This is a genomic window from Micromonospora sp. CPCC 205546 (genome assembly GCF_036902715.1).
GTDB lineage: Bacteria > Actinomycetota > Actinomycetes > Mycobacteriales > Micromonosporaceae > Micromonospora.
This window is the reverse complement of the sequence record NZ_JBAKHL010000049.1, coordinates 1-48,935: the sequence shown is the minus strand read 5'-3', so window position 1 is coordinate 48,935 and position 48,935 is coordinate 1. Positions and strand designations below refer to the sequence as shown.

The 48,935-nt window shown below is 73.5% G+C and carries 41 protein-coding genes, 3 pseudogenes and 1 riboswitch; of the genes and pseudogenes, 20 read left to right on the top strand and 24 right to left on the bottom strand.

Going from position 1 to position 48,935, the window contains the following annotated elements:
• Positions 1 to 83 precede the first annotated feature (83 nt).
• Complete coding sequence (locus tag V6U77_RS21610; protein ID WP_334608305.1) at positions 84 to 1,667, top strand: DHA2 family efflux MFS transporter permease subunit; 1,584 nt, start codon at positions 84 to 86, stop codon at positions 1,665 to 1,667.
• A 51-nt stretch (positions 1,668 to 1,718) separates the two neighbouring features.
• On the opposite strand, the gene V6U77_RS21605 is transcribed toward V6U77_RS21610, so the two are convergent.
• From V6U77_RS21605 to V6U77_RS21585, 5 genes are all read right to left on the bottom strand, one after another.
• The gene (locus V6U77_RS21605; protein WP_334608303.1) at positions 1,719 to 2,618 is read right to left on the bottom strand and encodes a bile acid:sodium symporter family protein; all 900 of its coding nucleotides are present in this window, start codon (positions 2,616 to 2,618) and stop codon (positions 1,719 to 1,721) included.
• Positions 2,619 to 2,826: 208 nt separating this feature from the next.
• A complete protein-coding gene (locus tag V6U77_RS21600) occupies positions 2,827 to 3,888 on the bottom strand; it encodes a DNA glycosylase AlkZ-like family protein (protein WP_334608300.1) in 1,062 nt (353 codons plus the stop codon).
• Between the two features lie 134 nt (positions 3,889 to 4,022).
• Complete coding sequence (locus tag V6U77_RS21595; protein ID WP_334608296.1) at positions 4,023 to 5,285, bottom strand: ricin-type beta-trefoil lectin domain protein; 1,263 nt, start codon at positions 5,283 to 5,285, stop codon at positions 4,023 to 4,025.
• An 89-nt stretch (positions 5,286 to 5,374) separates the two neighbouring features.
• Positions 5,375 to 6,928 (bottom strand): ricin-type beta-trefoil lectin domain protein, encoded by a 1,554-nt coding sequence (locus V6U77_RS21590; protein WP_442934475.1) that lies wholly within the window; start codon positions 6,926 to 6,928, stop codon positions 5,375 to 5,377.
• Between the two features lie 188 nt (positions 6,929 to 7,116).
• Positions 7,117 to 7,893 carry an IclR family transcriptional regulator gene (locus V6U77_RS21585; protein ID WP_334608292.1) on the bottom strand — a complete coding sequence of 259 codons (777 nt, stop codon included), beginning with the start codon at positions 7,891 to 7,893 and terminating at the stop codon, positions 7,117 to 7,119.
• Between the two features lie 54 nt (positions 7,894 to 7,947).
• Between V6U77_RS21585 and eda the strand changes: the two genes are divergently transcribed.
• A complete protein-coding gene (eda, locus tag V6U77_RS21580; RefSeq protein WP_334608290.1) occupies positions 7,948 to 8,613 on the top strand; it encodes a bifunctional 4-hydroxy-2-oxoglutarate aldolase/2-dehydro-3-deoxy-phosphogluconate aldolase in 666 nt (221 codons plus the stop codon).
• 3 nt (positions 8,614 to 8,616) lie between these two features.
• The gene (locus V6U77_RS21575; protein ID WP_334608288.1) at positions 8,617 to 9,711 is read left to right on the top strand and encodes a sugar kinase; all 1,095 of its coding nucleotides are present in this window, start codon (positions 8,617 to 8,619) and stop codon (positions 9,709 to 9,711) included.
• A gap of 13 nt (positions 9,712 to 9,724) precedes the next feature.
• On the opposite strand, the gene V6U77_RS21570 is transcribed toward V6U77_RS21575, so the two are convergent.
• Positions 9,725 to 10,525, bottom strand: a complete 801-nt coding sequence (locus V6U77_RS21570; protein ID WP_334608286.1) for a crotonase/enoyl-CoA hydratase family protein — start codon at positions 10,523 to 10,525, stop codon at positions 9,725 to 9,727.
• A gap of 276 nt (positions 10,526 to 10,801) precedes the next feature.
• Between V6U77_RS21570 and V6U77_RS21565 the strand changes: the two genes are divergently transcribed.
• Positions 10,802 to 11,434 (top strand): CG0192-related protein, encoded by a 633-nt coding sequence (locus V6U77_RS21565; RefSeq protein ID WP_334608285.1) that lies wholly within the window; start codon positions 10,802 to 10,804, stop codon positions 11,432 to 11,434.
• A 98-nt stretch (positions 11,435 to 11,532) separates the two neighbouring features.
• Here the strand turns inward: V6U77_RS21565 and V6U77_RS21560 are convergent, their stop codons facing one another.
• On the bottom strand, positions 11,533 to 12,855 hold the full coding sequence (locus tag V6U77_RS21560; protein ID WP_334608283.1) for a sulfite oxidase: 1,323 nt from the start codon (positions 12,853 to 12,855) through the stop codon (positions 11,533 to 11,535).
• A 140-nt stretch (positions 12,856 to 12,995) separates the two neighbouring features.
• Entirely contained in the window at positions 12,996 to 14,144 is a 1,149-nt protein-coding gene (locus tag V6U77_RS21555; protein ID WP_334608282.1) for an endonuclease, read from the bottom strand.
• A gap of 227 nt (positions 14,145 to 14,371) precedes the next feature.
• Here V6U77_RS21555 and V6U77_RS21550 point away from each other — a divergent pair, with 227 nt between their 5' ends.
• Positions 14,372 to 15,448, top strand: a complete 1,077-nt coding sequence (locus V6U77_RS21550) for a PIN domain-containing protein (protein ID WP_334608278.1) — start codon at positions 14,372 to 14,374, stop codon at positions 15,446 to 15,448.
• Positions 15,449 to 15,578: 130 nt separating this feature from the next.
• Here V6U77_RS21550 and V6U77_RS21545 read toward each other — a convergent pair whose 3' ends face one another.
• The 4 genes from V6U77_RS21545 to V6U77_RS21530 form a co-directional block, all read right to left on the bottom strand.
• On the bottom strand, positions 15,579 to 16,436 hold the full coding sequence (locus V6U77_RS21545; protein ID WP_334608277.1) for a S1 family peptidase: 858 nt from the start codon (positions 16,434 to 16,436) through the stop codon (positions 15,579 to 15,581).
• A gap of 82 nt (positions 16,437 to 16,518) precedes the next feature.
• Positions 16,519 to 17,034, bottom strand: coding sequence for a 2'-5' RNA ligase family protein (locus tag V6U77_RS21540; protein ID WP_334608276.1), 516 nt, complete (start codon positions 17,032 to 17,034; stop codon positions 16,519 to 16,521).
• A 24-nt stretch (positions 17,035 to 17,058) separates the two neighbouring features.
• Positions 17,059 to 18,105: an NAD(P)-dependent alcohol dehydrogenase gene (locus tag V6U77_RS21535; protein ID WP_334608275.1), complete on the bottom strand. Its 1,047-nt coding sequence runs from the start codon at positions 18,103 to 18,105 to the stop codon at positions 17,059 to 17,061.
• A gap of 171 nt (positions 18,106 to 18,276) precedes the next feature.
• Complete coding sequence (locus V6U77_RS21530; protein WP_334608273.1) at positions 18,277 to 19,140, bottom strand: hypothetical protein; 864 nt, start codon at positions 19,138 to 19,140, stop codon at positions 18,277 to 18,279.
• Positions 19,141 to 19,341: 201 nt separating this feature from the next.
• Here V6U77_RS21530 and V6U77_RS21525 point away from each other — a divergent pair, with 201 nt between their 5' ends.
• From V6U77_RS21525 to V6U77_RS21515, 3 genes are all read left to right on the top strand, one after another.
• Positions 19,342 to 20,262, top strand: coding sequence for a DUF72 domain-containing protein (locus V6U77_RS21525; RefSeq protein WP_334608272.1), 921 nt, complete (start codon positions 19,342 to 19,344; stop codon positions 20,260 to 20,262).
• 88 nt (positions 20,263 to 20,350) lie between these two features.
• Entirely contained in the window at positions 20,351 to 20,542 is a 192-nt protein-coding gene (locus tag V6U77_RS21520; protein WP_334608271.1) for a GTPase activator, read from the top strand.
• 84 nt (positions 20,543 to 20,626) lie between these two features.
• A complete protein-coding gene (locus V6U77_RS21515; RefSeq protein ID WP_334608270.1) occupies positions 20,627 to 21,154 on the top strand; it encodes a DinB family protein in 528 nt (175 codons plus the stop codon).
• Between the two features lie 55 nt (positions 21,155 to 21,209).
• Here the strand turns inward: V6U77_RS21515 and V6U77_RS21510 are convergent, their stop codons facing one another.
• Positions 21,210 to 21,515 carry a hypothetical protein gene (locus V6U77_RS21510; protein WP_334608268.1) on the bottom strand — a complete coding sequence of 102 codons (306 nt, stop codon included), beginning with the start codon at positions 21,513 to 21,515 and terminating at the stop codon, positions 21,210 to 21,212.
• Positions 21,516 to 21,738: 223 nt separating this feature from the next.
• The gene (locus tag V6U77_RS21505) at positions 21,739 to 22,374 is read right to left on the bottom strand and encodes a hypothetical protein (protein ID WP_334608267.1); all 636 of its coding nucleotides are present in this window, start codon (positions 22,372 to 22,374) and stop codon (positions 21,739 to 21,741) included.
• A gap of 203 nt (positions 22,375 to 22,577) precedes the next feature.
• On the opposite strand from V6U77_RS21505, the gene V6U77_RS21500 reads away from it, so the two are divergent.
• On the top strand, positions 22,578 to 22,748 hold the full coding sequence (locus V6U77_RS21500) for a hypothetical protein (protein WP_172896549.1): 171 nt from the start codon (positions 22,578 to 22,580) through the stop codon (positions 22,746 to 22,748).
• Positions 22,749 to 22,825: 77 nt separating this feature from the next.
• Positions 22,826 to 24,598 carry a SpoIIE family protein phosphatase gene (locus V6U77_RS21495; protein ID WP_334608264.1) on the top strand — a complete coding sequence of 591 codons (1,773 nt, stop codon included), beginning with the start codon at positions 22,826 to 22,828 and terminating at the stop codon, positions 24,596 to 24,598.
• Between the two features lie 6 nt (positions 24,599 to 24,604).
• Here the strand turns inward: V6U77_RS21495 and V6U77_RS21490 are convergent, their stop codons facing one another.
• The 3 genes from V6U77_RS21490 to V6U77_RS21480 form a co-directional block, all read right to left on the bottom strand.
• The gene (locus V6U77_RS21490; RefSeq protein WP_334608262.1) at positions 24,605 to 25,468 is read right to left on the bottom strand and encodes an alpha/beta hydrolase family protein; all 864 of its coding nucleotides are present in this window, start codon (positions 25,466 to 25,468) and stop codon (positions 24,605 to 24,607) included.
• A 75-nt stretch (positions 25,469 to 25,543) separates the two neighbouring features.
• Positions 25,544 to 26,761 carry a glycosyltransferase gene (locus tag V6U77_RS21485; RefSeq protein ID WP_334608261.1) on the bottom strand — a complete coding sequence of 406 codons (1,218 nt, stop codon included), beginning with the start codon at positions 26,759 to 26,761 and terminating at the stop codon, positions 25,544 to 25,546.
• A gap of 232 nt (positions 26,762 to 26,993) precedes the next feature.
• Positions 26,994 to 28,256 (bottom strand): globin domain-containing protein, encoded by a 1,263-nt coding sequence (locus V6U77_RS21480; RefSeq protein ID WP_334608307.1) that lies wholly within the window; start codon positions 28,254 to 28,256, stop codon positions 26,994 to 26,996.
• A gap of 121 nt (positions 28,257 to 28,377) precedes the next feature.
• On the opposite strand from V6U77_RS21480, the gene V6U77_RS21475 reads away from it, so the two are divergent.
• Both V6U77_RS21475 and V6U77_RS21470 read left to right on the top strand, forming a co-directional pair.
• The gene (locus V6U77_RS21475; RefSeq protein WP_334608259.1) at positions 28,378 to 28,881 is read left to right on the top strand and encodes an RrF2 family transcriptional regulator; all 504 of its coding nucleotides are present in this window, start codon (positions 28,378 to 28,380) and stop codon (positions 28,879 to 28,881) included.
• A 9-nt stretch (positions 28,882 to 28,890) separates the two neighbouring features.
• Positions 28,891 to 29,532 (top strand): class I SAM-dependent methyltransferase, encoded by a 642-nt coding sequence (locus V6U77_RS21470; protein ID WP_334608258.1) that lies wholly within the window; start codon positions 28,891 to 28,893, stop codon positions 29,530 to 29,532.
• A gap of 88 nt (positions 29,533 to 29,620) precedes the next feature.
• Here the strand turns inward: V6U77_RS21470 and V6U77_RS21465 are convergent, their stop codons facing one another.
• The gene (locus V6U77_RS21465) at positions 29,621 to 30,880 is read right to left on the bottom strand and encodes a hypothetical protein (protein ID WP_334608256.1); all 1,260 of its coding nucleotides are present in this window, start codon (positions 30,878 to 30,880) and stop codon (positions 29,621 to 29,623) included.
• A 215-nt stretch (positions 30,881 to 31,095) separates the two neighbouring features.
• On the opposite strand from V6U77_RS21465, the pseudogene V6U77_RS21460 reads away from it, so the two are divergent.
• The 4 genes and pseudogenes from V6U77_RS21460 to V6U77_RS21445 all read left to right on the top strand — a co-directional run.
• Positions 31,096 to 32,707: pseudogene (locus tag V6U77_RS21460) on the top strand (ATP-binding protein); the annotation flags it as partial.
• Positions 32,702 to 34,153: pseudogene (locus V6U77_RS21455) on the top strand (ATP-binding protein); the annotation flags it as partial. The pseudogenes V6U77_RS21460 and V6U77_RS21455, both read left to right, overlap by 6 nt.
• Positions 34,154 to 34,159: 6 nt before the next feature.
• Positions 34,160 to 34,798, top strand: a pseudogene (locus V6U77_RS21450) (toprim domain-containing protein); the annotation flags it as partial.
• A gap of 38 nt (positions 34,799 to 34,836) precedes the next feature.
• Positions 34,837 to 37,326 carry a DNA gyrase/topoisomerase IV subunit A gene (locus V6U77_RS21445; RefSeq protein WP_334608252.1) on the top strand — a complete coding sequence of 830 codons (2,490 nt, stop codon included), beginning with the start codon at positions 34,837 to 34,839 and terminating at the stop codon, positions 37,324 to 37,326.
• Positions 37,327 to 37,393: 67 nt separating this feature from the next.
• On the opposite strand, the gene V6U77_RS21440 is transcribed toward V6U77_RS21445, so the two are convergent.
• The 4 genes from V6U77_RS21440 to V6U77_RS21425 all read right to left on the bottom strand — a co-directional run bounded on the left by V6U77_RS21440 (position 37,394) and on the right by V6U77_RS21425 (position 42,305).
• Positions 37,394 to 38,617 carry a glycosyltransferase family 2 protein gene (locus V6U77_RS21440; protein WP_334608250.1) on the bottom strand — a complete coding sequence of 408 codons (1,224 nt, stop codon included), beginning with the start codon at positions 38,615 to 38,617 and terminating at the stop codon, positions 37,394 to 37,396.
• Positions 38,559 to 40,052, bottom strand: coding sequence for a glycosyltransferase family 39 protein (locus V6U77_RS21435; RefSeq protein ID WP_334608248.1), 1,494 nt, complete (start codon positions 40,050 to 40,052; stop codon positions 38,559 to 38,561). Before V6U77_RS21435 ends, V6U77_RS21440 begins: the two co-directional genes overlap by 59 nt.
• 210 nt (positions 40,053 to 40,262) lie before the next feature.
• A complete protein-coding gene (locus V6U77_RS21430) occupies positions 40,263 to 40,898 on the bottom strand; it encodes an alpha-ketoglutarate-dependent dioxygenase AlkB (protein WP_334608246.1) in 636 nt (211 codons plus the stop codon).
• A gap of 81 nt (positions 40,899 to 40,979) precedes the next feature.
• A complete protein-coding gene (locus V6U77_RS21425; RefSeq protein ID WP_334608245.1) occupies positions 40,980 to 42,305 on the bottom strand; it encodes a polysaccharide pyruvyl transferase family protein in 1,326 nt (441 codons plus the stop codon).
• 114 nt (positions 42,306 to 42,419) lie between these two features.
• Here V6U77_RS21425 and V6U77_RS21420 point away from each other — a divergent pair, with 114 nt between their 5' ends.
• The 4 genes from V6U77_RS21420 to V6U77_RS21405 all read left to right on the top strand — a co-directional run bounded on the left by V6U77_RS21420 (position 42,420) and on the right by V6U77_RS21405 (position 46,188).
• Complete coding sequence (locus V6U77_RS21420) at positions 42,420 to 42,560, top strand: hypothetical protein (protein ID WP_334608243.1); 141 nt, start codon at positions 42,420 to 42,422, stop codon at positions 42,558 to 42,560.
• Positions 42,557 to 43,768 carry an acyltransferase family protein gene (locus V6U77_RS21415; RefSeq protein ID WP_334608241.1) on the top strand — a complete coding sequence of 404 codons (1,212 nt, stop codon included), beginning with the start codon at positions 42,557 to 42,559 and terminating at the stop codon, positions 43,766 to 43,768. Before V6U77_RS21420 ends, V6U77_RS21415 begins: the two co-directional genes overlap by 4 nt.
• Positions 43,769 to 44,093: 325 nt before the next feature.
• Positions 44,094 to 44,233: riboswitch (cyclic di-AMP (ydaO/yuaA leader) on the top strand.
• Positions 44,234 to 44,476: 243 nt separating this feature from the next.
• On the top strand, positions 44,477 to 45,340 hold the full coding sequence (locus tag V6U77_RS21410; RefSeq protein WP_334608240.1) for a C39 family peptidase: 864 nt from the start codon (positions 44,477 to 44,479) through the stop codon (positions 45,338 to 45,340).
• Between the two features lie 104 nt (positions 45,341 to 45,444).
• Positions 45,445 to 46,188, top strand: coding sequence for an alpha/beta fold hydrolase (locus V6U77_RS21405; RefSeq protein WP_334608238.1), 744 nt, complete (start codon positions 45,445 to 45,447; stop codon positions 46,186 to 46,188).
• A 46-nt stretch (positions 46,189 to 46,234) separates the two neighbouring features.
• Here the strand turns inward: V6U77_RS21405 and V6U77_RS21400 are convergent, their stop codons facing one another.
• Complete coding sequence (locus tag V6U77_RS21400) at positions 46,235 to 47,539, bottom strand: MFS transporter (RefSeq protein WP_334608236.1); 1,305 nt, start codon at positions 47,537 to 47,539, stop codon at positions 46,235 to 46,237.
• Positions 47,540 to 47,632: 93 nt separating this feature from the next.
• On the bottom strand, positions 47,633 to 48,935 hold a 1,303-nt coding region (locus V6U77_RS21395), incomplete at its 5' end, for a CDP-glycerol glycerophosphotransferase family protein (protein ID WP_334608234.1).

The following is a 48,935-nucleotide window of genomic DNA, read 5'->3' as shown; positions in this document are numbered from 1 at the left end:
GCTGTCCTACCGGGAGCTTCGTCCTATCTGGAGCAGCGACACACCGCCGCCTACCTGCTCAGCATGCCTCGGTCACGATGAAAATGGCTCAGCAATCCATCGCGACCTCGGACAAGCTCGACGCCTCGGTGCTCAAGGTGGCCGGGGTCGTGGTCCTCGGCGCGATCATGTCGATCCTCGACGTGACGGTCGTCAGCGTCGCACTGCCGACCTTCCAGCGTGAGTTCGACGCGACCTACGCCGAGGTCGCCTGGACGATGACCGCCTACACGCTCGCGCTGGCCACGGTTATCCCGCTCAGCGGCTGGGCCGCCGACCGGTTCGGCACCAAGCGGCTCTACATGATCGCCCTGGCGCTGTTCACGATCGGGTCGGGCCTGTGCGCCAACGCCGACACGATCGGGCAGCTGATCGGCTACCGCGTGCTCCAGGGCCTCGGCGGCGGCATGCTCATGCCGCTGGGCATGACGATCATGACGCGGGCGGCCGGACCGCACCGGATCGGCCGGCTGATGGCCGTCCTCGGCATCCCGATGCTGCTCGGGCCCATCGGGGGCCCCATCCTCGGCGGCTGGCTGATCGACGTCGCGAGCTGGCACTGGATCTTCCTGATCAACCTGCCGATCGGCGTCGCGGCAATCGTCTACGCCGCCCTGGCGCTGCCGAAGGACAACCCCGAGCCCTCCGAGTCGTTCGACTTCCTCGGCATGCTGATGCTCTCGCCGGGCCTCGCCCTCTTCCTCTACGGCGTCTCCTCGCTGCCCGAGACCGGCACGTTCGCCGACACCGAGGTGTGGGCGCCCATGCTGGTCGGTGGCGTGCTCCTCGTCGCCTTCGTCGTCTACTCCTTCCGGTCCCGGCACCCCCTGCTCGACCTGCGGCTGTTCGCCAACCGCAACCTCACCGTCGCGACGGTGACCATGTTCGTGTTCATCATCGCGTTCATGGGCGCGGGCCTGCTCTTCCCGAGCTACTTCCTGCAGATCCGCGGCGAGTCGACGCTGACCGCCGGCCTGCTGATGGCACCGCAGGGCATCGGCGCGATGGTGACGATGCCGGTGGCCGGGATGCTGGCCGACCGGGTCCCCGTCGGCCGTACCGTGCCGTTCGCCCTGGCACTCATCGCCGTCGGGTTCTTCACCTTCACCCAGGTCGACCCGCAGACGTCGTACGTGCTGCTCTGCGGGTCGCTGTTCGTCATGGGCCTCGGCATGGGCGGCACCATGATGCCGGTCATGACCTCGGCGCTGAAGACCCTGACGGCTCACGAGGTGGCCCGCGGCTCCACCCTGGTCAACATCATCCAGCAGATCGGCGGGTCCGTCGGCGCCGCGGTGATGTCGGTGATCCTCACCAACGAGCTGAAGGGCTCCCGGCCGGTCCCCGGGGTGACCGACCCGAGCGGTGCGCCGGTGAGCGAGGCCCAGCTCGCCATCACCGTCCAGCAGCAGCCGGAGCTGGCCCAGCAGTTCCCGGTCGACCCGTCGCTCATCGCGCGTGGTCTCGACTTCGCCGCCGACTCGTTCGCCACCACCTTCGCGGTGGCGTTCGCGCTGGTGCTGGCGACGTTCGTCCCGGCCGCGTTCCTGCCCCGCCGGCGCGAGCCGTCGCACCTGCTCGACGACCAGCAGGCAGAGCCGGCGAAGGCTCCCGTCATCATCCACTGACGTGGCGCCCGGGCCCCCGGCTGATCGTCCGCGGGGCCCGGGACGCGCCGCTCACCCCGCCCTGGTCGGCTCGGGCGTGGGCCCGGTCGAGGCACTGCCACGGCGTGCGGCGACGACGCCGAAGGCGGCGGCGGTGAAGAACATCAGGATGCCGTAGATCGCGGGCGGCATGGCGATGTCGGTGTTGTCGAGCAGGGCCGGACTGAGCGCGATCGTGATGGCCAGGGTGGCGTTGTGGACGCCGATCTCGAACGACGAGGCGACCGAATCCCGGTGCCCGACGCGCAGCAGGCGCGGCGCCGCGTACCCGATGGCCAGGCTGAGCAGGTTGAACAGCAGGGCGACGAGGCCGACCGCGCCGATGGTGGCGGCGAGTTCGTCCTTGACGCCCAGCACCGCGCCGATGATCACGACGACGAGGACCACGACGGAGAGGATCTTCACCGATTTCTGCATGCGCGCGGCGAATGCCGGACGGCGACTGCGCACGAGCATGCCGATCGTGATCGGGACGAGCACCAGGGCGAAGACCTGGAGCACCTTGTCGAACTGCAGGCCGAGCGAGCTGCCCGAGCCCATGAACGCGGCGACGGAGAGGTTGACGATCAGGGGCAGCGTGAACAGGGCGAGCACCGAGTTGATGGCGGTCAGGGTGACGTTGAGCGCGACGTTGCCCTTGAACAGGTGGCTGTAGAGGCTGGCGGTGCTGCCGCCGGGGGAGGCGGCGAGCAGCATCATTCCGACCGCCAGCTCCGGGCGCAGGTCGGCGGCGAGCACCAGGCCCAGGCAGATGGCCGGCAGGATCAGCATCTGGCAGACCAGGGAGACGATCACGGCCCGGGGATAGGCGACGACGCGCTGGAAGTCCGCCACGGTGAGGGTGAGGCCGAGGCCGAGCATGACGATGCCCAACGCGACAGGGAAGAGCACGAGCGACAGTCCGGTACTCACGGCCGTGTGCCTCCTGATCGCGGTACCCAGGGATCACCGGATCCTCACACCACGGTGGTGCGCTCGCATCTTGCATCGTGCGAAGACCTTCGTCAATGGCCTCGTCGACCGGCGACGCCCGGGCGCCGGCCGGGGCGACGAGACCGGGCGACCGGTGGGTGAGGCGTCGTCGCCCCGGCGGCGGTGGCGTCCGACCTCGGCGACGTCCTCATCCGAGTTCCAGGCGCAGCCACGTCGCGAGGTCGCGGAGCTCGACGCGCACCGCCTCGGTCATGGCGTCGGTGAAGGGCACGTCCTGGTGGATCGCATCCACCCGCAGGACGCCCGCCCTGCGCTCCGCGGTGGCGTCGACCTTCCCGACGAGGCGGTCGTGGTGCAGGATCGGCAGGGCGAAATAGCCCCAGCGGCGCTTCGCCTTCGGCTTGTACATCTCCAGCAGGTACTCGAAGTCGAACAGGTCCGCGATCCGGGCCCGGTCGTGCACGAGACGGTCGAACGGGGAGAGCAGGGCGGTCCGCCCGCGAAACGGCTGCCCGAGCGCCGCCGGATCCACGCGCCACGTCCCCGGGACCCCCTCGACGACCGCCCGCTCACCAACCTGCCCGTGCGTACCGGACGCCGTCTCGCGGAGGATGCCCAGCGAACGCAGCCGTCGCTCGTCGCGGATGCGCCGGGCCTCGTCGAGCGGTACGGCGGTCAGGCCGGCCGGGTAGACCCGCTGCGCCACGTCCCAGAGGCGCTGCCGCCCCCGGCGGCCCGCGATCGCGACCTCGCCCCGCATCGTCAGGAACTCCAGCATCTGCGTGACGTTGCGGTTGTTGGTCCAGCCCGTCGACGGCCACGGCACCTGGCTCGTGTCGGGGACGTCGCGGGACGCCAGCGGGCCGCAGCTGTCGAGCCGCGCCAGGACGTCCCGGCGGAACCGGTCGTTGGCCCGCAGCCACTCTCGCTGCCTCTCGTGCTCAGGCCAGACCGCCATGCCGGCGAGATGAAGCGGCAGGTCGCTCATCGGCCGCACCATGGCGCCGTACTCGAACAGGGCCCGGTCCCGCTCCAGCGCCAGCTGGGTGTCCGCCGGCCGGTACGAGGCGCCGAGCCGGCTCCAGGCGACCAGGTCCACGTTCGGCGCCACGGCGGCGGTCGGGTCGATCTGCAACAGGGTGAGCTGCCGCACGAGCGCCAGCAGGTCCGTGGGGCGCGGCACGTCGAGCAGTTGTGCGCGTACGGCGATGCGCCGGGCCTGTCGGCGGTCGAGCGTGAGCATCCGCATCGGCCGAGACTAGCGACTGCCCGCCGTGCCCCGACCGACGTCGGCGGCGGGGCCGGTCGAGGCCGGATGCCTCGACCGACCCCGCCGGAGTCGCGGGTCGCCGACGTGGCGCCGTCACCCAGGTGGGGTCCCGGTCAGGCGCGTGACCACTTCTGGTTGGCGTCACCGGTGCAGTCCCACAGCTGGAGCTTGCCCCCGTTGTTGGGGTTGCGGTCCCGCACGTCGACGCAGCGGTTCGCGCTGAGGTTGACCAGGTCACCGGCGGCGTTGAGCGTGAAGCGTTGCGCCGGGTTGCCGTTGCAGGTGACGAGGTTGACCTCGGTGCCGTTCGCCGTGCCGGCCCAGGCCGGGTCCATGCACTTGCCCATCGCCCGGATCGTGCCGTCGGAGGCGAACGTCCAGGCCTGCGCGGCGGTGCCGTTGCAGTCCCAGATCTGCAGTTTGGCCCCGTCGACCGGGTTGGCGCTCGGGATGTCGATGCAGCGGCCGCTGAGCGCGCCCCGGATCGCGGTGGTGCCCGGCGGCGGGTTGCCGCCCGAGGTGTGGCCCGAGACGCGTACGTAGTCGACGAGCATCTGCTGCGGGAACTGCGTGGAGCCGTCCGGGTAGCCCGGCCAGTTCCCGCCCACCGCCACGTTGAGGATCATGAAGAACGGGTGGTCGAACACCCAGCGTTTGCCGCCCAGCCGACCCGGGTCGACCCGGTGGTACTCGACGCCGTCCAGGTACCAGATGATCGAGTTCGGTTCCCAGTCCACCCGGTAGGTGTGGAAGGCGTCGGCGAGCGGCTGGCCGATGGTGCGGCTGCCGGTGATGCCCCCGCCGCCCGAGTAGCCGGGGCCGTGGATGGTGCCGTAGACGGTGTTCGGCTCCCGGCCGATGTTCTCCATGATGTCGATCTCGCCCGCGTCCGGCCAGCCCACCCCGGCCATGTCGTTGCCGAGCATCCAGAAGGCCGGCCAGATGCCCTGACCGCGGGGGATCTTGATGCGGGCCTCGAAGCGGCCGTACGCCTGGGTGAACGTCGCCGCCGTGAGCAGCCGGGCCGAGGTGTACTCGCACCGGCCGTAGTGGCACTGGTAGTTGGCGGGATTCTCGCGACGGGCGGTGATGACCAGGTTGCCCTGGCCGTCGTGCACCGCGTTGCTCGTGCTGTTGGTGTAGTACTGCCGCTCGTTGTTGCCCCAGCCGCCACCGCCGATGTCGAAGCGCCACCTGCTCTGGTCGACGGGCGTGCCGGCGGGCGCGTTGAACTCGTCCTGCCAGGTGATCCCCCCGATGGCGGCCTGCGCCGGTTCGGGGTGGGCCGGCACGGTGAGGGCCGCGGTGGCACCGATGATCGCGGTCGCGGCGAGGGCGAGCGCCCACGGCCGTCGACGGGTACGGACTCCGGACATGTAGGACCTCCTTGGCAACTGCGCCGCCGCGGTGTCTCGCGGCGTCGATCGGCCGGTCGGTGCGGGTGTGACGGCGCGCGGGTGTCGGCTCAGCCGCGACGCCACTTCTGGTTGGCGCCGCCGACGCAGTCCCACAGGTGCAGGCGGGCGCCGTCGGAGTCGTTCCACTCCTTGATGTCGACGCACTTGTTCGCCTGCGGGTTGACCAGATCGCCGGCCGCCGAGAGGACGAACTGCTGGGCCGGGTTGCCGCTGCAGTTGGCGATCTGGATGGCCGCGCCATTGGCGGTGGATCCCCAGGCCACGTCCATACACTTGTTGTTCTGCGTACGCAGCGTGCCGCCGGTGAACGTCCACGACTGCGCGGCGGTGCCGTTGCAGGTCCAGGTCTGCAGGGGCACCCCGTCGGAGAAGTTCGAGTTCGGCACGTCGATGCAGCGGTTGTTCCAGTTGCTGATCAGCCGGCTCCCGCCGCCGCCACCGGTGGTCACCAGGGACAGCCCGTAGACGCCGAGGATCTCGTTGACCGGCTGGAACCAGGTCGTGCCGCCCGTGGAGCAGTTGCCGGATCCGCCGGAGGTAACGCCCTGGGCCTGGTTGCCGGAGACCCAGGCCCCGCCGGAGTCGCCGCCCTCGGCGCAGGCGTTGCTGCGGGTCAGGCCCGACACCGCACCCTGCGGGTAGTTGACGGTCTCGTTGCGACCCAGGATGGTCCCGCAGCGCCAGCCGGTCGTACGCCCGGAGCGGCAGACCGAGCTGCCGATCGCCGCGTCCTGCGAGCCGGCGACCGTCACGTTGCCGCCCGAGTAGTTGTTCACCCAGGGCTGCGGCGTCCAGGAGCCGTTGGTGCGCACCCACCCGTAGTCGTTGCCGGGGAACGACGATCCGGCGAAGGTGCCCTGCGAGACGTTGTTGAAGCCGAGGGTCGGGCTGCCGACGCCGCCGCAGTGGCCCGCGGTGACGAAGCCGCCGACGACGGCGAAGCCGACCGAGCAGAGGGTGTTGCCGTTGATCACATACTGGTCGCCGCCGCGGATGTCGTGGAGCGGCCGGGGCGCGTCGGTGGCCGTGACCACCCGGACCGCGTCCGTGGGCACGCCGCTGGCCCTGGCGTACGCGATCGCCTCGTCGGCGGCGCCCGCCCGGGCCGTCACGACGAGGCTGTTGCGGGCGACGTCGACGTGCCAGCCGTGGATGTCGCGGGGGTCGGCGGCGGCGGTGCGCCGGTCGAGGGCGCGCTTGAGCGCGTCGAGGGCGCGCTCGCTGCGGGCGACGACCGCGACGTCGGCACCCTCGGCGCGGACGGCCGGGGCGAGCGCCGCGTCCGTGACGGCCACGGTGAGGCGCTGCCCGCCGGACGGGATCCACGCGCCGGCGAACGCCGCGCCGAGCTTCGCGCGCAGCCGGCGCTCGACGACCGGTGCCGCCGCCTCGGTGCGCAGGCGCTCGTCGACCTGAGCGCGGGTGAGGCCGAGGTCGCGGCGCATCGCCTCGACCAGGGCGGGACTGGGGCCGGCCGTGGCCGCCGCGGCGGGGGCCGGGTCGGCGGGGGGAGTGTCGCTCGCGTGGCCCGCCGCCGGGGTGAGGCCGAGGAGCAGGAGGCCGGCGGCGGCGGGAACGAGCATGCGCAGTCTTCGAGACAAGAGGATCTCCCGGTGCGGCGAGGGTGACGGACGGACTTAGAGAGCGCTCTCTGAAAGAAGTCTGTCGATGCCCCAGCGCATCTGTCAAGAAGGTTGCCAGTTGTGGCCCCGGTGTCGCCCTCGGCGACGGCCCGGGCCCCGTGCGCATCCCGACCCGCGGGCGGCGGGGGTGCCGAGACGGGGTCGGATCAGGCGGTGGAGAGCAGGCCGCGTGCCGCCTGGACCTGGTCGACCGCCCGGCGGAGGGCGGCCACGATGCGGTCCTCACCGGCGGCACCCAGCCGGGCCACCGGCACCGACAGGCTGATCGCGTCGGTCGCCGGCGCCGCCAGGGGTACGGCCGTCGCGAAGCAGACGATGCCCTCGGTGTTCTCCTCGCGGTCCACCGCGTAGCCGCGCTCCCGCACGGCGGCCAGTTCGGCGCGCAGCGCGTCGGGGTCGGTGACGGTGTGCGGGGTGAGCGCGGGCAGCGGCCAGGTCAGCAATCCGTCCATCGCGTCGTCCGGGCGCTCGGCGAGCAGCGCCTTGCCCAGCGCGGTGGCGTGGGCGGGCAGTTGCCGGCCGATCGCGCTGTAGAGCCGCAGCGGGTGCACCGACTCGCGCTTGGCGAGGTAGACGATGTGCGCGCCGTCCAGCCGCCCGAGGTGCACGGTCTCGCCGAACTGTCGGGACAGCTCGTCGAGCACCCCGCCGAGCAGGCCCACGGTGTCGTCGCTGGTGAGGTACGCGGCGCCGACCTGGAGCGCGCGTACCCCGAGCCCGAAGCGGGTGCCGGTCGGATCGCTCTCCACCCAGCCGCGCTGGGCCATGGTGCGCAGGATGCCGTGCAGGCTGCTCTTCGGGATGTCCAGCGCGCGGGCCAGGTCGACCAGGGAGCGGCGCTGCGGCGAGGCGGCCAGCGCCTCGAGCACCTCCAGCGTCCGCGTGGAGGACTTCACCGGTTGGAACCCGCCGGGCAGCGTCATGACGGCCACTGTAGCGGGGTTGACAGCCCGGCCGACGCGGCTAGGGTCACGTATGTGACTGACGTACAGAATGGTGAACAGAGAGACGCGGTCGTCGGGGCCGTCGGCGCGGCCCGGATCCTGCCGGTCGTCGTGCTCGACGACGCCCGCGACGGCGCCCCGTTGGCCGACGCGCTGGTGCGGGGCGGGTTGCGCTGCGCCGAGGTGACCTTCCGCACCGACGCCGCGGCAGAGGCGATCCGCGTCATGTCCGAGCGGCCCGACCTGCTCGTCGGCGCCGGCACCGTGCTGACCCCGGCCCAGGCCGACCGGGCCGTCGAGGCGGGCGCCCGGTTCGTCGTCACCCCCGGGTTCTCCCCGGCGGTGGTCCGGTGCTGCCAGGAGCTGGGCGTGCCCGTCTTCCCCGGCGTCGCCACCGGCACCGAGATCCAGATGGCCCTCGACGCCGGCCTCGACACGGTCAAGTTCTTCCCCGCCGAGCAGCTCGGCGGCGTCGGGATGATCAAGGCGCTCGCCGCGCCGTACCGTTCGGTGCGGTTCATCCCGACCGGCGGGGTCAACACCGGCAACCTCGCCGACTACCTCGCCCTGCCCGCCGTGCTGGCGGTCGGCGGCACCTGGATGGTCGCTCCCGACCTGCTCGCCGACGGGCGTTGGGACGAGGTCACCGCCCGCACCGCCGCGGCCGTCGAGGCCGCCCGATCCACCGTGGAGGGCTGAGCGGTGCTGTCGATCCGTCCGGCCGGCGAGTGCCGCTACGACCTGGTCTCCCTGGGCGAGATCATGCTGCGGCTCGACCCGGGCGAGGGCCGGGTGCGCACGGCCCGCACGTTCCGCGCCTGGGAGGGCGGCGGGGAGTACAACGTGGCGCGCGGCCTGCGCCGCTGCTTCGGGCTGCGCACCGCCGTGGTCACCGCGTTCGCCGACAACGAGGTGGGTCGGCTGCTCGAGGACCTCGTGCTCCAGGGCGGGGTGGACACGTCCCTGGTGACCTGGCTGCCCTACGACGGGGTGGGCCGCGCCGTGCGCAACGGCCTCAACTTCACCGAGCGCGGCTTCGGCGTCCGGGGGGCCGTCGGCACCTCCGACCGCGGCCACAGCGCCGCCAGCCAGCTCCGGCCCGACCAGGTGGACTGGGACCACCTGTTCGGCACGCTGGGGGTGCGGTGGCTGCACACCGGCGGCATCTACGCCGCACTGTCCGAGACCACCCCGGAGACGATGGAGGCGGCGATGGCCGCCGCCGCCCGGCACGGCACCGTCGTGTCGTACGACCTGAACTACCGGCCCAGCCTCTGGAAGGCGGTCGGCGGGCAGGAGCGCGCGCGGGAGGTCAACCGCCGGCTGGCCCGCTACGTCGACGTGATGATCGGCAACGAGGAGGACTTCACCGCCTCGCTGGGCTTCGAGGTGCCCGGCACCGACGCCTCGCTGTCCGAGCTGGAGGTGGCCAACTTCAAGCGGATGATCGAGGCGGTCACCAAGGAGTACGACAACTTCAGCGTCGTCGCCACCACGCTGCGTACGGTGCGCACCGCCACCGTCAACGACTGGGGCGCGATCGCCTGGGCCGACGGGCGGTTCGCCGAGGCGACCCACCGACCCGGCCTGGAGATCATGGACCGGGTCGGCGGCGGCGACAGCTTCGCCTCCGGCCTGATCTACGGGCTGCTCGAGAAGGGCGACCTGGCCACGGCCGTCGAGTACGGCGCGGCGCACGGCGCGCTGGCCATGACGACGCCCGGCGACACCTCGATGGCCAGCCTCCGGGAGGTCGAGGCGCTCGTCCGGGGCGCCGGCGCGCGCGTGCAGCGCTGACCGGCGATCCCGCTCACTCCCCGGTGAAGTGCGGCTCGCGCCGGTCGAGGAAGGCCCGCACCGCCTCGTCGTGGTCGCGGGTCTGGTGCGCCAGCGCCTGCATCGCGGCGGAGAGTTCCAGGATGCTGTCGAGGCTCTGGTGCTGGGCCTCGCGCAGCAGCTTCTTGGCCATCCGTACGGCGTGCGGGGGGTTCGCGGCCACCCGGTCGGCGAGCCGGCGCGCCTCGGCGAGCAGTTCCCCGTGCGGCACGACCCGGGAGACCAGCCCCCACTGGAGGGCCGTCGCGGCGTCGACCCGGTCCCCGGTCAGCACCATCTCGGCGGCCCGGGCGGCGCCGACGGCGCGGGGCAGCAGCCAGGCGCCGCCATCGCCGGGGATGATGCCGAGCTTGACGAAGCTCTCGGCGAAGAACGCCCGCTCCGAGGCGATCCGCAGGTCGCACATCAGCGCCAGGTCGCAGCCGGCCCCGACCGCCGCTCCGTTCACCGCCGCGATGAGCGGCACGTCGCACGCGTACATCGCCCGGGGGATCCGCTGGATGCCCCGGCGGTAGCCGTCGCGCAGCTCGTGCGGGGCCCCGCCGAAGAGGCCGACCCGCTCCGCCATGTCCTTGATGTTGCCGCCCGCGGAGAAGGCGCTGCCGGCGCCGGTGAGGATGACCGCCCGGACCCCCCGGTCGGCGTTGACCGCGTCGACCCGGGCGACCAGGGCGTCGATCACCTCGTCGCCGGAGACGGGGTTGCGCGACTCCGGCAGGTTGAGCGTCCACGTTTCGACGGAGCCGTCCCGCTCGACGAGAACCGGGTCGTCCACGCGCGTCTCCTCGGTGTGCTGGTGATCTGGTCCGCCCCCGAAACCAACCACACGCCGGTGCGCCGGGCAAGACGGGGGCCGCCCTGCCCGGGCAGCGCCGCCGCCCGGGGTGGGCCGGCGTCATGACCTCGGACACCGCTGAGCGCGACGACCGGACCACGCCCGGAGCGTTCGAGGTCACCCCCGACGTCCACCGCGTGCCGCTGCCGCTGCCGTCGCCTGACCCGCCCGCGGGCGGGTCAGCGCGGGGCAGGGCGGTGCCCCTACGATCGGCGTATGGCGCTGTTGTACCGGGCGGAGATGCACCCCACGAAGTTCGCGCTCCTGGCGGCGTGGCTGCCGGGCCGCCCCTGGTACCAGGGGCCGGTCGACGCCGACGTCGAGCGCGTGGCGGCCTACCGGTTCGACGACCCCGCCGGTGCCGTGGGGGTGGAGACCCTGCTCGTCAGGGCCGGCGACGGGCCGATCCACCAGGTCCCGCTCACCTACCGGGGCGCACCCCTGGAGGGCGGCGACGACTGGCTGGTCGGCACCACCGAGCACTCCGTGCTCGGCCGCCGCTGGGTCTACGACGCCTGCGCGGATCCCGTCTACGCCGCGCCGCTGGCCGCTGCCGTGCTCGCCGACGCCGGGCAGGCGCAGGAGTTCTTCGAGGTCGACGGCCGGCGGGAATACCGCGAGCTGTCGATGACCATCGCCGGCAGCGGCCCCCGGGGCGCCGACGTCCCGCCCGTCGGCGCCGTACGCCGCGTGGTGGAGGACGACCTCACCCTCGTCGTCACCGATGCCGTGGAGCTGGCCGTCGTCCGCCGCCCGGGCGACGGCACCGCGTCGGACGGTGCCGTGCTGACCGGCACGTGGAGCGGCCAGCCGAGCCCGCTGCCGCTGGCCTACGCCCGCCGCCGCTGACCGGGACGCACCACGCCGGCCGTCCGGCCGGTGCCGGGCGGGCATCGCCGCGTACGGCTCGTCGACGGGGTCGCCCGGTGGGCGGGAAGCCGGCGCGCTCAGACGACCGTGACCGGGTGCCGGACGATCCCGTCGAACAGGTAGCCGAGGGTGTTGTGCTCGGCCAGTTCGGGCTGGCGGGCCCCGGTGCTGTCGGTGGCGCGGGCCCGCAGCGTCCAGCGGCCCGGCCCCGGCGGGCGCCACAGCGCCGTCCACCGCTGCCACGGCCCGCCGTCGTCGTCCGCCACGAGGTCGGCGGGTCGCCACTCGTCACGGTCGTCGGTGCTGATCTCGACCCGCCGGACCGGACCGTTGCCGGACCAGGACCGGCCGCGCAGCAGCACGCTCACGCCAGCCGGTATCCGGGCGTCCCAGGGCAGCTCGAAGGCGCTCTTGACGACCTGGGTCGTCAGGGGTCCACCGGCGTCGGGACGGCCGGGACCGAACATGCGGTAGAACTGGGTGTTCCACGGTGAGAACAGGGCGGTCGCGGAGACCTCCACGGGGCCGACCCACTTGATCGACGAGATCCCGATCCAGCCCGGAACCACCACCCGTACCGGGAACCCGTGGTCGGCCGGCAGCGGGGCGCCGTTCATCTCGTACGCGAGCAGCACGTCGTCGAGCGCCTTGCCGATCGGCAAGGGTCGGCGCACCCGGCCGAGGTTCACGCCGCCGGTGACGTACTCCGGGTCCAGGCCCTCGGGCATCACGTCGACGGCGGCGTCGGTGAGGCCGGCGTGGCGCAGCACGGTGGCCAGCCGTACACCCCGCCACCGGGCGACCCCGACGGCGCCGAGCCCCCAGGACACCCCCGGGGCCGACTGCCCCTGCTGGGCGGCGAAGAAGAGGCGACCGTTGCCCGCGCACTCGATGAGCGCGGTGGTCTCCTCGGCCGGCATGGCACGAAGATCCCGGTAGCCGAACCGGACCGGGTGGTCCCGGGTCGGTGCGCCCCGCAGGCCGGTGCCGAAGAGGCTCAGTCGCCACGCGTCGGCGTCGAGCAGCGGGGTGCACGTGTGGTTCCGGACGAAGAACCGGTCGTTCGGCACGACCTGGCCCTGCCCGGCCATGGCCTCCCAGCACATCTCGGCGTTGCTGCCCAGCCGGACCAGTCGTCCCGCGGGCAGCGGCTTGACGATCGACGACCCGCCGGACGCGTCGGAGGCCGCTGGCGTGGGGCCCGGGTCCACGCCGACCGGATCCGGCGTGACGCCGACCGGGTCGCGTTCGTCGGCCACGGCGGCCAGTGCGCCCATCGCGGTGCCGAGCTGGAACAGCCGCTCACGGGGCACCGCGTCGCCCCGGGCCTCGCCGGCCAGCCACTGGCTCGCGCGTCGGGCGTCGTGGCCGACCTCGTCGGGGGGAAGAGGATGTGTCACGCGGATTGCCCTCCGACTCGACCGGCACGTCAACTCCTATTGAAGCAATGGGAGTTCGGGCCGGACGAGGCGCGGTCGGCCACGAGGCGCGGCCGGCCCCCGGGGCGAGGGGACCGGCCGCGACGTGGGGCGGGGGCAGCTCAGCCCCAGATGGCGCTGGCCCACTCCGGATGGTCGACGAACGGGTTGCGGTTGCCCTGCCAGCGCTCGTAGATCCGCTGGTTGCGGCGCTTCTCGAACGCGTCCGGCGGGTCGGCCTGGTTCCACTGCAGCAGCACCGACATCTTGCCGTGGTACGGCGCGGTGCCGTTGTTGACCGACTGGTTCAGCTCCAGGTTGGGCCAGCCGTCGGTGCCCTCGTACCGGATCGCCATGTACATGATCATGCGCGCCACGTCGCCCTTGACGGCGTTGCGCGGCTCCCACGAGTCGGCGTCGGTGTAGCAGCCGGGCGCCTCGGCGACCGGGCTGCCGCCGTTGTCGAAGTCCTTGTTGCCGCGCGTCGAGTTCACCGAGACGTCGGTCGGTCGCAGGTGGTGCACGTCGGTTCCCGGCCCGGTCGCGGTGCCGAAGTCGCCGTGCGACTTGGCCCAGACGTGCTCGCGGTTCCAGTCGTTGACGCCGCCGCCGTTGCTGGTCTTGCTCTGGGAGCGACCGGTGTAGAGCAGGACGACGTTGCTGCTGTTCGCGGGGTCCTGGTCGGTGTCGCGCAGCGCCTCCCACACCTGGTCGTAGGAGAGCTTCGTCTGCACCTTGATGATCGAGTGCAGCGAGCTGCGCAGCGCCGTGCCGGACTTGCCGATCGCGTTGGCGTAGTAGGTGGAGTCGTGGTCGCCGCCGGGCACCGGGGTGGCGGTCGGGGCCGGGGTCGGCGACTGGCTCGGTGAGGGAATGGTGCCGCCGAGGGTCATCGCCGTCGGGTTCTTCAGGCCGCCGTGGCTGAAGTACGCGGTGAGCGCGCCGGTGGCGGTGATCCGCTGGCCCCGCAGGCCGGGGTTGGTGAGCAGCCCGAACGTGCTGCGGTAGGCGGCGGTGACCTGGACGTAGAGCATCCTGCTCGTCCCGGTCTCGGCCGCCGTGTCGGCGATCGCGATCGCGGTGTCCGAGGTGAAGCCGGACCTGAGCACGGTCGTGGTGCTGGTCGGCTGGCCGATGACGTAACCGGTCACGGCGGCCGTCCGACCGTCCTGCGCGGCGAGCGCCTGGGCGACGGTCAGGGTGGTGGCGGCCGACGCCGCCGCCGTCACCGCCACGGGTGCCACCAGCACCACGGCCAGCGCGAACGCCATCGCCAGCCTTCTGGGCCCCGAGCGGGTACTGCTCCTCATATTCATGAGCAGCGATGCTAGTGGTGCGGACACCAACGTCGGGAGAGCGGAAGCGTAACTTTCGGCGAGCCGCGCACGGACGGTGGGCCGGTGGGCCCGCCCCGGCGCGGCCGGCACCCGCCGGACACCGGACCGGGCGGCGGCGGACCGCGGCGGTGCGCCATCCCGCCGGGGGTAGGCTGACCTGCGTGGATCACGAAGACCGCATCGCCCTCTTCCTCGACTACGAGAACCTCGCGCTGGGGGCCCGCGACCACCTCGGCGGCGTGGCCTTCGACTTCCGGCCCATCGCCGACGCCCTCGCCGAGCGCGGCCGGGTGGTGGTGCGCCGGGCGTACGCGGACTGGTCGTACTTCGACGAGGACCGGCGGATGCTCACCCGGTCACACGTCGAACTCATCGAGATTCCCCAGCGGATGGGGGCCTCGCGCAAGAACGCCGCCGACATCAAGATGGCCGTGGACGCGGTCGAGCTGGCCTTCGAGCGCGGATACATCTCGACCTTCGTCATCTGCACCGGCGACAGCGACTTCACCCCGCTGGTCCACAAGCTGCGCGAGCTGAACAAGCGCGTCATCGGCGTCGGGGTGGAGAACTCGACCTCGGCGCTGCTGCCGCCCGCGTGCGACGAGTTCCTCTACTACGACCGGCTGGAGGGCGTCGACATCCCTCCCGCCCGGGTCCGACGGGGCCGCCCGGCCCGTCTGCCCAGTCCCGACGTGCCGCGGGTGGAGCAGGAGCCCGAGCCGCAGCCGACGGCCGAGGAGACCGCCCGGGACGTGGACACGCTCGCCGTGTTCGTGGCCCAGACCGTCGCCGGCCTCCAGGGCAGTTCGAGCGGCGAGGTGACCGCCTCGACGCTGAAGCGCACCCTGCTGCGCAAGGACCCGACGTTCAGCGAGTCCGACTACGGGTTCCGCACCTTCGGGGAGCTCATGCGGCACCTCGCGGGGCACAACGTGGTCGAGCTGGCGGAGGGACCCGCCAAGGGCGACCCCGAGGTCTCCCTGCCCGAGCACGGCGACCGCGAGGTGGCGTTCGGGCTGCTCGGCTCGGTGGTGGCGGACCTGGCCGGCGACGAGGGGGCGGTCGCCCTCTCCGGGCTGAAGAACCAGCTGCGCCGCGCGCGGTCCGACTTCAGTGAGAAGAAGCTGGGTTACCGCAGCTTCCTGCAGTTCTGCAAGGCGGCCGCCACCAGCGGCGTGGTCGAGCTGCGGTGGAGCCCCGAGGCCGACGACTACCTGCTCACCCCACGGGCCGCCTGAGCACCTCCTCCGGCGCTGCCGACCGGCGTCAGCGGATGCGTCGGCGGCGGCGACGAGTGCGAGGGCCCGCTGCGCGGTCGCGTCCGCCGTGCCCGGCCCGGCTCACGGGCCGGGCCGGGCACGTGTGGGCTCAGGGGATGGTCACGCCGTAGGCGGCCAGGATCTCGGTGATCGGTTGGTAGTAGGTGGTGCCGCCGGTGGTGCAGTTGCCGCTGCCGCCGGAGAGGATGCCGAGGATCAACCCCGTGCCGGGCACGTAGAGCGGCCCGCCGCTGTCGCCGGGCTCGGCGCAGATGTTGGTCCGGATCAGGCCGGAGACGGCGCCGCCGGGGAAGTTCACGGTCACGTTGAGCCCGGTGACCGTGCCGCAGCGTACGCCGGTCGTCGAGCCGCTGCGGCAGACCGTCTGGCCGATGACGGCGTTGCCGGCGCCGTTGATCGTGACCAGGCCGGGGTAGGTGTAGACGGCGCTGGGGTGGGCGACCAGGCTCGTGTAGCGGACCAGGCCGAAGTCGTTGCCGGGGAAGCTGCTGCCCACCCGGCTGCCGAGGAGGGTGGTCTGCGCGCTGTTGGCGTACCAGGTCGCGCCGGCGGCGGTGCAGTGCCCGGCGGTGACGAAGTAGTAGGTGCTGCCGCTGCGGACGTTGGCGCCGAGGGAGCACCGCCCGCCGCCGCCGTAGACGGCCTGCCCGGCGGCGATGAGCAGGCGCAGCTCACCCGGCTCGTGACGGAGCACCGCACCGGCCCGGGCGGCGGTCACCCGCAGCGCGGCCAGGTTCCGGGCGGAGACGGTGTCGTCCACGGTCAGGGTCATCCGGCCGGTGGCGGGGTCGAGCCCCCAGGCGGTGCCGGCGGTGCGGACCTGCGCGAGCGTGGCCGCGGCACGGGCGGCGTCGGCGTGGCCGGGGGTGGGGACGGCGTGCGCGGGCGCCGGCAGGCCGAGCAGCAGCCCGGCGAGCAGGAGCAGGGCGAGCGGGAAACGACGCATCGAACCTCCATAGATTCGTCTCTGTCGATTCCCTACAGGATCCACCCCCGACGTGACACGGACAAGCGGCCCGTCGGTCCGGCTACGGCAACGGGTGGCAGATGTCGCGGGCGTGGTCGGTGAGGGCCGCGCCGACCACGGTCGCCTCCAGCGGCAGCACCTCCAGGCAGCGGCGTACGGCGGCGGCCATCAGGGCGTTCGGCACCCGCATGGACAGCGTGCAGTGCGGCACCCAGCGGCCCGGCCGATAGTGCTCGACCAGCGCGATGCCCGCCTCGGCCAGCCTGTCGTGCACGCGGGCGTGGTGCGCGAGCAGTTCGACGGTGGGGGTGGGGCCCAGCCACAGCACCCGGCCGACGAACTGCCCGGCGTGCGCGAAGCTCAGCCGCAGCGGCGCCGCCACCACCGTCCCGCGCAGCGCCGCCGCGACCCGCTCCGGATCGAAGCGGGGCGCGACGGCGAGCGAGACGTGCGGCCGGTGACGCTGCTCCAGCAGCGACCGCATGCTCTGCACGCCCTCGGACTCCAGCGCGTCCCAGAGCACCCGGATCCTGCGGGTGGCGTCGGTGTCCAGGTAGAGCTCCAGCGCCGCGACCACATGATCACTCTAGGGTCGCGGCGGTCACGGCACGACGACGGCCCGGCCCTCCAGCGTGCCGTCGCGCATCCTGCGGTACGCGACGACCGCCTCGTCCAGGGAGAAGGTGCTGGTCTTCGGCTTCACCAGGCCCCGGGCACCGAGGTCGAGCACCTCGATGAGTTCCGGCCGGCTACCCCAGTACGTGGTCTGGATGCTCACCTCGTACGGCACGGAGAAGAAGCCCACCGGCAGGGTGCCGCCGCCGATGCCGACGATGGTGAGGTCGCCGACGGTGCGGGCGGCGGCGGCGCCGAGCGCGAGGGTGGCGTCGGCGCCGACGAAGTCCAGGACCACGTCGGCGCCCCGACCGCCGGTGGCCTGGCGGATCTCTTGGGCGGTGTCGTCGCCGGAGAGCATCGTGAGGTCGGCGCCGCACTCCTCGCCGAGCCGCAGCGCCTCCTCGCGGGTGTCCACGGCGATCACCCGGACGGCGGTGGTGGCCTTGAGGATCTGCACGCCGACGTGCCCGAGCCCGCCGACGCCGATGACCACGGCCGTGCTGGTCGGGCCGAGCTTCGCCACGGAGCGCCGGATCGCGTGGTACGGGGTGAGTCCGGCGTCGGTCAGCGGCGCCGCCAGCACCGGGTCGAGCCCGTCGGGCAGCGGCACGACCTGCCGGGCCTGCGGGACCAGCATGTACTCGGCCATGCCGCCGTCCAGGCCGAGGCCGCCGCCCCCGCCGGGCACCGGCGCCTCGGCGACGTTCTCGCAGTACGGGTCGACGCCCACCTGGCAGCGGGCGCAGGTGCCGCAGCCCCACGGCCCGTACACGGCCACCGGCTGGCCGACCGTCAGCCCGCTCACCCCGTCGCCGAGGGCGTGCACCCAGCCGGCGTTCTCGTGGCCGAGGGTGAACGGCGGGTTCCAGGGCACCGCGCCGGCCTCGAAGTCGTGCATCAGGTGCAGGTCGGAGTGGCAGGCGCCCGCGCCGCCGATCTTCACCACCACCTGACCCGGGCCCGGGGTCGGCTCGTCGACCTCGACCAGTTCGGGCTCGGACTTCCAGTTCGGCAACCGCAGTGCGCGCATGGGGCGCCTCCCGTTCTCCCGTTTCCGGTCCACCTGCCGGCTGCCCGTTCGGCGACCGCCCAAACGGCCCTGCCACCCGCCCCGGCTCATCCGTGCGGGTGAGCCGCCGCGCGCGTCGCGGTCAGGCAGGCGCGCCGCCGGGAGCGCGACCGCCCACGGCACAGCGCGCGGTCAGCCCGCGTCGACGCCGGTCGGTGCGGCAGGGGGCGGTGGCCCCTGCGCCGGCGGGACGTCGGCCGGGCCGGATCGCGACGGTCGCGTGGGTGTCTCCGTCGCCGCGGGCCGCGGTGCGGTGGGCCCGGCACCCGGTCGGCCGGTCGGGTCGGCTCCGGGCCGTCCCGTCGCGCCGGCGCCCGGTCGGCCGGTGGGGGATGCTCCGGGCCGTTCGGTCGGCGCGGCTCCCGGCCGTTCGGTGGGGGCGGCTCCGGGCCGGTCGGACGGGCTGCCGTGCGGCACGGGCGTCCCCGGCTCGTCGGCCAGCACCCGCTCGCAGTAGCCGGGCACCTCCTCGCGCCCACCAGCGGCGCGGATCAGGTCGGCGAAGGCGGCGTCGTCCGAGGCGTCGCCGCCGCCCGCCCGGTAGTCCTGGCACGACTTCCGTACCGCCGCGTCCGGCTCCGGGCGGCCCTGAACGCCGCCCGTCGGGGCGGGCGGTCGGTCCGGTGCCGCCGTTCGGGAGGCGTCGGCGGTGGGGGAGTGCGCGGGAGCGGTGGTGGGCGCGGGGGCCCGTAGCGGGTGGGGCAGCGCGCCCCCGGTGGCGGCGAGGGCCACCCCGCCCGTGAGGGCGAGGGCGACGCCGGCCAACGCGGCGCGGACGCCGAACCCCGCGAGGGCGGGGCGGCGGACGCTCGGCAGGACGGGAGGGTTCCCGGCCCGGGCCAGTCGGTAGGCCCGTACGGCGGCCTCCTCCCCGGTCAGCTCGTCGGGGTGCGGGGCGGCGCGCGCCGCCGTCAACAGCGACGCGACGGGCCGCGGACCGTCCTGCGGGTCGGGGACGAGACCACCGAGCAGCCGCTCGGCGGTTTCCTGGTCCATCCGGTGTTCTTTCATCTCGTGTCCCTCAGCGCCACCGGTCGCCCGGTCGTCACACGGTCGGACTGTGACCTGCGACAAGCACAGGTGCAGCAGGACGCGGGCGCACCGACCGGCTGACCGCCCCGACAACGAACGCGACCCCGCGCGCCGGGTTTCTGCCAGCGGTTGCCGATTCGTCCGGTCCGGGGTGGACTGAACTACATGGGTGTGATCAGGGTGGGCACGTCGTCCTGGGCGGATCGGATGCTGCTGCGCTCGGGCTGGTATCCCCGCGCGGCGAACACCCCGGCCGGGCGGCTCGACTTCTATGCCGGGCGCTTCCCGCTGGTCGAGGTGGACACGTCCTACTACGCGATCCCCGTGCCGGAGACGACGCGGGGCTGGATCGACGCCACGCCCGAGGGCTTCACCTTCGACGTCAAGGCGTTCAGCCTCTTCACCGGTCACCCCACACCGGTGGCGGCGCTGCCCCGCGACCTGCGCCCGGCCGGCGGCCCGAGCCGGATCCGCCGCCGGGACCTGCCGGCGGCCGCGTACGACGAGCTGTGGGACCGGTTCCGGGCGGCGCTGGACCCGATCGCGGCGGCCGACCGCCTCGGCGCCGTCCTGTTGCAGTTCCCGCCGTGGCTGGCCCGGGGGGCCGCGGCCGAGCGGCGCATCGCCGAACTGGCCGAGCGCTGCCGGCCCTGGCAGGTCGCCGTCGAACTGCGCCACGGGTCCTGGTTCGACGGCACGGCGGCGCTGGACACGCTCGCGTTCCTCCGCGAGCACGGGCTGTCGTTCGTCTGCGTCGACATGCCGCAGGGGCACCCCTCGTCGGTCCCGCCGATCCTGTTCGCCACGGCGGAGCTGGCGGTCGTCCGCTTCCACGGGCACAGCACCGCCTGGGAGACGGGGGGCAAGGAGGAGAAGTTCCGCTACGCGTACGGCGACGAGGAGCTCCGCCGCTGGTCGGAGCTCCTGGTCGAGCTGGCCGGGCAGGCGGGGGAGCTGCACGCGCTGTTCAACAACTGCTGCGGTGACCAGGCCCAGCGTGACGCCGCCCGCCTCGCCGAGCTGCTGGGCGTGGAGCCGGCGGGGCGGGGCCGGCCGGAGCGGGCGGGAGCCGGGTCAGCCTCCTGACCACGCCGCGTCCGGCCCGGACGGGGAGGTTTTCCGACCGACCCCACGGGTACCGCCGGGGGCGTGAGCGACGGAAGGGGACGCGGTGATGGGTGAGCGGCGGCAGGAGCACGGCGAGGACGCGACGCCGGGCGTACCGCAGGACGCGGCGGCGCGCGAGACCCGGGAGGCGCAGGACGCCCACGGCGGGAGCATGGCGCCCGGTCTGGTGGACGACACCGGTCACCCGGTGGCGGCCGACCCGGCCGAGGTCGCCGGGGAGGACACCGCCGGCGGCTGAGCCGACCGCCGCGCGCCCACCAGGAGCGGCGGGGAACCCGGCTAATCGCTCGACCGGGCCGCCGGCCTCGGGCATCATCGCCCGATGACGGCAACCTCCCGTGCGCTCCTGCGCTGGCAGTTCGACCTGACGTGGTCGCTGTTCGAATACCATCTCGAACGCCTCGACGCGGCGGACTTCCTCTGGGAGCCGGCGGCGCACTGCTGGACGGTGCGTCCCGGCCCCGCCGGCGGGTGGACCCCCGACTGGGCCGACACCGAACCCGATCCCGTGCCGGTCCCGACGATCGGCTGGCTGTCGTGGCACATCGGCTGGTGGTGGACCGTGGCCATGGACCATCTCGGGGGACGGCCACCGCGGCAGCGCACCGACGTGGCCTGGCCGGGCCCGGGCGAGCCGACGATCGCCTGGCTGCGGGGCCTGCGCGCCGAGTGGCTCGGTCAGCTCGACCGCCTCACCGACGCCGACCTCGACCGCACCGTGTCGTTCCCGTGGCCGGACGACGCGGGGCACACGGTGGCGCACATGCTCGCCTGGGTCGACGCCGAGTTGATGAAGAACGTGGCCGAGATCGGTCAGCTCCGGCTGCTGCGCGTCGCGGGACGCGGCTGACCGCCGGACGCACGCGACCCGGCGACCCGGCCGTGCCCACCCGGGTGCGTACCGGTCACGACCGTCTGCCCCGGGTCCGCAGCGCGTCCTCCGTCCGAGGCTCGACGTGGGCGGCGTCGGGGAAGGACCGGCGTGCCGGTGCCGGGTCCGGCGGCGCGCCGGGGCCCGCCGGCCGCGTGGGCGTCGGTTCGACCGGGCCGAAACCGTGCCGCCCGGCCGGGCCGGACGGTCCCGCCGGCTCGTCGGCCCGCCGTTCTCCGCGCCGCCCCTCGGGTACGGCGGTCTCCTCGCTGCCCTCGTCCATGGGGTCGTGCTCGCCGGTGCCCCACGGCGGCTCCGCGTCCAGTCCGTCCCTGCTCACCCAGGGGGTTCTCGCCTCCGGTGTGCCTCGGTCCCCGCCGCGTCCGTCTCCTGCCGTCATGGCCACCTCGCTGGTCGGTCCGCCGGTACCGGCTCCGAATCCCCGTGACCGGGGCGGTCATGCCTCCGGGCGGCCCGGCGCCGGGATCCGGGCGGTCCGGGCACGCGCGCAGCGGCGTCCCGCCGCCGAGGAGTCGGCGGGACGCCGCTGCGCGGCACGTCGGTCAGCAGCGGCCGGACTTGGCCATCCGCTTCCTGTTGGCGGCGCCCATCGCCATCAGCGCGCCCATTCCCTTCGGCGTGTTGCGCATGCCGCCGACGCGTCCGAGCATCCCCCGGAACACCTCGCCGGGCTTCTGCTGCTCGCCCATGTACGCGGTCATCACGATGAGCGCCCCGGTCATCGCCGGGACCGCCCACTGCAACAGGCGCATCTGCCGCTGACACGACGCCACGTTCGACGGCGTGTGCGAGTTCGGTTCGGTGACCCCCTCGACCGCCGGCCCGCCGGCCTTCTCCAGCTTCATGCCGAGCAGCCGGCTGTAGCCGGTCACCGCCAGCGCGCCGACGGTCAACGCCGTCTTCAGCGTGCTGGCCCGGGCCACTCCCGACTGGGCGGCCACCCGGGGGCTCTCCGTCACCAGTTCCCCGACGGCCCCCGCCAGGTGGGCGCCGATCGCCGCGGCGTTCACCGGGGTCCACCGGGCCCAGCCGGCCGAGGCCATCGGCAAGCGCTGGGTCGAGTCGTTCATCTGTGCCGCCGCGCCGTTGACGCCGAACGCTCCCATCAGGGAGCCCCCGAACCAGGCCGCCAGGCCCAGATCGTGCATCGAGCGCAGTGCGGTGTGTCGTTCGGACATCTGATCCCCTTCCACCGTGTCGGGCGGTGCGGCATACCCGCCGCCCGGTCGGCTAATCCCGCCCGTCACCTGCTGATACGCCCCGGCGGCGCAGATACCGGGCCGGGGCGCCGGCAACCGACCGGCGACGGGGACCGGCCGGGAGGAGTCGCCGGGGCCGGTGGCGGGTAGATCGTCGGACGACCCGACGAGAGGGGAAGCGGATGTCGCAGCCCGAGGAGAGCCGGGAGAAGACCGCGTCGACCGACGCGGTGCTGATGCACCCGGACAACGATCCGCGCAAGACCACGGCCCAGGTGCCGCCGCCGGCCGAGCGCGGTGAGACCCGCGTGGAACGCGACGGCGAGATGGTGCCCGTCGACACCGACGAGTGACTGCACCTCCCGGGCGGCGCGCACGCCGCCCGGGAGCGGGCGTACGGGCACGGTGGCGAGGCCGGAAGCGAGGGAACGTGGGTGACGGGCGGGACCGGGCGGGAGAACCGGCGGTGGACCACGCGCGGATCTTCGACGCCGCGCCGTCGCCGTACCTGGTGCTCACCCCGGACCTGACGATCGTCGAGGTCAACGAGGCGTACCTGCGCGCCACCGCCCGTACCCGGGAGGAGTTGCTCGGGCGGGACGTGTTCGCCGCGTTCCCGGCGAACCCGGACGACCCGGAGGGCACCGGGGTGCCGAACCTGCGGGCCTCCCTGCTGCGGGCGCGGGAGACGGGGCGGGCGGACACGATGGCGTTGCAGCGCTACGACATCCCCGACGGCCTCGGCGGCTTCGTGCGGCGGTACTGGAGCCCGATGAACGTGCCGGTCCTCGACGACCACGGGCGCGTCGTGCTGCTGCTGCACCGACCCGAGGACGTCACGGACTTCGTCGAGCAACGGCAGCGGACCAGGGACGCGCAGGCCCGCGGCGAGAGCTTCCGGCGGCGCATGGAGGCGGCCGAGACCGACCTGTACGCCCGGGCGCGGGACCTGCGCGGCGCGCTGGAGGCCCAGGCGGTGGCGAACCGCCGCCTCGCCACCCTGGTCGACCTGGCCGCCGACCTGGCCGGCTGCGAGAGCGTCGCCGAGTTGACCGAGGTGGTCGTCGGCCGAGGACTCGGGGCGCTCGGCGCCGACGGCGGCGCCGTGGCAGTCCGGGACGACGACCTGCTACGGCTGACCCTCACCGACACCCTGGGTGACGGCACCCGCGCTCGCTACTCGGAGCTGCCACTGACCGGTCCGCTGCCGTCCAGCGTCTCGGCGTACGCGGGCCGCACGGTCTTCCTGCCCGACCGGGCCGCCGCGCTGGACTTCACGCCGGAGATGGCGGAGGTCGTCGACACCACGGGACTGCAGGCGTGGGCCTCACTGCCGCTGCGGGTGGGGGAGCGGCTGCTCGGCGCGCTGACCGTCGGCTGGCGCGCGCCGCACCCGTTCGAGCGGCGCGAGGTGGAGGTGCTGGGCGCGTTCGCGGCGCAGTGCGCGCAGACGCTGGACCGGATCCGGGTGCACGGGGAACAGCGGCGGACCTCGGAGACGCTGCAACGCAGCCTGCTCTCCGACCCGCCGCCGGTGGCCGGCCTCGACATCGCGGTGCGGTACCACCCGGCGGTGGAGCACGAGCAGGTCGGCGGGGACTGGTACGACGCGTTCCTCGCCGCCGACGGGGCCACCACCGTCGTGATCGGCGACGTCACCGGGCACGACCGCGCCGCGATGGCCGCGATGGCCCAGATCCGCAGCACCCTGCGCGGCGTCGCGTACGTGCTGGGTGAACCGCCGGCGGCGATCTTCGCCGGGCTCGAACGGGCCCTGCGCGGGCTGGGCGTGTCGACGCTCGCCTCGGCCGTGGTGGGGCACGTCCGCGTCCCGGACGCCGCCGGCGACCCGCGGCCGGCGCACCTCACCTGGTGCAACGCCGGCCATCCGCCGCCGGTGCTCGTGCACCCGGACGGCACCGCGCGACTGCTGGTCACCGACCCGGACCCGCTGCTCGGGGTCGGCCCGCTGCCCCGCCGCGACCACGAGCTCGCCCTCGAGCAGGGCGCGACCCTGGTGCTCTACACCGACGGGCTGGTCGAGCGCCGCGACACGCCCATCGACGTCGGCATCGAACGCCTGCGGGTGGCGGCCGGACGGCTGTGCCACCTGCCGCTGGAGGCGTTCTGCGACGCGCTGCTCGCCGGACTGACCGCCGAGCCCGACGACGACGTCGCCCTGCTGGCGCTGCGGGTCGGTTGAGGGCGCTCAGCGGGCCGGCAGGTCCGCCGCGAAGCGGGCCACCCGGGCCGCCAGCGGGCCGCTCGCGCGTACCCAGGTGAAGTGGTCCATCCGGGTGCCGGCCTGCGCCGCCGTGTAGTGCTCGCGGACGACGGGCGCCGCGGCGAGCTTCGCGCACAGGTGGTCGACGGTCTCGTGCGGGGTGTACTGGTCGTCGTCGACGCTGATCGCCAGCACGGGGGTGCGCAGCGTCCGCACGGCCGCCTCGGCGTCCACCCCGTCCAGGTGCGGGAAGCGCCCGGTGCGCGCCGTGTACGCCCAGTCCCGGATGACCCCGCGCGCCTGCCGGCCGCCGAAGCCCCAGCCCGGCCAGACGCCGAGCAGCCGGGCCGTCGCCGCGATCCCCTGGGTGTACGGCAGGACCCCGTACCCGCGCAGGCCCGGGTAGCTGCGCCACCACGGCACGCCGACGGCGACCAGCGCCAGCCCGTCGACGTCGTGCTCGCCGTGCACGGCGAGGCGCAGCAGGGCGGCCTGCCCGCCGAGGGAGTGCCCGAGCAGCAGCGTCCTGCGCCCGTCCCGCCGGGTCTTGAGCGCGGCCAGCGCGGCGCCGACGTCGCAGGCGAGTTCCGGGTAGCCGTACCGGCTGGCACGGCTCGGCTTCGGGGTGCTCTCCCCGGTGCCGCGCAGGTCGGCCACCGCCACGGCCAGGCCGGCGGCGCGCAGCGCGGCGGCGAAGGGCCGGTAGTAGCGCGCCCGGACGCCCATCGCGGGGGTGATCAGCACCAGCGGGGCGTCGGCGACGCCGTCCGGCTCGGGATACACCTGTAGCCCGATGCGGGCCCCGTCGACCTCGACGAACTCCTGCCGGTATTCCCCCGTCGCGTTCACCGTCCCAGGCTACGACCCAAAGCTACCGGCGGGTAACCTTCGGGTGGCGCGCGTCACGTCCCGCCCGCGCCCGTGTCACACCGCCGCCGCGGCGGGGCGGGCGACCGTGCTGACCGAGGCGTAGACCGAGCTGAGCTGCTCGGCGCAGCGCTTCCACGAGTACCGGTTGCGGACGCGGTCCAGCGCCGCCGTCGCGTACGCGAAACGACGGACCTTGTCGGCGAGCAGCCGGCGGATCGCGGTGCCCAGGGCCCGGGGGTCCCGGGGCGGCACGAGGTCACCGGTCAGGCCGTCGACCACGCTGTCGGCGATCCCGCCGACGTGCGTGCCGACCACCGGCACCCCGCACGCCATGCTCTCCAGCGAGGTGAGCCCGAACGGCTCGTACCAGGGGGCGGCCACCAGCAGGTCCGCCGAGCGGTACCAGCGGGCGAGTTCCTCCCGGGGCAGCCCGCCGAGCAGCTTCACCCGGTCGGCCACGCCGCAGGACTCGGCGAGCGCGCGGAGCCGGCGGGCGAAGCCGTCCGCGGGGAGCAGCTTCGCCGGCGGACCGCCGATCACCACGCACTCGGCGTCCGGCACGCCCGGCAGGGCCCGGACGACGTCCTGGATGCCCTTGTGCTCCACCAGCCGGCCCACGGTGACGATGCGGGGGCGGGCCGGGTCGCGCGGGGCGACGGGCCCGTCGGGGCGGAACAGCTCCTGGTCGACCCCGGCGGGGACCAGCGTCATCCGCGACCGGGGCACGCCGAGGCGGACCAGCTCGCCGACCTCGTCCTGGCTCTGCACGACGACCCGGTCGGCGGCCCGCCCCAGGGCCCGCTCGTAGCCCACCCGGCCCGGCGCGCCGGTGTCCTGGTCGCCCCGCAACCGCCGCCTGACGGAGCCGAGGCTGTGGTACGTCAGCACCACCGGCACTCCCGTGCGTCGACCGGCGTGCAGGGTGGCCAGCCCGCTCGTCCAGAAGTGGGCGTGCGCGACGTCCGGCACCCAGTCGCCGTCGTGCCACTGACCGGCCAGCCAGCGTCCGAACTCGCCCATGTGTGGCAGCAACTCGTCTCTCGGCACCCGTAGCGCCGGACCGGCCGGCACGTGGCACACCTGGTAGCCGTCGGGCGTGAGCACGGAGTCGGGCAGCGCGGTGGAGTCCCGGCGGGTGTAGACGCGAAGGTCGTGCCCCTCGTCGGCCAGGGCGGCGGCGAGTTCCGCCACGTGCGTGTGCTGACCGCCGGATTCCCCCGCCCCTGCGACAGCGAGTGGACTGGCGTGCTCCGAGATCATCGCGATACGCATGTGCATCCTCCATCGGCCGGCCCGTCGGCGGGGACCCGGGTGAGCCCCGGGGCTGCTCCTCGCTGCCCGGCGGGCCCCGCCGCACAAGTCCCTACCCTCGACCTCCCCTCCTAACCGCCACCTGCCCGGCTCGTGGGTCGGGTGTGGAGACACCGGCGGGCGGCGGGGTGAACCACCCCGCCGCCCGTGACCGTCGCGCGCCCACCTGCGGTGACCGTCGCGCGTCCCCGGGTCAGGACCGGTCGTCGTGGAGCATGCCCGGCCCGAAGACCTCGTAGGCGATCCGCTCCACCGGCACCCCCCGGCGCAGCAGGCCGCCGCGGACCGTGTTCATGAACGGCAGCGGCCCGCAGAGGTGCACGTGGGCGTCGGGGGAGAGCGGGATCAGCGCCGGGTCGACCCGGCCGCAGGTCACCTCGGCGGCCACCTCGACCAGTTCGCCGTCGGTGAGGTCCTCGTACCAGAGTGCCGTGCGCAGGTTGGGCAGCGCGGCGTGCAGGCGCGGCAGTTCGCCGCGGAACGCGTGCGCCGCGCCGGCCCGGTCGGCGTGCACCAGCACCACCGGACGCTGCGGCTCGGTGGCGGCCAGGTGCTCCAGCGCGGCCATCGCCGGGGTCAGCCCGATGCCTGCGCTGACCAGCAGCAGCGGGCCATCCCCGGCCACCGCGCTGACCTCGCCGAACGGCGGGCTGAGCCGCAGGACGTCGCCGACCCCGACGTGCTCGTGCAGGAAGCTGGAGACCATGCCGTCGGGGGCGCCGCCGAGGCCGCGTACGCGCTTGACGGTGATCCGCCAGTGCTCGGCGCCGGGGCGGCCGGAGAGGCTGTACTGGCGGATCTGCTGACCGCGCCCGCCGTCCAGGTCGACCGCGACCGAGGTGTACTGGCCCGGGACGAACGTGGGCACCGGTCCGCCGTCGGCCGGGACCAGGGTGAACGACACCACGTCGAGCGCCTCGGTGGCCCGGGCGACGACGCGCCAGTCCCGCCAGACGGTTTCGCCCTCGGCCAGCCCGGCCTCGGTGTAGAGGCGGGCCTCCCGGGCGATCAGCTCGCAGGCCAGCAGCCAGTAGACCTCGTCCCAGGCCGCCGCCACCTCGGCGGTGACGGCGTCGCCGAGCACCTCGCCGACGGCGGCGAGCAGGTGTCGGCCGACGATCGTGTACTGGGTGGCGGTGATGCCGAGCGAGGCGTGCTTGTGCGCGATGCGGTCCAGGATCGGCCCCCACGGCGCGTGGCTGCCGCCGGTCAGGTGCTCCGCGTACGCGACCACGGCGGCCGCGAGGGCGGCCTTCTGGGTGCCGGTGGCCTGGTTGCTGCGGTTGAAGATGTCGAGCAGTTCGGGGTGCGCGTCGAACATCCGCTGGTAGAACCGGCCGGTGATCGCCTCGCCGTGCGCCTGCACGGCGGGCAGGGTCGCCGTCACCACTGCTGCTGAGGACTCCGAGAGCACGACTGTTCTCCTTCTGGGCTGGAACCGCTCGGGCTTCGACAGCAAAACAAGTATTGGATATACCTCTTTAGGGCCGAAGGTCCCGGGTCGGGGGTCGTCCGGATCACATCCAGGGCCCGCTCGGCCGTGGTGGAGGCTCGACCGCCGTGGCTAGGGTCGGGACGTGAAGCTCAACCGGTCCACCGACATGGCGCTGCGCATCGCCATGCTCGCCGCCGCGAACCCGCGACGGATGACCGTGGACGAGCTGTCCGACCAGCTCGACCTGCCCCGCAACCACGTCGCCAAGGTGGTGCAGCGGTTGCAGCGGCTCGGGGTGCTGGTCACCATCCGGGGCCGCTCCGGCGGGGTGACCTTCGCCGAGGGCGGGGGGTCGGTCACGGTCGGGCACGTGGTGCGGGCCTTCGAGGGCGACGACGAGGTGGTGTCCTGCGACGAGCCGGCCTGCTCCCTGCGCGCGGCCTGCCGGCTGCGGGGCGAGCTGCGCCGGGCCCGGGACGCCTTCCTCGGCGTGCTGGACGGCGTGACCCTCGGCGGGCTCGTCGACGGGCCGACAGGTGCGGCGCTGCTCGCCCTCGGCCTGCCCCGCCCCCGGCCGGAGCCCGACGCGTCGCCGCGCCCCGCCGTCCCGCCGACGCCTCGACGGGCCGTACCCGATCGGATCTGAGGAGCGACGATGCCCGGTAGCGCGGTCTCCCACCCGGTGTTCGCGCGGGTGTTCCAACGGGCGAGCGTGGCGATGGACCGTGCGGGGGTGGCCGCCCACCGGCGGCGGCTCGTCGCCGGTCTCGCGGGCCGGGTGATCGAGGTGGGCGCCGGCAACGGCCGCACCTTCGCCCACTACCCGGGCACCGTCGAGCGGGTGCTGGCGGTCGAGCCGGAGCCCCGGCTCCGGGCGGCGGCCCGGGCGGCGGCGGCCGGTGCTCCCGTACCCGTGGCGGTGGTCGACGGCCTCGCCGAGGCGCTGCCGGCGCCCGACGGCGACGCCGACGCGGTGGTGCTGTCCCTGGTCCTCTGCTCGGTGGCAGACCAGGCCGCCGCGCTGCGCGAGGCCCACCGGGTGCTGCGGCCCGGCGGGCAGGTGCGCTTCTTCGAGCACGTACGCGCGCAGACACCGGGTTTGCGCCGCGCGCAGCGGCTGGTCGACGCGACCCTCTGGCCGTTGCTCTGCGGCGGCTGCCACACGGGCCGCGACACGGTGGCCGCGATCCGGGCCGCCGGCTTCACCGTCACCGAGTTGGACGCGTTCCGCTTCCCCGACGGCCGGCTGCCGGCCCCCGCCGCCCCGCACGTGCTCGGCACGGCCACCCGCGACTGACCTTCGCCCGTCGGTCCTCGGCCGGTCCGACCCGGACGCGACGGAACCCCGTGCCGTCCGGCACGGGGTTCCACCGACGGGATCGCGGTCAGGAGATCGTGATCGAGCCGTCCCCCGCGCGGACGCAGGCCACGGAACGCGCACCGGTGGTGGCCGCGCCCGTCAGGCACTGCCCGAGCACCTGGTGGCCGGCGGCGTTCGGGTGCCAGGACTCCTGGCAGGTCTGGAAGTAGCTCACGCAGGTGTTCGCGATCCGCTGGATGGCGATCTTGTCCTTGCCGGAGAGGCTGGTCACGAAGACGCCGTTCGGCGGGCTGTCCTGCAGCCGGATCGGGGTGGCCAGGGTCCCGGTCGGGCTGGTGCCGGACTCGCAGAGCCGGGCGCCGTCGAAGGCCCGCTGCACGTTGAGGTAGACCAGGTCGGCACCGGGGAACTCGGCGGCCAGGGTGTCCCGGGTGGACTTCACCAGGGTGCCCAGCCCCTGCGAGAAGCGGTGTCCCGGCAGCAGGCTGGCGCGGTGGATCGGGCAACCGGCCGCGTACCGCTCGGCGCCCAGCGCGCGGAACTTGTCCCGGGTGTCGCTGCGGTTGTCCTCCTCGTGGAAGCGTGCCTCGAGGTCGAGCGGCAGCGGGTTGGTGTAGTCCTGCAGGACGATCCGGTGCTGACCGTCGGCGTCGATCTCGCGCAGCGTGGTGAGGAGCTGGCGTACGGCCGAGGTGGTCTCCGCGGTCGCGGCGCTCCACTGGGCGGCGGTGGCCAGGTCGGCGTCGGTGCAGGGCTTCTGCTCCACCGGCCCGCCCAGGTAGGCCCAGAACTCCCACCAGCCGGTCCAGGCGTCGGCGATGAACCGGTTGGCGCACTTCTCCGCGACGTTGCCGAAGGTGAACGAGCTGTTGTTCGAGCCGAGCCCGAGCAGCACCAGGTCGATGTCGTGGGTCCGGCTGACCGCGCGGAGCTGGTCGAGCTGGGCGGCCACCTGGCGGCCGTTGGCGCGGGCGGACGAGGCGGCCGCGATGTCGTGCGGCTGCCCGCCGGAGCAGGCGAGGTTGAACCGGTCCTGGATGCCGGGCAGGTTCGCCCGGTGCAGCGAGGCGTTCGCCGAGCGGTGGCAGAAGAACGCGTTGTTGTTCGCGGCGGTCCAACCCGGGAAGCCCTGGGCGACGCCGTTGACGTCGGCCACCGGGGTGTACGCCCCGGCGCCCTCACCGCTGATGAAGCTGTCGCCGAGCGCCACCGCGGCGGTGGGCGGCGCCGCCGAGGCCGGGGCGGCCAGCCCGACGGCGGTCGACAGCGTCGCGGTCGCGACGGCTAGTGCCGCCGCGAGTGCGGTACGACGGAACCTGGACATGACGTCCCCCATCTGTCCATCGAAATATGAAAGATCCTCTGAGACCGAGATCACATCACCTCGGCGCGACGGACGTCAATGGTCGGTGGCAAATTCCCCCCACGAGGCGGGGGAGGACCCGGTCGGCGACGCCTCCCGTCGGGAAGCCCGGCCGCGGCGTCGTTGTTGTTCCGGCTGGATCGACCCGTCGCCGGCCCGTCCGCGAACCGGTCACGGTGGCGCCGACGCGGCGGATCCGGACGCGACGGGTGACCGCGCCGCCCGGGCCCGCCCGTCGCGAGGCGCCTGCCCCGCTGCGGGGCGCCGTCGTCCTGTCGCATCTCCCGGTTAGGCTCGCTGCGGCGCGCCGGCCGGCCCACGACACGTCGGACGCGGCACCACATCGCCGAGACCTGGGAGTACGACCAGTTGACCGCAGAGCCTGAGACCCTGTACGGAGCCGACGACCTCACGCACCTCGAGGGGCTGGACGCCGTCCGCAAGCGGCCCGGCATGTACATCGGCTCCACCGACAGCCGTGGCGTGGGTCACCTCGTCAACGAGATCCTCGACAACTCCACCGACGAGGGCGTCGCCGGCCACGCCACGAAGGTGGCGGTGACCCTGCACGCCGACGGCTCGGTCCAGGTCGACGACGACGGGCGGGGCATCCCCACCGACGTGCACGCCAAGTCCGGCATCTCCGGCGTCGAGCTGGTGCTCACCCGGCTGCACGCGGGCGGCAAGTTCGGCGGCTCCGGCTACAAGACCTCCGGCGGTCTGCACGGCGTGGGCGCCTCGGCGGTCAACGCGCTGTCCCGCCGGTTCGACGTCACGGTCCGTCGGGGCGGCAAGGTCCACGCGATGTCGTTCCGGCACGGCGTGCCGGGGATCTTCGACGGCGACGGGCCCGACGCCACCTTCACCCCGGGCCCCGGGCTCCAGATCGTCGGCGCGATGAAGCGCGGCCAGCGCACCGGCACCTCGATCCGCTGGTGGCACGACGCGCGCTACTTCGAGACCGGCGCCACCCTGGACGCCGACGCGGTGCGCACGAAGCTGCGCAACACCGCGTTCCTGGTGCCGGGCGTGAACTACACGCTGCGCGACCACACCGGGGAGGAGCCGACCGAGGAGAGCTTCCACTACCCGAACGGCCTCACCGACATGGTGGAGTTCCTCGCGCCGGCCGGCGACCGGCCCGTCTCCGGCATGCTGATGGTCACCGGCGAGGGCACCTACCGGGAGAACGCCGCCGACGCCAACGGGGTCATGCAGTCCAACGTGCAGCGCCGCGCCGAGGTCGAGGTGGCCTTCCGCTGGGGCACCGGCTACGAGCGCACCGTCGAGTGCTTCACCAACACCATCCGCAACGCGCACGGCGGCACCCACCGCAAGGGCTTCGAGCGGGGCCTGGCGCGTACCCTCGCCGACGCCATCCGCAACACCCGTGGCCTGCTCAAGGCCAAGGAGGACCCGCCCACCCTGGACGACGTCCTGGAGGGCATGACCGCAGTCGTGCACGTCCGGATCCCGGAGCCCCAGTTCACCTCGCAGACGAAGGACGAGCTCTCCACCGCCGGCATCACCAAGGTGATCCAGGCGCTGGTCGAGCAGCACCTGAAGGCGTGGCTGGAGGACCGCAGGACCAAGGCCGAGGCGCGTACGGTCCTGCAGAAGATCGTCGACGCGGCGCGCGTACGGCTGACCCAGAAGCAGCAGAAGGACGCCGCCCGGCGCAAGACCGCGCTGGAGGGCGCGTCGATGCCGCCCAAGCTGGTCGACTGCCGGGCCACCGGGGTCGATCGCAGCGAGCTGTTCATCGTCGAAGGCGACAGCGCGTTGGGGTGCTTTACCGGCGACACCATGGTGGCGCTCGCCTCGGGTGAGGCCAGGTCCTTCGCCGATCTGGCAGCCGACTGGGCCCAGGGGGTGACTCACTTCGGCTACACGACCAACAAGGCTGGCCGCGTGGTGATCGCCCCGCTGGTGGAACCGCGTCTGACCAAGCGAGACGCTGCGCTCGTCCGAGTCACCCTCGACAACGGCGAGTCGGTGCGGTGCACGCCGGATCACCTCTTCCGGCTACGTGACGGCTCATACCGGCGTGCCGACGCCCTGGCTTCCGGCGACTCGCTGATGCCGCTGTACCGAAGCGTCTCCAGTAAGGCAGAGGGACACAACCTGCACGGATACGAACGGATCTGGATGAACGATCGCGAGGAGTGGGTCTACACCCACTACCTCGCGGATGCGTGGAATCTCCGTCACGGAAAGGACAGCGCCGCCAACGGCAACGTCCGTCACCACGTCGACATCAACAAGCGCAACAACGATCCGCGGAACATCCAGCGCATGACCTGGGCCGGCCACTCGGCACTGCACGCCGCGATGATGGGCGAGCACGTCCAGGCGGGCTGGCGTGAGTGGTTCGACAACGGTGGCCGGGAATTCAAATCCGCCATGCTCACCGCTCAGTGGCGTGATCCTGCCTTCCGCGAGGCATGCCTTGCCCGCCTGTTCGCGCTCAACGAGTCACCCGCATTCAGGGCGAAGATCGAACAGGCCTTCCAGGACTGGTACAACGCGCTCAGCGACGACGAGCGACGTGCCTACGCCGATCGGATGCGCGACCGACAGGCGCAGTACTGGTCGAAGCCTGAGCACCGGGAGGCCGCCGCCGACCGCGTCCGCAGGTTCTTTGCCGATCCCGCTCGTCGCCAGGAGTGGCGTGACCGTGCGGTACGGCAGTGGGACGATCCCGGGTTGCGTGCCTGGCGTTCGCAAAAGACCGTCGAACAGTTCGTCGACCCTGCCGAGCGGGAACGCCAGCGCAACGCGGTGCTGGCCTGGCACGAGGACAATCCGGAATTCGGCGAACGCCACTCGCGTCTGATGAAGCGGCGGATGCCGGACCCGGCTACCGGTCACCTCGGCAAGGCCCAGGCGGGCCGGGCCGCATACGGGGCCAGTGTGCCCCGGGCGCAACGGGTGGGTCGCCAGCAGGAGGGCACGCGCCTGGCAGCGCTTCGGCGCCTCGCCCCGCTGCTGGCGCTGCCGGACGCCGAACTTGCGCAAGCGTACGAGGCGGAGCGGCTCCGGAGCGCGCGCACCGGTCTGCGGTTCGACCGGCTCCTCGCCCTCCACGACGGCGACCACACTCGTCTGCGGGAGTCTGTCGGCCTGGTCAACCACCATGTCGTGTCGGTGGAGCGACTCGACGAGACCGAAGACGTGTATGACCTGACGGTCGAGGGTTACCACAACTTCGCCCTTGAGGCCGGGGTCTTCGTCCACAACAGTGCGCGGGTTGCCCGCACCGCCGAATACCAGGCGCTCCTTCCGATCCGGGGCAAGATTCTCAACGTGCAGAAGGCCAACCTCCAGCAGGTGCTGGACAACGCCGAGTGCGCGGCCATCGTGCAGGTGCTCGGCGCCGGCTCCGGCCGCACGTTCGACCTGTCCGCCATGCGCTACGGCCGAGTGCTGATCATGGCGGACGCCGACGTGGACGGCGCGCACATCCGCACCCTGCTGATCACGCTCTTCGCCCGCTACATGCGACCGCTGATCGAGGCCGGCCGGCTCTACGCGGCGATGCCGCCCCTGCACAAGATCACCACCAGGGGGCGCAACCCGCAGACGATCTACACCTACACCCAGGCGGAGATGGAGGCGACGGTCCGCAAGCTGGAGAAGGCCGGCAAGCAGATCGTCACCCCGATCCCGCGATTCAAGGGCCTCGGCGAGATGGACGCCGACGAGCTGTGGGAGACGACGATGAACCCGGCCACCCGGGCCGTCCGCCGGATCACCCTCGACGACGTCGACGCCGCCGAGCGGATCCTCGAACTGCTGATGGGGGAGAAGGTCGAGCCGCGCCGCAACTGGCTGATCGACTCCGCCGACCGGGTCGACCGCGAGGCGATCGACGCATGACCAGGCCCGCCACCACCCGCCGGGAAGTGAGCTGAACGATGGCACGCCGCAAGGACGACCGCGCCAAGGTGGACCTGTCCGCCTTCGACCAGGCCGGCGCGCGGGTCTTCGACAACCCGCTGGTCACCGAGGTCTCCGACTCCTACCTGGAGTACGCCTTCTCGGTGATCCACTCCCGGGCCCTGCCCGACGCCCGCGACGGCCTCAAGCCGGTGCACCGACGCATCCTCTACGCGATGAACGAGGCGGGCTTCCGCCCCGATCGGGCACACGTGAAGTCCGCCCGGGTCGTCGGCGACGTGATGGGCCGCTACCACCCGCACGGCGACACGGCCATCTACGACGCGATGGTCCGGCTCGCGCAGGACTTCTCGCTGAACGTGCCACTCATCGACGGGCATGGAAATTTTGGAAGCCCGGACGACGGGCCGGCGGCGGCGCGCTACACCGAGGCCCGGATGTCGCGGGAGGCGATGCTGCTCGTCGGCGAGCTGGGCGAGGACACGGTCGACGTCGAGCCCAACTACGACGGCTCGCTGACCCAGCCCACGGTGCTGCCCGCCGCGTTCCCCAACCTGCTGGTCAACGGCGCGTCGGGCATCGCGGTCGGCATGGCGACCAACATGATCCCGCACAATCTCGGCGAGGTCGTCTCCGCCGCCCGTTGGCTGATCAACCACCCGGACGCCACGCTCGACAAGCTCATGGAGTTCGTCCCCGGTCCGGATCTGCCCACCGGTGGCGTGCTGCTCGGGCTCGACGAGGTGCGCCGGGCCTACGAGACCGGGCGCGGCGTCGTCCGGATGCGGGGCAAGGTCGAGATCGGCCCGCTGGAGGGCAGCCGGGGCCGGCAGGCGATCACCGTCGTGGAGCTGCCCTACGGCGTCGGCGCCGAGAAGGTCATCGCGGCCATCACCAACGAGGTCAACAAGACCAAGCGGCTCACCGGCATCGCCGACGTCAAGGACCTCACCGACCGGGAGAGCGGCACCCGCCTGGTGATCGAGTGCAAGGTCGGGGTCAACCCGCAGGCGCTGCTCGCCGACCTCTACCGGCTCACCCCGCTGGAGCAGTCGTTCGGCGTCAACAACCTGGTGCTGGTCGACGGGCAGCCGCAGACCCTCGGGCTGAAGGCGCTGCTGGACGTCTTCCTGGCCCACCGCTACGAGGTCGTGACCCGGCGCAGCTCCTACCGCCGCCGCAAGCGCCAGGAGCGGCTGCGCCTGGTCGACGGCCTGCTGATCGCCCTGCTCGACATCGACCGGGTGGTCAAGCTGATCCGGGCCAGCGACGACGCCCAGGCCGCCAAGGACGGCCTGATGCAGAAGTTCAAGCTCTCCGAGATCCAGGCCACCTACATCCTGGACACTCCGCTGCGCCGGCTGACCAGATACGACCGGATCGAGCTGGAGGCCGAGCAGGAGAAGCTCCGCAAGGAGATCGCCGAGCTCTCCACGATCCTCGACGACCCGAAGGTGCTGAAGAAGGTCGTCTCCGACGAGCTGGCGGCGGTGGTGAAGCAGTTCGGCGCGCCGCGCCGCACCACGCTCGTCGACGGGGACCTCAAGGAGGTGCTGGCCGCGTCCGCGCCGGCCGGCCCGCTGGAGGTCGCCGACGACCCCTGCCAGGTGATCCTCTCCGCGACCGGGCTGGTCGCCCGGACCGCGGCCGAGTCGGAGGAGGCGTCCGAGGGGCGCCGGCGGCACGGCCGGGTCAAGCACGACGCCGTACGCGCCGTCGTGCACTCCACCGCCCGGGGCCGGGTGCTGCTGGTGACCAGCGCCGGGCGGGCGTTCAAGGTCGACGTGCTGCCGCTGCCGGTCCTGCCCGAGCAGGCGGGGACGGTGTCGCTGCGCGGCGGGATGGCCGCCGCCGAGGTGGTGCCGCTGCAACCGGGGGAGACCGTGGTCGGGCTGGCGCCGCTCGGGCCGGCGGCCGAGGGCTCCCCGGGCCTGGCCCTGGGCACCCGACAGGGCGTGGTCAAGGTCTGCGCGCCGGAGTGGCCCGTCCGCTCCGACGAGTTCGAGGTGATCGGGCTGCGGGAGGGCGACGAGGTGGTCGGGGCGACCTGGCTCACCGACGGCGCGGAGACGCTGACCTTCGTCACCTCGGAGGCGTCGCTGCTGCGCTTCGCCGCCGGGCTGGTCCGGCCGCAGGGGACCAAGGGCGGCGGCATGTCGGGCATCAACCTGCCCGCCGGTTCCCGGGTGGTGTTCTTCGGCGCGATCCGCACCGACGACCCGGGTCACGGCGAGCCGATGGTGGTGACCTCCACGGGCGCCACCGTGAAGGTCACGCCGTTCCAGGCGTACCCGGCGAAGGGGCGGGCCACCGGCGGGGTGCGTGCCCACCGGTTCCTCAAGGGTGAGACCGACGTGGCCGTCGCCTGGGTCGGGCCGCGTCCGGTGGCCGCCACCGCCACCGGTGAGCCGGTGGAGCTGCCGGCGGCGGACCCGCGCCGCGACGGCTCCGGCTTCGCGGTGATGCTGGGCCCCACCGTGGTCGGCCACCAGATCGAACGCGACTGACCCACCCGCGCGGAGGGGCCGGCCGCGCACGCGGCCCGGCCCCTCCGACCGGACTTCGCCGGCCTGCCTACCGTGGGGTCAGGTGGCGGGGCCGGGGTGGTGCGGGCTGGCGGACGAGTGCCGGGGTCGGGTGTGCCGGGCGGAGGGTGAGCAGGCTGCCGACGAGGCCGGAGAAGAGGACCACCACGCCGAGCGCGATCGCGGTGGCCGACGGGAGCACCACCCGCAGCGTCGCGTGGGGGTCGAGGTCGCCGAACCCGTCCAGTCCCCAGCGGGCGACCGCCGCGCCGGTGCCGATCCCGCCGGCGACGAACAGCAGCAGGCCGACGGTGACGCTGGTCTCCAACCGCAGGAGGCGTATCCAGCGGTCGGAGGCGCGCTGCGGGACGAGCCTCTCCTGCCGGCCGTAGATCTCGGCGAGGCCGCCGAAGAGCACGAGCTGCACCCCGACCAGCACCATCAGGCACGCGTACACGAGGGTGGCGACGTCGAGCCGGACCGGGCCGAGGGACAGCGGACCCGGGGTGAGGGCCGCCGCTCCGGCCAGCCCGAGCGCGGCCAGCGCGGCGCCCGGCCGGACCAGCGTCTTGCGCGGCGCGAACACCAGCAGGAACCGCAGGTGCCGCCAGCCGTCGCGCCAGGTACGCAGGTGCGGTGGGCGGGACCGGCCGTCGGGCGAGAGGGCGGTCGGCACCTCGGCGATGTCGTACCCGGCCAGCGCGGCGCGCACCACCAGCTCGGAGGCGAACTCCATGCCCGGCATGCAGAGCCCGAGCGCGCGGATCCGTTCCACCTGGAAGCCGCGCATGCCGCAGTGGAAGTCCCGGACCTCGCGCAGCCCGAACAGCCGCCGGCCGAGCCAGCTCAGTACCGGGTTGCCGAGGTAGCGGTGCAGGGGTGGCATGGCGCCGGGTGCGATGCCACCGGCGAACCGGTTGCCCATCACCACGTCGTGCCCGGCGCGCAGCGCCTCGATGAACGGGCCGAGGTCCGCCAGGGCGTACGAGTCGTCGGCGTCGGCCATGATGACGTACCGGCCGCGCGCCTGGTCGATGCCGTTGAGCAGGGCGCCGCCGTAGCCGCGTACGGGGGCGTGCACCACCCGGGCGCCGGCGCGCTCGGCGATCTCCTGCGATCCGTCGGTGGATCCGTTGTCGGAGATCAGCACCTCCCCGACGACTCCGCACTCGTCGAGCGAGCGCAGCGCCTTGCGTACGCAGACCTCCAGGGTCTCAGCCTCGTTGAGGCACGGCAGTAGCACCGTGACCTCGATCTCCGGTTCGTTCGTCATGCTCCCCGTTGCTTTCTGCCGTGTCCGCCGCGAGCCGGTGCGGCTCGTCGTCGGGCTGGGTGGTCGGGTCCGGTCCGCCGTCGGTCGGCGGCCGGTTCGCCTCGCCGTCGACCGGCGGTGCCGGGTGAGGTGCCGACCGCAGTCGCTGCCAGCCGACCGCGGCGGCGATCGGGAGGAACGCCAGCGCCGGCAGGCCGTAGCGGTGGTCGAACATCGAGGTGGCCACGGAGAAGACCATGATTCCGAGGCCGATGCCGGCGTACAGCAGGGCGATCCTGCCGAGTCGCGGCCGGCCCCGGCGCGGCCACACCGCCCCGGCGAGCGCGATCAGCAGCATGCCGGCGAGTGCCGGCGGCGGGGTGACGCCGTACCGGCCGTAGCCGTGCAGGAACCGGCTGGCAGCGTTCGCCTCGACGTCCCGGCTCGGCGCCGGTTGCCACCGGTAGTCCGGGCCGGCGGTGCGCGGCACGCAGTCGGGGTCGGCCGCCCAGTCGGTCGGCGCGGGCTGCGGTCGCCACCAGTTGGCCAGGCATGCCTCGCTCGGTGCGGGCCGGGTCGGCCAGAAGTAGCGGGCGGTGTCCGACGCGACGGCGAGAAGGTAGTCGCCGGGCTGCTGCCGGAGCACCTCGCGGGCGAACTCGTCGAGGTCCTCGGGTCGTTCGGCGGCGCGGATGGGGCTGTCCCGGTTCCAGATGAACCAGTCGGGCCGGGCGGGGCGCTGGTCCAGCGGCTGGGTGGGGCAGAGCTTGCGTAGCCCTGGTCGCAGGTCGAGCCGGTCGCAATCGGCGATCTGGGCGGTCCGTCCGTAGAGGAACTTCCCGCCCTCCAGGCCGAGCGCGCCCCGGACGGTGCCGATGCCGGCGAAGGCGAGCGCGAAGAGTGCGACGACGCCGAGCAGGTACGCCACCGGCGCCCGCCAGCCGCGCCACGGCAGCAGCAGGAACAGCAGCAGGGCGGCGACGGCGACGACGCCGGTGGGTCGGGTCGCCATGGCCACCGCGACGGCGACGCCGGCACCCGCCGCGGCGAGCGCCCGGGGTCGTTCGCGGCGCACCAGCAGCAGGACCGCCACGGCCAGCGCGCCGGTGAAGAGCGTCTCGGTGAGCAGGTACTGCTCCAGCGTGACCTGGGTGGCGTCGAGCAGGATCGGCGCGGCGGCGAGCGTGGCCAGCCAGGCATTGCCGCCCAGGCGGCGCAGCAGCAGGTAGGCCGCGACGCCCAGGGCGAGCCCGGCGAGGTGTTGCAGCGCCACCACGGTGGCGACGGTGCCCGTCCATTCGAAAGCCTTGAGCAGCCACGGGTACGTCCACCGGGCCGGCATGGCCGGCCATTCGCCGGCCCGTTTGAGGTACGTCCCGGAGTCGCCCTGGAACCACAGCGCGGGCAGGTACGCGACCATTGCGGTGATTCGCAGCGCGAGACCGACGGCGAGCACGACGGCGAGGCCGAGGTGTCGACGCAGCAGGGCAGGGAGGGACCGTGGGCCGCCCTGTCGCGTAGTCGGACGTCCAACGTGCACGGAAAGCTCCCGACGACAGCTGAGAGTGATGGCGCGGGTCAAGTTAGCACACGGACGGTGTTCGGACGGCGACCCGCCGATCGGGCCGGGTGGCGCCCGGGTGGCCGCAGGTCCCGGGGCGGGTGCTCAGGCGACGCCGGCGGGGCGGAACTGGACGCTGACCCGGGGCCCGGCGGACCGGGTGGTCTTGGGCACGGCGTGCTCCCAGGTGCGCTGGCAGGAGCCGCCCATCACGACGAGGTCGCCGTGCCCGAGAGGGAAGCGCAGGCTGGTGCCGCCACCCCGGGGTCGCAGCAGCAGTGTGCGGGGCGAGCCGAACGAGACGATGGCGACCATGGTGTCGGTGTGCGCGGAGCGGCCCTGGGTGTCGCCGTGCCAGGCGACGCTGTCCCGGCCGCTGCGGTAGAGGCACATGCCGGCGGTGACGAAGGGTTCGCCGAGCTCGGGGGCGTAGTGCCGGCTGAGGGCGGCGCGGGCCTCGGCGAGCAGCGGATGCGGCAGGGGGCGGTGGGCGGCGTACCAGCAGAGCAGCCGGGGCACGTCGACCTCGGCGTCGTACATGGTGCGGCGCTCGGCCCGCCAGGGCACGTCCCGCAGCAGGGTGTCGAAGACCTGGTCGGAGCCGGCGACCCAGCCGGGGAGGTGGTCGACCCACGCGCCCCGGGTGAGCGGGTGCCGGCGCAGCCGGCCCGCCATGCGGCCCAGCGACGGCTCCTCGACGGTGAGGTCGAGCATCGACGGCTGGTAGGCGGCCCCGGTCATCGGCTCAGCGTACCCGCCCGTTGGCACACGTGTTCGAGGATGGCCGGGAAGGCGGAGCGCAGGCGGCCGCCCGGCGCCGGGTCAACGGTTCAGGATCCGGCGCACCGGCCCGCCGACGGCCCGCTTCACCCGGGCCCGTAGCCGCTGCTCGCGCAGGGTCTCCGCCTCGGCCAGCAGTTCGGCGTTGCGGTCGCGCAGCCACCGCACGCGCTGAAGCAGCACCTCCGCGGCGGTCGCGCCGGCCGGGCGTACGGCGGGTGGGAAGGTGGTGGCCCGCACCTGGGCGTCGAAGCGCGCGGCGCTGTCGCCGTCGGCGAAGGCGTTGCCGAGGTTGTGCTTGGCGAGGAAGGCCAGCATGGTCTCGTAGCGGGCCTTGTGGCCGGCGTTGAGCGGGCCGTAGTCCGCCTCGTCGTAGAGCTGGGCGGCGTCGACGTCGGCCGGCACCTCCTTCATCACCCGGTGCGGGATGTCGAAGTACCGGGCCAGCTCCAGGGTGCGCGAGTCGTGCGCGAAGAGGAAGCCGGGCGTGCCGGCCACCAGCGCCGTGATGGTGCCGTGGATGCGGGTGCCGAACGCGAACTCGAACCCGGAGAGATAGTCCATCCAGGTCCACGGGTCGACGAACATCCGCACCTTGTCCTCGGTGAACAGCGGGTGCGAGGTGTGGACCGGGATGGCGCCGGACTTGCCCCGGTCCTCGGGGGCGTCGCCGTAGAGCAGCGTGCCGAGCGTCTTGAGGTCCTGCGGCAGGTAGCGCAGGTTCGGGTACCGCTCGTGGTGCCGGGCGATGATCTTCGCCATGGACTTCACGTACGGCGAGATCGTGAGCGCGAGGCGGTCGTCGGGCGTCAGCGCCGGCTTCCGCTTCTCCACCTCCAGGCTGTCGCCGTGCAGGAACATCGACGGACAGCCGATCACGTCGACGGCGGAGAAGCCGAGGGTACGCAGGTAGCCCTCCGTGATCTCGCCGCGGACGCCGATGCTGGGCGAGCGGTCGAGGACGGCCCGCACGAACCGGCTCACCACGTCGTCGATCGGGCGGAGGTACTCCCGGTCGCCCTTGACGTCGGTCTGCACGCCGACCCCGAGCACCACCACCGGGATCTTCAGCCGCTCGATGAGCTTGGTCATGGTTTCGACGCGGTGGGCGTAGCTGCGCCGGAAGGCGTTGGCGAGCGGTACGACGTAGACGTCGTACCTCTCGTTGATCATGTCCGCGTCCCGCGGGTTGACCTTGAACTCGGTCGAGGTGATCTCGGCGGTGGAGGTGCGCAGGAGCTTGTGGGCGGCGTGGCTGAAGACGAGGTTGCCGTTGTTCTCGCCGATCCAGTTCTGCGCGTACGTCTCCTCAGGGGAGTAGACGTCGAACGGGCCCTTCTTGGCCCGCATCAGGATCCGCCGGTGCATCCGTCCCCGCCTCTCGGTCGCCCTGGGTCACGGAATACTAGGCCACCGTCCGACGCGGACAGAGCGGCCGGTCACCGTCGTCACGTACCGGAACGGGGCGGTCACCCGCCGGACGTGAGGGGTCGCCAGGGCCGACGGGTAGGGTGCCCGGCGGGCGGTGCCGACCGGGCGGCCGCCGCGGGACGTCCCGACGACGGGGTCGAGGAGGAGACGTACGTGCTGGTGACCCTGCGGATCTCCGGAGGCCCGGCGTGACGGGCGCCGCGACGGCCGCGCCGGCCCGCCGGCCCGCGTCGCCGGCCAGCCGCCTGCCGTCGCTCACCGGGCTGCGCTGGGTGGCCGCGCTGCTCGTCTTCGGCTTCCACGCCGGGACGATGGGCATCATCGCCGAGTCCGACCACCGGGCCGTGGTGAACTGGGTCTTCACCCTCGGCCTCTCCGGCGTGCAGTTCTTCTTCATCCTCAGTGGCTTCGTGCTGGTCTGGTCGGCCCGGCCGACCGACACCCGTCGGGCGTTCTGGCGTCGCCGGGTCGCCAAGATCTGGCCGAGCCACGTGCTGCTGTGGGCGCTGGCCCTGGCGGTCGCCGCCTGGTTCGCCGACCCGGTGGACGGCGGCGTGGCGCTGGAGAACCTGTTCCTCCTGCAGGCATGGGACCCCCGGCCGGGCCACTTCTACAGCATCAACACGGTCAGCTGGTCGCTGTCCTGCGAGTTCTTCTTCTACCTCTGCCTGCCGCTGGCGCTGCCGCTGATCCGCCGGGCCCGGCCCTGGGCGCTGTGGAGCGTCGTGGTGGCGGTGCCGCTGCTGATCCTCGCGCTCTGGCCGGCACAGGCCCTGGCGCCCGAGGAGAGCCGCTGGTGGTTCACGCAGATCTTCCCGCCCGTACGGTCGCTGGAGTTCTGGATGGGCGTGGCCGCCGCCGAGCTGATGCGGCGCGGCCGGTGGCGGGGGCCGGGTCTGCCGGTGGCCAGCCTGGTCTTCGTGGCCACCTGGGTCGTCGCGGCGCAGTGGGTGCGCGCCGAGTTGTGGGCGGCGCTGCTCTCGGTGGCGTACATCCTGGTCATCACCGCCGCCGCGGACGCGGACGTGCGCGGGCGACGCTCGCCGTGGCGTTCCCGGCCGATGGTCTGGCTCGGTGAGGTCTCCTTCGCCTTCTATCTGGTGCACGTGCTCGTGATGATCAGCGTGCTGCGCTTCACCGGGGACTGGGGAGTCGGGTTCAGCGGCTGGTGGGGGCTGACGGTGGTGCTCGGGTTCCTGCTGGTCAACCTGGCCCTCGCCGGGCTGGTGCACCGGTTCGTCGAGACTCCGCTGATGCGGCTGCTCACCCCGCGCCGGACGGCCGCGCCCCGCGCGATGGACGCCACCGTGGCCCCGGGGCAGCGTCGCGACGCGGTGCCGCGGCCCCGGACGGGCGACGACCGGGCCGAGCATCGGACCGAGTACGTCGACTCGCGTTGACGCCCCCGTACGAAAACGTCCGCGTCGGCGAGGGCGGGTCGGCCGAACGGACATGGTGACGCCGGTCACGCTGCGGGGAAAGCGTCATTCGGCGCGGCGGGGCCCATTTCCGCCCGGTGTCGCGTGGGCGTCTGCGCCGGGTCGTCCCGTTGCCGCCTCGAAGCTCCGCTGGATACCGTCGTCCCATTGAGTCGCGTCAGTGCCAGGGTGCCGCAAAACTGGGCCGCAGATCGATGTTTAAGCAGGTGGGAGTGGTTTGGCAGGCCGTGGACCGGCCAGTAATGTCGGCGCGTCCGGTGCGGTAACCGATCGCAAGAGGCGACGCCGCGCCGACCCGCCTAATCGTGAATACGAACCGGGGACCCAGTGCTTCATGGGGTGAATCCGTGGGCCCGCGGCCCGTGGTAGGGCGTTCTTCCCGCCCGAATCCGTCAGCTAACCCGGTCGGCGGCGTCGGAAGGAGCTCCATCCTCGTGCAGCACCCACCCGTCCCCCCGCTGTCCCGCCGTCTCCACGGCGCCGCGGTGCCCGTGCTCGTCCGCCCTCCGGCCACGAGCTGACCCACCGGTCACCGTCCGTCGCCCGGCCTGCCGGGCGCATCCCCTGAGTGGCCCACCGCCCGCCCGGACACCCGTCCGCGGGGCCGGTCCGCCCTGCCCTCGGCGCGGATCGACGGCCGCTCACCCCCGAGCCCGTGGAGGAAGAACCGTGAAGCACCACCTCAAGCGGCACCTGCGCCGCCTCACGTCCGAGCGCCCGTACCAGCTGGCGGTGGCGTCCGCCGCGGCGCTCGTGCTGGCGTCGGGCACGGGCGCGCTGCTGGCCGGGGCCGACGAGGCCCCCGCCGCCGCGCAGGCCCCGGTCGCCGCGTCCGAACCGCGCGACGACACCGCCGCCTCGCGCGGTCAGGCCCGGATCGCGACGGCCCCGTCCGCTGCCGTCCCATCCGCCGCCGTCCCGTCCACCGCCGCTCCGGCGGCCTCCAGCGCCGCCCCCTCGGCCAGGGCGTCCAGCGCCGCCCCCGACCCGGACCTGACCCGCAAGCCGGAGCGGCCGAAGCCTCCGGCCGCCAAGACCCTGGACTACGACTACCAGGCCCAGACCACCTTCTACAACTGCGGTCCGGCGGCCGTCCGGCACGCCCTCAGCGCGGCCGGCATCGCGCGCAGCCAGGACGCCCTCGGCGCCCAGCTGGGCACCGACCAGCTGGGCACCGACTCGGCCCAGGACACCACCCGCGTGTTGAACGCGGCGGTGCCGGGCGACCCGTACCGGACCCGGACGATCCCCGGCGGCGCCGCGACCCCGGCCCAGATGGACCGGCTGCAGGCCGACGTCGTCGCGGCCATCGGCGACGGGCGGGGCGTCGTGGTGAACGTCGCCGGCAGCGCGACGGACACCGCCGGCGGCTGGCACTCGTTCCCCGGCGGCCACTACATCGCCGTGGTCGGCTACAAGGACGAGGGCCGGCTGGTGAAGATCGCCGACTCGGCGAACCCGGCGAGCGCGTCGTACTGGATCAGCACCATCGCCCTGGCGAACTGGGCCGCGACCCGCGGCTACTCCGCCTGAGCGACGCGTCGGGCGCCGGCTCCCCCACCGGGGGGCCGGCGCCCGATGTCGTGTCCGGGTCACGTCCCTCGCTCGGGCGGCAACCGGGTGGCACACTGCGCCTCATGGTCGATGGATCGGGTGACCGGGACGGCCGGCGGGTGCTCCTGCTGCTGCACGGCATGGGCACGACCGGCGACGTGTGGCTGCCCTGGGCGCCGCTGCTGGAGCGTCGATGGGCGGGGCGGTGGCTGGCGCCGGACCTCGCCGGCCACGGCTGGTCGCCGCCGCTGCCGGAATACTCGTTCCCGGGGCTGGCCGCGCGGATCGCCGCCGGGCTGGCGGCGGAGGATCGGCTCGTCGTGCTGGGACACTCTCTCGGCGGGGTGGTCGGGCTGGCGCTGGCCGCCCGCGACGCCGGACTGCTCGTCGACGCCGTGGTCGGCATCGGCATCAAGGCCGTCTGGTCGCCGGCGGAGCTGGCGAAGGCGGGGGAGCTGGCGGCCCGGCCGGTGACCTGGTTCGCCAGCCGCGACGAGGCGGCCCGCCGCTACCTGCGGGTGGCCGGCCTGACCGGCCTCCTCGCCCCGGACCATCCCGTCGTGCAGGCCGGGCTGCGGCAGGCCGACGGGCGCTGGCGGCTGGCGATGGACCCGGCCGCGTTCGGCGTGGGGGCGCCGGACCTGCCCGCCCTGCTGGCGGCGACCGACGTGCCCGTGCTGCTGGCCCGCGGCGAGCGCGATCCCATGGTCACCGACGCGCAGCTCAAGGAGCTGGGCGTGCCGGTCGCCACCCTGCCCGGCCTCGGGCACAACGCCCACGTCGAGGCCCCCGAGGCGGTCCTGGACCTCGTCGACCCCTACCGCTGATCCGTCTGCCATCCCGGGGCCGCGCCGCGGGGGACGTGGCCGACGATCAAGAGCCGGCAGTCGCCGGTGCCTCGGGGCGCGCGGCGGGCACCTCCCCGTGCCCGGTCCCGCCCTGGTCCCGGACGCGTGGTGGCCGGATCGCCGTGATCGCGACGGCGGACCCCGCAGCGAGGAGGGCGAGTGCCAGCCAGGGGAGGGCGGGCAGGTGCCAGCGTTCGCCGAGGTCCGTCAGATAGCCGATGACGGTGTTGCCGCCAGCGGCGACGAGTCCCCCTGCGGAGGCATACACGCCCAGGTAGGTGCCGGTCAGGCCCGGACGGGCGAAGTCGGCGGCACGGCTGAGCGCGAACGGCTGGGCGATGTTGAGGCCGATCGCCAGGAACGCCGTGGCGAGGGCCACCGGTATCGACGCCGCCAGGACGATCGCGATCGCGGTGTTCCGGCCGCCGGCGGACAACCAGGTCGCGCTGCCCGCGCCGGCGATGAAGGACACGGCGGAGAGCAGCAGGCCGACGACGATCGCGGCGTGCGAGGACATCCGGCGTGCCAGCGCCTGGGAGACCCGCACCTGTAGCAGCAGTGTCGTCACGGTGGAGATGAGGAAGACCGCTCCGGTCGCACTGGCCCAACCGGTGACCCGGGCCGCCTCCAGCGGAAGAAGCAGGTAGAACTGGTTGTACAGCGTCAGCATGCCGGCGCAGGCGACGGTGAAGACCATGAACCGGCGGTCGGTGGTCACCTGCCGCCAGCTGGCCCGGAGCGGCCCGGCCGGCACCTCCTGGGCCCGCGCCGGAAGCCAGAGCGCCTGGGCGATCGTGAGGACGGCGAAGATGACCGCCGAGGTGAGCGCCATCGGCCCGAACCCGACGAGGATGAGCACGCTGCCGAGCAGCGGGCCCGCCAACGCGCCGACCGTGTTCGTGAGGCTGTAGAGCGTGAACGCGTCGACCCGCCTGTCGGCGGCCTCCAGCGCCAGGTAGGTGCGTACGGCCGGCGAGAACAGCGCGCCGGCCAGACCGGTCAGGACGGCGGCGCTCATCAGCCCGACGGCGCTGCTCGAGAAGGCGAAGATGGCGAAGGCCAGCGTCCGTAGCGCGCAGCCGGCGATGATGACCGGCCGGCAGCCGAAGCGGTCGGCCGCGGCGCCACCCACCACGGTCAGTCCCTGCTGGGCGAAGGTCCGGATCCCCAGCACGGCGCCCACCACTGCGGCGGCCATCTGCAGGTCGTTGGTCAGATAGGTGGCGAGATAGGGCACCAGTAGGTAGAAACCGACAGCCATCCCGCACTGGTTGACCAGTAGCAGCCGCACCGGCCCGGACATGGACCGGAACAGTCTGATCGTACGCACCCGGGCCTCCCGCCTGCCATTCCCGGCGACCGGCTTGTCGCCTGAAGGTAGCAGTTGCCGCAGTGTGGCAATAAGGCCTACTGGGCGGGAAGGTCAGGTGGCGGGGGAGAGCGTCGCCTCGTCCGGGTCGACCGGCAGGTCCGCCCCGCCGGCGGGCCGCGGGGCCGGCGGGTTCCAGCCCTGGTCGAGCTCCCGCCGGGCGGCCTCCAGGAACGCCTCGGCGTACGTCTCGGTGGGAAAGTCGCCCAGGTAGCGGCTCCGGGTTGCCCACCGGGCCGAGGCCAGCGGGTCGGTCTCCAGCAGCGCGGTCAGCACCTCGTCGAGGTTCGACATGTCGCGTCGCAGCACGTAGCCGGAGCCGGCCAGCGGGAACCGCTCGGTGAACCGGTCGCCCTCGCCGGCCATGTCCGTCACGGCGTACGGCTTGCCGGAGTAGAGGTAGTCGGAGATCACCCCCGACACGTCGGAAACCAGCGCGTCCGAGCGGTTCACGCACTCGGTGAGGGTCAGCTCCCGGCTGGCGGCGGCGCCGAAGACGTGCTGCCGGCCGCTGCGCGCCCGGTCCGCGGCCAGCAACTCGGTGAGCCGGCCCAGCTGCCGGGCGGAGGCCGGGTTCTGCGAGGTGTACGGGTGGGCCCGCAGGATCACCGTCGCGCCCCGCTCGAGCAGCCGGCGCAGCAGGGCCTCGGCCACCGGCAGGGAGCAGTAGTTCGCGTCCGCGTTGTGCCCGGTCCAGGTCGGCGTGTAGAGCACGGTCGGGTTGCTCCGGCCGGGTGCCGACTCGGGGCGTACCTCGATCGACTCGACCTGCGGGCGGCCGACGATGACGAACTTCTCCGCCGGGATGTCGACCCCGGCGCGGGCGTACCGGTCGACGGCGGCCCGGCCGGCGACGAAGATCCGGTCGAAGATCGCCGAGACGGGGTTGGCGCTGGGCGCCTTGTCGCTGTCGCCGTGGTGCAGCTGGACGTGGGTCAGCTGGGTGAAGCGGATGCAGTGGCTGTTCTTCGCGCCGTGGTTGACGTAGAACGCCACCCGCAGGCTCGGCACCAACGCCTCGTCCATCGCCCTGGTGGTGGGGCAGTAGACCACGGGCGCGCTGGTGGCCGCGGCGACCAGGGGCAGGAACTCCGGCTCGCGCACCATCACCAGGAACGGCCGGCCGATCCGCTCCAGGTACGGCAGCCACATGGTCACCTGGTACTCGGAGCCGGGCGGCGCGGAGAAGTGCAGCAGGAACTCGGGCTGGTGCCGGCGCAGCGCGCGGGACACCGCCGAGCCGCCGGCTCCCGGGGAGAACCGGCGCCGGGCCAGGTCCAGGCCGACCGTCGCGGCGCCGGCGGCGACCACGGCGACCGCGGCCAGCGCGACGCCGGCCGGCAGGCCCGCGACGGCG

Bases quoted from the DNA above. Each gene is read 5' to 3' on its own strand.
- V6U77_RS21610 (WP_334608305.1), top strand. From the start codon at position 84: ATGGCTCAGCAATCCATCGCGACCTCGGACAAGCTCGACGCCTCGGTG.
- V6U77_RS21600 (WP_334608300.1), bottom strand. From the start codon at position 3,888: ATGCGGATGCTCACGCTCGACCGCCGACAGGCCCGGCGCATCGCCGTA.
- V6U77_RS21595 (WP_334608296.1), bottom strand. From the start codon at position 5,285: ATGTCCGGAGTCCGTACCCGTCGACGGCCGTGGGCGCTCGCCCTCGCC.
- V6U77_RS21585 (WP_334608292.1), bottom strand. From the start codon at position 7,893: ATGACGCTGCCCGGCGGGTTCCAACCGGTGAAGTCCTCCACGCGGACG.
- V6U77_RS21565 (WP_334608285.1), top strand. From the start codon at position 10,802: ATGGCGCTGTTGTACCGGGCGGAGATGCACCCCACGAAGTTCGCGCTC.
- V6U77_RS21555 (WP_334608282.1), bottom strand. From the start codon at position 14,144: ATGGCGTTCGCGCTGGCCGTGGTGCTGGTGGCACCCGTGGCGGTGACG.
- V6U77_RS21545 (WP_334608277.1), bottom strand. From the start codon at position 16,436: ATGCGTCGTTTCCCGCTCGCCCTGCTCCTGCTCGCCGGGCTGCTGCTC.
- V6U77_RS21535 (WP_334608275.1), bottom strand. From the start codon at position 18,105: ATGCGCGCACTGCGGTTGCCGAACTGGAAGTCCGAGCCCGAACTGGTC.
- V6U77_RS21530 (WP_334608273.1), bottom strand. From the start codon at position 19,140: ATGGACCAGGAAACCGCCGAGCGGCTGCTCGGTGGTCTCGTCCCCGAC.
- V6U77_RS21525 (WP_334608272.1), top strand. From the start codon at position 19,342: ATGGGTGTGATCAGGGTGGGCACGTCGTCCTGGGCGGATCGGATGCTG.
- V6U77_RS21520 (WP_334608271.1), top strand. From the start codon at position 20,351: ATGGGTGAGCGGCGGCAGGAGCACGGCGAGGACGCGACGCCGGGCGTA.
- V6U77_RS21515 (WP_334608270.1), top strand. From the start codon at position 20,627: ATGACGGCAACCTCCCGTGCGCTCCTGCGCTGGCAGTTCGACCTGACG.
- V6U77_RS21505 (WP_334608267.1), bottom strand. From the start codon at position 22,374: ATGTCCGAACGACACACCGCACTGCGCTCGATGCACGATCTGGGCCTG.
- V6U77_RS21500 (WP_172896549.1), top strand. From the start codon at position 22,578: ATGTCGCAGCCCGAGGAGAGCCGGGAGAAGACCGCGTCGACCGACGCG.
- V6U77_RS21485 (WP_334608261.1), bottom strand. From the start codon at position 26,761: ATGCGTATCGCGATGATCTCGGAGCACGCCAGTCCACTCGCTGTCGCA.
- V6U77_RS21470 (WP_334608258.1), top strand. From the start codon at position 28,891: ATGCCCGGTAGCGCGGTCTCCCACCCGGTGTTCGCGCGGGTGTTCCAA.
- V6U77_RS21465 (WP_334608256.1), bottom strand. From the start codon at position 30,880: ATGTCCAGGTTCCGTCGTACCGCACTCGCGGCGGCACTAGCCGTCGCG.
- V6U77_RS21445 (WP_334608252.1), top strand. From the start codon at position 34,837: ATGGCACGCCGCAAGGACGACCGCGCCAAGGTGGACCTGTCCGCCTTC.
- V6U77_RS21440 (WP_334608250.1), bottom strand. From the start codon at position 38,617: ATGACGAACGAACCGGAGATCGAGGTCACGGTGCTACTGCCGTGCCTC.
- V6U77_RS21430 (WP_334608246.1), bottom strand. From the start codon at position 40,898: ATGACCGGGGCCGCCTACCAGCCGTCGATGCTCGACCTCACCGTCGAG.
- V6U77_RS21425 (WP_334608245.1), bottom strand. From the start codon at position 42,305: ATGCACCGGCGGATCCTGATGCGGGCCAAGAAGGGCCCGTTCGACGTC.
- V6U77_RS21405 (WP_334608238.1), top strand. From the start codon at position 45,445: ATGGTCGATGGATCGGGTGACCGGGACGGCCGGCGGGTGCTCCTGCTG.